At 45.8% G+C, this 46,237-nt stretch carries 44 protein-coding genes; 14 read left to right on the top strand and 30 right to left on the bottom strand.

Annotated elements, in window-relative coordinates; genetic code table 11:
• Positions 1 to 246: 246 nt before the first annotated feature.
• From AA84_RS0113400 to AA84_RS19070, 4 genes are all read left to right on the top strand, one after another.
• Positions 247 to 429 (top strand): cold-shock protein, encoded by a 183-nt coding sequence (locus AA84_RS0113400; RefSeq protein ID WP_028977630.1) that lies wholly within the window; start codon positions 247 to 249, stop codon positions 427 to 429.
• 322 nt (positions 430 to 751) lie between these two features.
• Positions 752 to 1,303 (top strand): ribonuclease FAU-1 family protein, encoded by a 552-nt coding sequence (locus tag AA84_RS0113395; protein WP_051575089.1) that lies wholly within the window; start codon positions 752 to 754, stop codon positions 1,301 to 1,303.
• 18 nt (positions 1,304 to 1,321) lie between these two features.
• Positions 1,322 to 1,789 carry a GNAT family N-acetyltransferase gene (locus AA84_RS0113390; protein ID WP_028977628.1) on the top strand — a complete coding sequence of 156 codons (468 nt, stop codon included), beginning with the start codon at positions 1,322 to 1,324 and terminating at the stop codon, positions 1,787 to 1,789.
• A gap of 394 nt (positions 1,790 to 2,183) precedes the next feature.
• On the top strand, positions 2,184 to 2,321 hold the full coding sequence (locus AA84_RS19070; protein ID WP_156031363.1) for a hypothetical protein: 138 nt from the start codon (positions 2,184 to 2,186) through the stop codon (positions 2,319 to 2,321).
• Between the two features lie 323 nt (positions 2,322 to 2,644).
• Here AA84_RS19070 and AA84_RS0113375 read toward each other — a convergent pair whose 3' ends face one another.
• From AA84_RS0113375 to AA84_RS0113335, 9 genes are all read right to left on the bottom strand, one after another.
• A complete protein-coding gene (locus AA84_RS0113375; protein ID WP_028977627.1) occupies positions 2,645 to 3,988 on the bottom strand; it encodes a (Fe-S)-binding protein in 1,344 nt (447 codons plus the stop codon).
• A complete protein-coding gene (locus AA84_RS0113370; RefSeq protein WP_028977626.1) occupies positions 3,985 to 5,415 on the bottom strand; it encodes an FAD-linked oxidase C-terminal domain-containing protein in 1,431 nt (476 codons plus the stop codon). Before AA84_RS0113370 ends, AA84_RS0113375 begins: the two co-directional genes overlap by 4 nt.
• Positions 5,416 to 5,753: 338 nt before the next feature.
• A complete protein-coding gene (copZ, locus tag AA84_RS0113365; RefSeq protein WP_028977625.1) occupies positions 5,754 to 5,963 on the bottom strand; it encodes a copper chaperone CopZ in 210 nt (69 codons plus the stop codon).
• Positions 5,964 to 5,995: 32 nt separating this feature from the next.
• Positions 5,996 to 8,383 (bottom strand): heavy metal translocating P-type ATPase, encoded by a 2,388-nt coding sequence (locus AA84_RS0113360; protein ID WP_028977624.1) that lies wholly within the window; start codon positions 8,381 to 8,383, stop codon positions 5,996 to 5,998.
• A 25-nt stretch (positions 8,384 to 8,408) separates the two neighbouring features.
• Positions 8,409 to 8,756, bottom strand: a complete 348-nt coding sequence (locus tag AA84_RS0113355) for a metal-sensing transcriptional repressor (protein ID WP_028977623.1) — start codon at positions 8,754 to 8,756, stop codon at positions 8,409 to 8,411.
• 121 nt (positions 8,757 to 8,877) lie between these two features.
• Positions 8,878 to 10,572, bottom strand: coding sequence for a glycerol-3-phosphate dehydrogenase/oxidase (locus tag AA84_RS17925; RefSeq protein WP_037563719.1), 1,695 nt, complete (start codon positions 10,570 to 10,572; stop codon positions 8,878 to 8,880).
• Between the two features lie 188 nt (positions 10,573 to 10,760).
• Positions 10,761 to 12,251, bottom strand: coding sequence for a glycerol kinase GlpK (gene glpK / locus AA84_RS0113345; RefSeq protein ID WP_028977622.1), 1,491 nt, complete (start codon positions 12,249 to 12,251; stop codon positions 10,761 to 10,763).
• Between the two features lie 33 nt (positions 12,252 to 12,284).
• Positions 12,285 to 13,121: an MIP/aquaporin family protein gene (locus tag AA84_RS0113340; protein ID WP_028977621.1), complete on the bottom strand. Its 837-nt coding sequence runs from the start codon at positions 13,119 to 13,121 to the stop codon at positions 12,285 to 12,287.
• A gap of 281 nt (positions 13,122 to 13,402) precedes the next feature.
• Entirely contained in the window at positions 13,403 to 13,954 is a 552-nt protein-coding gene (locus AA84_RS0113335) for a glycerol-3-phosphate responsive antiterminator (protein ID WP_028977620.1), read from the bottom strand.
• Positions 13,955 to 14,612: 658 nt separating this feature from the next.
• On the opposite strand from AA84_RS0113335, the gene AA84_RS0113330 reads away from it, so the two are divergent.
• The 4 genes from AA84_RS0113330 (at position 14,613) to AA84_RS0113310 (ending at position 18,452) form a co-directional block, all read left to right on the top strand.
• Positions 14,613 to 15,113, top strand: a complete 501-nt coding sequence (locus tag AA84_RS0113330; protein ID WP_028977619.1) for a cation:proton antiporter regulatory subunit — start codon at positions 14,613 to 14,615, stop codon at positions 15,111 to 15,113.
• The gene (locus AA84_RS0113325) at positions 15,114 to 16,331 is read left to right on the top strand and encodes a cation:proton antiporter (RefSeq protein WP_028977618.1); all 1,218 of its coding nucleotides are present in this window, start codon (positions 15,114 to 15,116) and stop codon (positions 16,329 to 16,331) included.
• Positions 16,332 to 16,471: 140 nt separating this feature from the next.
• A complete protein-coding gene (locus AA84_RS0113315) occupies positions 16,472 to 17,467 on the top strand; it encodes an aldo/keto reductase (RefSeq protein ID WP_028977617.1) in 996 nt (331 codons plus the stop codon).
• A gap of 91 nt (positions 17,468 to 17,558) precedes the next feature.
• Positions 17,559 to 18,452, top strand: a complete 894-nt coding sequence (locus tag AA84_RS0113310) for a YitT family protein (protein WP_028977616.1) — start codon at positions 17,559 to 17,561, stop codon at positions 18,450 to 18,452.
• Between the two features lie 88 nt (positions 18,453 to 18,540).
• Here the strand turns inward: AA84_RS0113310 and AA84_RS0113305 are convergent, their stop codons facing one another.
• Entirely contained in the window at positions 18,541 to 19,767 is a 1,227-nt protein-coding gene (locus tag AA84_RS0113305) for a multidrug efflux MFS transporter (RefSeq protein WP_172969000.1), read from the bottom strand.
• Positions 19,768 to 19,982: 215 nt separating this feature from the next.
• Here AA84_RS0113305 and AA84_RS0113300 point away from each other — a divergent pair, with 215 nt between their 5' ends.
• On the top strand, positions 19,983 to 20,885 hold the full coding sequence (locus AA84_RS0113300) for a LysR family transcriptional regulator (protein ID WP_028977614.1): 903 nt from the start codon (positions 19,983 to 19,985) through the stop codon (positions 20,883 to 20,885).
• A 12-nt stretch (positions 20,886 to 20,897) separates the two neighbouring features.
• Here the strand turns inward: AA84_RS0113300 and AA84_RS0113295 are convergent, their stop codons facing one another.
• The 5 genes from AA84_RS0113295 to liaF all read right to left on the bottom strand — a co-directional run bounded on the left by AA84_RS0113295 (position 20,898) and on the right by liaF (position 25,166).
• Positions 20,898 to 21,596 carry a TerC family protein gene (locus AA84_RS0113295; protein ID WP_028977613.1) on the bottom strand — a complete coding sequence of 233 codons (699 nt, stop codon included), beginning with the start codon at positions 21,594 to 21,596 and terminating at the stop codon, positions 20,898 to 20,900.
• Positions 21,597 to 21,720: 124 nt separating this feature from the next.
• A complete protein-coding gene (locus AA84_RS0113290) occupies positions 21,721 to 22,419 on the bottom strand; it encodes a TerC family protein (RefSeq protein ID WP_028977612.1) in 699 nt (232 codons plus the stop codon).
• 279 nt (positions 22,420 to 22,698) lie between these two features.
• The gene (locus AA84_RS0113285) at positions 22,699 to 23,337 is read right to left on the bottom strand and encodes a response regulator (protein ID WP_028977611.1); all 639 of its coding nucleotides are present in this window, start codon (positions 23,335 to 23,337) and stop codon (positions 22,699 to 22,701) included.
• Positions 23,327 to 24,370, bottom strand: coding sequence for a sensor histidine kinase (locus AA84_RS0113280; RefSeq protein WP_028977610.1), 1,044 nt, complete (start codon positions 24,368 to 24,370; stop codon positions 23,327 to 23,329). The genes AA84_RS0113285 and AA84_RS0113280 overlap by 11 nt, the downstream gene beginning before the upstream one ends.
• 4 nt (positions 24,371 to 24,374) lie before the next feature.
• Positions 24,375 to 25,166 carry a cell wall-active antibiotics response protein LiaF gene (gene liaF, locus AA84_RS0113275; RefSeq protein ID WP_028977609.1) on the bottom strand — a complete coding sequence of 264 codons (792 nt, stop codon included), beginning with the start codon at positions 25,164 to 25,166 and terminating at the stop codon, positions 24,375 to 24,377.
• A 269-nt stretch (positions 25,167 to 25,435) separates the two neighbouring features.
• On the opposite strand from liaF, the gene AA84_RS0113270 reads away from it, so the two are divergent.
• Positions 25,436 to 25,870, top strand: a complete 435-nt coding sequence (locus AA84_RS0113270) for a ferritin-like domain-containing protein (protein ID WP_028977608.1) — start codon at positions 25,436 to 25,438, stop codon at positions 25,868 to 25,870.
• 56 nt (positions 25,871 to 25,926) lie between these two features.
• Here the strand turns inward: AA84_RS0113270 and AA84_RS0113265 are convergent, their stop codons facing one another.
• The 3 genes from AA84_RS0113265 to AA84_RS17920 are packed head-to-tail and all read right to left on the bottom strand — an operon-like array spanning position 25,927 to position 29,575.
• Positions 25,927 to 27,144, bottom strand: coding sequence for an ABC transporter permease (locus tag AA84_RS0113265; protein WP_028977607.1), 1,218 nt, complete (start codon positions 27,142 to 27,144; stop codon positions 25,927 to 25,929).
• Positions 27,132 to 27,884: an ABC transporter ATP-binding protein gene (locus AA84_RS0113260; RefSeq protein ID WP_028977606.1), complete on the bottom strand. Its 753-nt coding sequence runs from the start codon at positions 27,882 to 27,884 to the stop codon at positions 27,132 to 27,134. Before AA84_RS0113260 ends, AA84_RS0113265 begins: the two co-directional genes overlap by 13 nt.
• A gap of 14 nt (positions 27,885 to 27,898) precedes the next feature.
• Positions 27,899 to 29,575: a hypothetical protein gene (locus tag AA84_RS17920; protein ID WP_051578037.1), complete on the bottom strand. Its 1,677-nt coding sequence runs from the start codon at positions 29,573 to 29,575 to the stop codon at positions 27,899 to 27,901.
• A gap of 191 nt (positions 29,576 to 29,766) precedes the next feature.
• Between AA84_RS17920 and AA84_RS0113250 the strand changes: the two genes are divergently transcribed.
• The 3 genes from AA84_RS0113250 to AA84_RS0113235 all read left to right on the top strand — a co-directional run bounded on the left by AA84_RS0113250 (position 29,767) and on the right by AA84_RS0113235 (position 31,472).
• The gene (locus AA84_RS0113250) at positions 29,767 to 30,198 is read left to right on the top strand and encodes an HIT family protein (protein WP_028977605.1); all 432 of its coding nucleotides are present in this window, start codon (positions 29,767 to 29,769) and stop codon (positions 30,196 to 30,198) included.
• A 137-nt stretch (positions 30,199 to 30,335) separates the two neighbouring features.
• On the top strand, positions 30,336 to 30,881 hold the full coding sequence (locus AA84_RS0113245) for a tryptophan transporter (RefSeq protein WP_028977604.1): 546 nt from the start codon (positions 30,336 to 30,338) through the stop codon (positions 30,879 to 30,881).
• A gap of 186 nt (positions 30,882 to 31,067) precedes the next feature.
• Positions 31,068 to 31,472 (top strand): YtxH domain-containing protein, encoded by a 405-nt coding sequence (locus AA84_RS0113235; protein WP_028977603.1) that lies wholly within the window; start codon positions 31,068 to 31,070, stop codon positions 31,470 to 31,472.
• Positions 31,473 to 31,528: 56 nt separating this feature from the next.
• Here the strand turns inward: AA84_RS0113235 and AA84_RS0113230 are convergent, their stop codons facing one another.
• Together AA84_RS0113230 and AA84_RS0113225 are read right to left on the bottom strand one after the other, a co-directional pair.
• Positions 31,529 to 32,761 carry an aminopeptidase gene (locus tag AA84_RS0113230; protein ID WP_028977602.1) on the bottom strand — a complete coding sequence of 411 codons (1,233 nt, stop codon included), beginning with the start codon at positions 32,759 to 32,761 and terminating at the stop codon, positions 31,529 to 31,531.
• Between the two features lie 98 nt (positions 32,762 to 32,859).
• Complete coding sequence (locus tag AA84_RS0113225; RefSeq protein WP_028977601.1) at positions 32,860 to 33,465, bottom strand: YpmS family protein; 606 nt, start codon at positions 33,463 to 33,465, stop codon at positions 32,860 to 32,862.
• Between the two features lie 337 nt (positions 33,466 to 33,802).
• Between AA84_RS0113225 and AA84_RS0113220 the strand changes: the two genes are divergently transcribed.
• Positions 33,803 to 34,678, top strand: coding sequence for a peptidylprolyl isomerase (locus tag AA84_RS0113220; RefSeq protein ID WP_028977600.1), 876 nt, complete (start codon positions 33,803 to 33,805; stop codon positions 34,676 to 34,678).
• Positions 34,679 to 35,204: 526 nt separating this feature from the next.
• Here AA84_RS0113220 and AA84_RS0113215 read toward each other — a convergent pair.
• From AA84_RS0113215 to AA84_RS0113165, 10 genes are all read right to left on the bottom strand, one after another.
• Positions 35,205 to 35,495, bottom strand: coding sequence for a sporulation YhaL family protein (locus tag AA84_RS0113215; protein WP_051575087.1), 291 nt, complete (start codon positions 35,493 to 35,495; stop codon positions 35,205 to 35,207).
• Between the two features lie 92 nt (positions 35,496 to 35,587).
• Positions 35,588 to 36,568, bottom strand: a complete 981-nt coding sequence (yhaM, locus tag AA84_RS0113210) for a 3'-5' exoribonuclease YhaM (RefSeq protein WP_028977598.1) — start codon at positions 36,566 to 36,568, stop codon at positions 35,588 to 35,590.
• Between the two features lie 93 nt (positions 36,569 to 36,661).
• A complete protein-coding gene (locus AA84_RS0113205; RefSeq protein ID WP_028977597.1) occupies positions 36,662 to 38,032 on the bottom strand; it encodes a sensor histidine kinase in 1,371 nt (456 codons plus the stop codon).
• Positions 38,029 to 38,706, bottom strand: a complete 678-nt coding sequence (locus AA84_RS0113200) for a response regulator transcription factor (RefSeq protein WP_028977596.1) — start codon at positions 38,704 to 38,706, stop codon at positions 38,029 to 38,031. The genes AA84_RS0113205 and AA84_RS0113200 overlap by 4 nt, the downstream gene beginning before the upstream one ends.
• 102 nt (positions 38,707 to 38,808) lie before the next feature.
• Entirely contained in the window at positions 38,809 to 41,601 is a 2,793-nt protein-coding gene (locus tag AA84_RS0113195) for an ATP-binding protein (protein WP_028977595.1), read from the bottom strand.
• A 39-nt stretch (positions 41,602 to 41,640) separates the two neighbouring features.
• Complete coding sequence (locus AA84_RS17915; protein ID WP_051578034.1) at positions 41,641 to 42,894, bottom strand: metallophosphoesterase family protein; 1,254 nt, start codon at positions 42,892 to 42,894, stop codon at positions 41,641 to 41,643.
• A gap of 460 nt (positions 42,895 to 43,354) precedes the next feature.
• On the bottom strand, positions 43,355 to 44,191 hold the full coding sequence (locus AA84_RS0113180; RefSeq protein ID WP_028977593.1) for a Cof-type HAD-IIB family hydrolase: 837 nt from the start codon (positions 44,189 to 44,191) through the stop codon (positions 43,355 to 43,357).
• A gap of 165 nt (positions 44,192 to 44,356) precedes the next feature.
• Positions 44,357 to 44,551 carry an alpha/beta-type small acid-soluble spore protein gene (locus AA84_RS0113175; protein WP_028977592.1) on the bottom strand — a complete coding sequence of 65 codons (195 nt, stop codon included), beginning with the start codon at positions 44,549 to 44,551 and terminating at the stop codon, positions 44,357 to 44,359.
• 105 nt (positions 44,552 to 44,656) lie between these two features.
• A complete protein-coding gene (locus AA84_RS0113170; RefSeq protein WP_028977591.1) occupies positions 44,657 to 45,193 on the bottom strand; it encodes a beta-class carbonic anhydrase in 537 nt (178 codons plus the stop codon).
• A 176-nt stretch (positions 45,194 to 45,369) separates the two neighbouring features.
• A complete protein-coding gene (locus AA84_RS0113165; protein ID WP_028977590.1) occupies positions 45,370 to 45,570 on the bottom strand; it encodes a cold-shock protein in 201 nt (66 codons plus the stop codon).
• Positions 45,571 to 46,237: the final 667 nt, after the last annotated feature.

Genomic DNA, 46,237 nt, shown 5'->3' with positions numbered 1-46,237 from the left:
CCCATCGCGGTCGAATTGGAACCAACGCGTCCTCTTCGAGTGCAGTAGGCAAACTGAACAAAGTGCTTACGTTTGCCTAAAAAATATGGTTTTATACCTAAGGCGTACAAATTTAGAATTAAGAAGCTCTTTCCCAATAAAGAGTTCCGAGAAAAGCTTGACACATACGCATCAAGCATAAAATTTGATAAATTTCTGAAAAAGGACTATACTGAAGAATAGTAACAGGAAAGGGGATTTTTATCAATGGGATTTAATCGAGGCCCGCAAGAACCGGTTCCTGAAGCAGAAACAGCAATTTGGACATGTACCAATGATTCATGCTCCGGATGGATGAGAGATCAATTTTCATTCGAAACGCAACCAACATGTCCACTTTGCCACTCGGAAATGAAAAAAGAAACGAAGATGTTGCCGGTCATTGATTAAATTTCCGGCTACACAATTGAGCGAGATGAAGCATATAGAGCAGGACGATTTTTTCCGTTACTATTTGGGAAAAATCGTCCTGTGTTTCTTTGTTGCCCCATCGAAGGAACAACACGACCAAACAAGCTTAGGAACACTTCACCCTTCACGCAATGATCATTACAGCCTTTTTCTTAAAATTATTTGAAATGGTTTTCAATTGCTTTAAACCTTCATAGCCTGATAGAAGCGGGTTAAAGAAGAGGGAACAATTTTTGTACGCATCATCTCCATTTTCCGGTGTTTTACGGTACAATAGACAGGTAGGACAGAAGGTGATCTTGTGAAACTGACAAAAATGAAAAGGAAATACGCAGATCGACGCGGCTGGCGACGCATCATTTCGAGCCATACACAAAAGAAACAAGTGATGTGGCCGGCCTTTCACGGCGAAGCAGTTCTGATTCAATTTAACGAAATCAAAGCACCCTTGTCGGTTGTATACGGCGGCACGCGTACAAAAACCGTTGATAAAAATTATTCGTGGCTGCAGCTTTTCCCGGCGCATTCACCTCATTACGTACTCACGGCCATGTTTAATGCCAATCACAAGCTGGTTCAATGTTATTTTGATGTCGTGCATCAGGTCGGCAAAGATGATCAAGGGACCCCTTGGTTCGATGATCTGTACCTCGACTTGATCCTCTTTCCAAACCATCGGCTCTATTTAGTGGACGAAGATGAACTGAATGAAGCGCTGGAAAAAGGGATTATTAGTCAAGCAATGTATCGACGTGCTTGGCGGACTGCCCGCAGGCTCAAAGCATTGATCGGCGCGAATCCCGATTATTTTCTTGATTTGGTACGCAAGATACGCAACACGTTTCCAAACTAATTTAGTGGAGGCTCATCGATGAATCTCTTGATTGCCCAGATGCAGGAAGACGATTTCCCGTTATATTTGGCCCATACTTCTCAAGAATATGCCAAGGAAAAAATAAAAACCGGAACTTGGCCTGCTGATCAAGCGCTGATGCTGGCTCAGGCTGAAATAAGAAGCCTTCTGCCTCAAGGCATGCATACGCCGAATCACCACTTTTTGTCACTGATTGATGAAAGCGGAATCAAACTGGGCATCTTTTGGCTGCAGCTTGCGCCTATACAAAAAGAAGCATTTATCTATGACTTCGAGATCTATGAACCCTTTCGCGGACATAAATTAGGTCAATTAGCGATGCAAAGCTTATTCGATTATTGCCGGGCATTGGGCATCTGCAAAATCAGTTTGCACGTCTTTGCCCATAATCAACGTGCCTATCATGTTTATAAGAAACTTGGGTTTATTGAAACGGATATTAATATGAGCAGGTTGCTTCACTAAGTTAGATAAGAAAAACAGCATTCCAGTCCTTAATTGAGTAATAATAGGCGGAGGTTTTTCGGTTATATGCAGAACGGAGCGCTTTTCGGTGTAAATAAGAGGAGGTTTTCCGATTATGCAAAGCAAAATCCTCCATTTTCACGTTTTTAACGTTGATAAGCGGAAGCTCTCCGTCTAATTCAAGCGATTTTTTCGTTTATTTTCGAATTAAAGGGAATTTTTCCGCCTATTTACTTCCGCAGGATGCGATGGCTTTCGCGCTGTGCACAGGACGTACTTCCGCAGGATGCGGCTTTAAACCATCAATCTTGGCTTGAATAACGCTCCAGCTGCTCGCATCTGCGTGCATAAGCTTACCGCTGTGATCACATACTAAGGATTAGGGGGTGTGATCATGGCTGAAGCAAGGAAAAAAGAATACCGTTCCCATAAAGGTGCAGCAGCATCGAGCGTGACGCCTTCAGGGCATGCCAAGGATGACAAGCAAGCACCGGTTTCTGAACTTGAAGAACGTGCACGCAAAAATAAATAAATCAAAAAGCAGCCGGACCTCTTCTCCAGCTGCTGCCTTTTTATAGGATAAGAAAGTATAGGATTTTGCCCTGGCTTCAAACCATTAGACCAGTGTCTTGGCCAAGAATCAAAGCGGAGGGGCTCTGGCGCCTGCGGGATCGCGCTTAGTTGATGCGTGCCAGCGAGACCCCGCAGATACCTTACCTGTCTGAGGAGGCTCGCGGTGCGCCCGCGGCAAGCGAGTAACCGAAGCGGCGATTCAGCGCCGAAAAGACACGAGCCCATCAAACATGGTTGGAGATTAGGGACCGGGCGCTTTTTGCCCGGTTTTTCTAAGATTGCTTATGCGTGTTGTTTTTCATGGTCTGCTAATGCCTCAACCAGCACGTCGGCAATATGCATGGCGCGTACCTTACCGGTTTGCTGCGTTCGTTCTACCCCCAGTTTCATTTCCAAAAGACAACCCGGATTGGCCGTGACGATAATTTGTGCTTGCGTGGCGGCAACCTTCTCCATTTTATGATCGAGAATCTGCATCGCCATCCCCGGTTGTACAATATTATAATCACCAGCGGATCCGCAGCAAGTATCTGCCCCCTCCATTTCGACAAAGTGAGCGCCTTCAATCGCCTTCAAAAGAATGCGCGGTTCTTCAAACGTTTTCATGACATTGCGTAAATGACACGAATCCTGATAGGTGATGATTTGGTTTGGAAGACTTAAATGATGCGTTTTATGAAAGTTCAGTTCAATAAGCATGCGCGAAATATCCTTCAATTTTGAAACAAACGTCTCAGCACGTGCTGCCCACTCCGGTTCATCTTTTAGCAGATGTTTGTATTCAAGCAGAAAAGCGCTGCAGCCGCCGGCATTGGTAATCATATAATCTGCCTGAGCCGCTTCAAACGCTGCGATGTTTTTCTTTGCCATCTCTTTTGATTTCTCAAGCTCGCCATTATGTCCATGCAGTGCACCGCAGCAGAGTTGGTTTTCCGGGATAACCACATCGCATCCTGCTTTGCAAAGCAGCTTTATCGTTGCATGATTCGTCTCAAAAAACATGGTGTCCATCAAACAGCCCGCAAAGAGCGCGACGGTTGCCTTCTTCTCGCCTTCATGGGCAAAAATCCGCGGGCGTTTCTTCATTTCACTCCGCTTCAGAACCTCAGGAAGCACCTTTTCCATGGTTGCCATACTTTCTGGAAATAAGTTCATAAATCCCACTTTTCGTGCAACTTTTGATAAACCGCTTCTTTGGTAGAAGCCAAGCAATCCGGTTACTTTTTCCATGCGGTTTTGATGCGGAAACAGTTCGTCAAATATGCCCTTGCGCAGCATTTTGACGCCGACGCTCTGCTTTTTATGCCGTTGCAGGATAGCACGTGCGTCCTCAAGTAGATGACCGTATTGTACACCCGAAGGACAAACAGGCTCACAAGCGCGGCAGCCAAGACACAGATCAAGTGATTCAGACAATTCTTCGTTAGGTTCAATAACGCCATCGGTGACACCTTTCATGAGCGCAATGCGTCCGCGCGGCGAATACTTTTCTTGATGATCCGTTTCAATATAGGTGGGACAAGAAGGCAGGCAAAAACCGCAGCGCATACAATTCAGCAATTCGTCATAATCCATTTCTTGTTTAAATGCCTTCTGAATCTGTTTCTTTGTTGATGCATGCATCATTTTTCCGTCGCCATCCTTTCCTTCGTTTTCTCCGCAAATACCTTCCCCGGATTCATAATGCCTTGAGGATCAATCGACTGTTTGATGCCGCGCATCACCGCCATGCCATCCGCACCCAGTTTCCACTCCAAATACGGGGCTTTCGTAACGCCGACACCATGCTCACCGGTCAACGTTCCGCCTAATGCAATCGCCTTTTCGAAGATTTCAGCGAAAGCTGCTTCCACCCGTTTCATTTCTTCATGATCCCGTGCATCGGTGAGGCAGGTCGGATGCAGATTGCCATCGCCTGCATGGCCAAACGTTGATATTTGCACGCGATATTTTTTAGCAACTTCTGCAATCGCCCGCACCATCGCGGCAATCTCTGAGCGCGGCACGGTCGCGTCTTCCAAAATGGTCGTCGGCTTAAGTCGCGCGAGTGCGCTTAATGCGGAGCGACGCGCTGCAGCTAATTGCTGCGCTTCATCATCAGAGGCTGCCAATTGAACATCGATCGCTTGCTCTTTGCGGCAGAGCTCGGCGATCTTTTTAATGTCATGATCGACAATTTCCTTGGGGCCGTCTTGGACAATCAGCAAAATCGCTTTTACGTTCGTCGGCAACCCGATATGGGCGAAGTCCTCAACCGCGCGCAGGGTATCCTGATCCAAAAACTCCAGCGTCACCGGAATCATTTTATGAGCAATAATTGACGATACCGTTCTTCCTGCCGCTTCGATATCCTGGTAAAGGGCAAGAATCGTTTTTTGCGATTCCGGTTTGGGGATTAATTTCAATGTCGCTTCCGTGATGACGCCTAAAGTTCCTTCTGATCCGACAAAAAGACGTGTCAAATCGTAACCGGCAACATCTTTAGTCAGCTTGCCGCCTGTACGAATCAGCGCCCCATTCGGCAAAGCAACTTGAAGCGCCATGACATAATCTTTCGTGACGCCGTATTTCAGTCCGCGCAGTCCGCCGGAGTTTTCAGCAAGATTTCCACCGATTGTCGAAATTTTCATTGAACTTGGATCAGGGGGATAGAACAAATCTTCCTTTTCAACGCAATCCGTGATCGTTTTCGTGATCGTTCCCGGTTGAACCGTGATGGTGAGATTCTCTTTATCCAGCTCCAAAATCCGATTCATGTGTTTCATCAGCAAGACAACGCCCCCCTGAACGGGACAAGTGTCCGCACACAAATTTGTTCCCGACCCTCGTGTATAGACCGGGATCGTTTTTTCAGAACATAATTTTAGCAGTGCTGCCACTTCTTCAGCATTACGCGGGGCAGCGACAAAATCCGGCAACGCTTGAAAGTTTGGCGTTGCATCATACGAGTAGACTAATCTGCCGCTCGTCGAATCGTCTACATTTTCTTCCCCAACAATCTCCACGAGCTGAGCCTTTACGAATGAATGACTTTTTTCTTCTTTTAAATCCATTTGCGTCGCTCCGATCACCAATAAATTGTAAGCGTTTACTTACAATGATTATAGTCTACCTGTCGCAAATAATCTATCATTTGGCACTGAGCGACGAATACAGCTTTACTTCACTTTTTCATGCGGATTAGATCGATCCTTTGTACTTGACGGGCATGCCAGGCACGCCGCTTTTAATCTTGGCAAAGCCGCTGCATCTTGGGCGGGTGATAACTGCTGCTTCCCTTATAAAAAAACCGGGCACCTGGCTGAGAAAGGGCATCGGCAGACGTTTTCCGCCTGTTCGATGCCCTTTCCGTTCATGCCTGTGTCCGGCTCCAGCACTGATTCACTTGTTTTCATTTGACCACGTCGTAACCTTGATCTTCAATCGCGTCCTTCATTTGATCAAAGCCAACCTTTGCTTCATCATAAGCAACATCAACTTTTCCCGTTTCTAAATTGACGTCTACCGATGACACGCCGTCAAGCTCCTTTAAGGCACCGCTGACTGCCATTTTGCAGTGACCGCAGCTCATCCCTTCAACCGTTAATACGCGCTCTGCCATATTCTCACCTCCTTAATCAGTATTCATTTTCTTTACAAGTGCAGCTTTTTCAAACGGAGACTGTTTGCCACAACAGACACGGAACTAAACGCCATCGCTGCCCCAGCCACCCAAGGGGCGAGCAAACCAAGGGCGGCTACAGGAATGCCGATCGTATTGTAGAAGAGGGCCCAGAATAAATTCTGTCTAATATTGCGCATCGTTTTCTTACTCAAATCGATTGCTTTGACAACATGCGTGAGTTCACCGCCGACTAATGTGAGATCCGCTGCTTCAATCGCAACATCCGCGCCTGTTCCAATTGCAATGCCAACATCGGCTATGGCAAGGGCTGGCGCATCATTAACACCGTCACCAACCATGGCAACACGGAGTCCTTGTTTCTGCAAGTGGCGCACCTTGTCGGCTTTCCCCTCAGGAAGCACTTCCGCCAGTACATGATCAATACCCACTTTTCGTGCAATCGCTTCAGCCGTTCGTTGATTGTCGCCGGTAATCATGTAAACATCGATAAGTCGTGCTTTTAACGCTTGAATGGCTTCGGCAGAATCAGCTTTAATCGTGTCGGCGACAGCAATCAGTGCCTGCAGCTTCCCGTCGACAGCAGCGAACATTACCGTTTGTCCATCCGTCTCGAGCGCTAACGTTTTTTCTATGGCCTGTTTCATTTCAATTTTCTTTTGGTGCATGAGCCGTCGCGTACCCACAACGACCTGCTTCCCCGAAACTTCAGCAGAAATACCCGCCCCAGTCTGAGCAACAAAATGGTCCGCCTTCGGCAATTCGTCCACATCGCCATAGGCAGTGATTGCTTTGGCTAAAGGATGTTCACTTTGAAGTTCTGCTGCTTGGACCAGCCGTAGTAATTCTTGTTGATCCATGTCGCCAAGCAGAATCACTTGAGTGACTTCCGGCTTTCCATGAGTCACTGTTCCTGTTTTATCGAGAATAACCGTTTGTACGTTCTGCGTCGACTCCAAATACTCGCCGCCTTTAAATAAAATGCCATGTTCAGCCGCTTTTCCTGTGCCAACCATAATGGCGGTTGGTGTGGCAAGACCAAGCGCACATGGACACGCGATCACCAGCACGCTTATGGCAGCTGAAAGTGCCACATCCCATTGCCCCGGCTGAGCAAAAGTCATCCAAATGGCGAATACAAGCAGCGCAGCGGCAACGACTATCGGAACAAAGATGCCGGAAATCCGATCCGCCAGCCGCTGGATCGGCGCTTTCGATCCTTGGGCTTCCTCAACAATGCGAACAATACCGGCGAGTGCCGTATCTTTGCCGATTTTTTCTGTCTTCATCAGGAAAGACCCCGTCGTATTGAGCGTTGCACCAATCAGCGAATCGCCGACTTTTTTTGCCACAGGCATGGATTCGCCGGTGATCATCGATTCGTCAACGGCTGTTTCGCCGTCAATGACCGTGCCGTCAGCCGGAACTTTTTCACCGGGGCGGACATGAAGCACATCACCCACCTGAATTTGATCGATCGGTACACGCTCTTCTTTGCCGTTTACCATTCGCGCGGCGTCCTTTGCCTGCAAGCCAATCAACGCTTTAAGTGCTGTTGTGGTCTGCCTTTTGGCTAGGCTTTCCATATATTTTCCAAGCAGTACCAACGTAATCAGAACTGCACTCGTTTCAAAGTAAAGGTCAGGGTGGTGCAGACCAAAAAATTGAGTGCGGACGGTTTGAACGGTACTGTAAAAATAAGCGGCGCTCGTTCCAAGCGACACCAGGACATCCATATTGGCGCTTCGATTCACAAGCGCTCGAAAAGCGCTGACGTAGAACGGACCACCAATGTAAAACTGCACCACGGATGCCAGGACAAACTGAAACCACGGGTTCATGAGCAACCCGGGCATCGGGCCGTGATAAAAGGGAAAATGTGCTGCCATGGTGACAAAAAGCGGAAGCGATAGAAGGATCGAAACGAGCAGTGTGTTCCTCTTTTTTGCGAGCGCTCGTTCTTTCGCGTCTTCCTGAACCTCATTCTTCAGTGATGCGTTGTAGCCCAGTTTGCGGATCCTCTCAAATACAGCATCCGAATCAGTAAAACCCGGTTGATAGCGGACGGTGGCCGTTTCAGCAGCTAAATTGACGTTTGCCGAAAGAATACCGGGCAGACGCTTCAGCCCTTTTTCGATTCGCGCGGCACACGCAGCACAAGTCATGCCGGAAATAGCCAGCTCCAACCGTTCATCGGCCACACCATAACCAAGCTTTTCAATTTTTTCGGCAATATCTTTGGCTTCAACTTGCTGATTGTCGTAATCGATTTTCGCCTTTTCCAGCGCTAGGTTGACGTTTGCGGAGACACCGTCCATCCGATTCAGACCGCGTTCAATTCGCCGTGAACATGCGGCACAGGTCATCCCTGTAATTCCGATATAGGCTTCTTGTTTCATCGCATGATTCCCTTCCTTCTTAATCTCACTGAAAGTGCTTCAGTACATTTAAAAGTTCATTTATTTGTTCGTCTCCGTGTCCCTCTTCAATTGCTTTCGCGACACACGACTTTGTATGCCGCTCAAGTACGGAATAACCGATTTTCCGCAATGCGGCTTGGATCGCTGAGAGTTGAATTAATAGATCGACACAGTAACGGTCATCTTCGATCATCTTTTCAACACCGCGTACTTGTCCTTCAACACGTCTCAATCGATTGATTATTTTGTGTTTTTCATCAGAAGTTCTGGGAACGCGTGGTGCCCGCTCTGAATGCGCGGTGCATGCAGACTCATCCGAACCGCATGAATCGTGCTTTTTTTCAAGATCCATATCACCGCCTCCTCATCTTCATTATACCCCCATAGGGTATATAGTCAAACAAAAAGAAAGTGACTCAAAGTGATCGACTTTGAGTCACGCTCATGTTGCCCATTATCGCGTTGATCATGCATCAAACCGCTTTCGTTTCAGAATCCTTGTTAGTCGATCCATAATCTGAAGCGTCACGAAAAGAAGCAGCCAATTCATCCGCGTAATGCTCTTTTTGTTGATCCGTCCATTTAAGCTGGTCGGCCATGTAACGCATCACCGGTTTCGCCCATTTTTTTGCTTCATGAATTGAAAAAAGGGTCATGCCGGAACGCCGCGTAAAGTAATCGACGGGCGATACAACCATTTCTTCATTTAATCCATACTGCAAGGTAGCCAGCAGTTCCTGCGGCAATTGATAGCGGATTGCCTCTTCCTGATTCGTACGGAGATAGTGGAACAATGTGCTGCTGTTGGTCCCGTATTTTTTGACAAGCTGCGCGACCGTCTCTTTCTTTAGTCCCTGTTCAGCGCCGCCCTTTATTTGTTCTTGAACAAAAGGGATATAGTATTTCGAACCGCCGAAATGCCCTCCGGATAACTCGATAGCAATCGTCTGGCATTCAGGGTAAGTTTTGCCCGTTTCTTCACTTAATTGTCTAGTCACCGTATCGACGACACGTTCGGCCATCTTCCGATATCCGGTCAGCTTCCCGCCCGCGATGGAAATCAGGCCTGAGTTGGCGATAAAAATCTCATCTTTGCGCGAGATTTCCGACGGTGATTTTCCTTCCTCTTGGATCAGCGGCCGAACGCCCGCCCAGCTGGATTCCACATCGTCAGCCGTGAGATGAATCGAAGGAAACATGCCGTTTATTGCGGCGAGAATGTAGTCGCGATCTTCGGCGGTCGGTTTCGGGTCAATTGGCCATTGTGAATAGGTCGTATCGGTTGTACCGGCATAAACTTTGCCATCGCGCGGGATGACGAAGATCATTCGCTTGTCACCATTGGTTGTATCGAAATAGAGTGCTTGCTTCATTGGAAAACGTTTCCCGTCAATGACAATATGAACCCCTTTGGTCAGATGCAAGTGTTTCCCTTTTTTCGAATGATCCTTCTCGCGAATCGTGTCGACCCATGGCCCTGCCGCATTAACAATCTTTTTGGCGAAGATCCTATATTCTTGTTGATTTAATTGATCGACAACACGGACACCGGTCAGCTTTTGATTTGCATCGTAAATCAGCTCGTCGACCTTCGCGTAGTTCACCGCCAGCGCACCGCGATCCGAAGCCTCCTTCATCACTTCAATCGTCAGTCGTGCATCATCCGTACGGTATTCCACATAATAGCCGCTGCCTTTTAATCCTTCCTTTTTAAGCAAAGGCTCCTTTGCCAACGTCTGTTCACGGCTAAGCATCACGCGATGCTCCTCTTTTTTGACACCCGCGAGAAAATCGTAAACTTTTAAGCCCAACGCTGTGGAAAAACGTCCAAACGTTCCTTTTTTATAGATGGGCAGCATCATTTTTTCCGGTGACGTCACATGCGGCGCATTTTCATAGACAATCGCTCGTTCTTTTCCAACTTCAGCAACCACTTTAACCTCAAGCTGCTTCAGGTAGCGCAACCCGCCGTGCACCAGTTTCGTCGACCGGCTCGACGTCCCGCCGGCAAAGTCCTGCATGTCGACCAAACCCACACGCAGTCCGCGAACCGTTGCGTCAAGCGCAATCCCCGCACCGGTAATGCCGCCGCCGATGACCAGAAGATCGAGCGGTGCCCCTGCCATTTTTTCCAGTTTTGCCGTTCGTTCATACGTTGATAGAGTCATCATGAATTCCCCCAGTAATTTTTTTTTGCTCTTCCTGGTATTGCTTTTTTTTGTACCGTTATAGAAAAAACCGCAAATACACCGGCAGATATAGCGTATCTGCAGGAGGTATTTGCGGTCGTCTCAATCGCCCGTGACCGTGGATTAACTTGTAAGTGTATCAGGGTAATACGCAGGAATGACGCCCATTATTTGAATGCAATAGCCGCATTGACTGCTTTCTTCCACCCTAAATACAGCCTTTGACGTGTATCCTCATCCATCGCTACATCGAACTGTTTGCCGATTTTCCAAATCTCTGCGATCTCAGATTCATTTTTCCACATCCCTACGGCCAGCCCTGCAAGATAAGCGGCGCCAAGTGCCGTCGTTTCGCTGCTCGTTGGCCGTTCAACCGCAACGCCCAGAATGTCGCTCTGGAACTGCATCAAGAAATTGTTCATCGATGCGCCTCCATCGACGCGCAGTTTCTTCAACTTTATTTCGGAGTCCTCTTCCATTGCGTTTAAAACATCTTTAGTCGAATACGCAAGCGATTCTAATGTTGCACGGATAAAATGCTCTTTCGTCGTGCCGCGCGTGATCCCGAATGCCGCTCCGCGCACATCCGAATCCCAGTATGGGGTGCCCAGGCCAACAAAAGCCGGTACGAGATACATACCATCGGTTGACGCAACGCGCCGTGCATACTCTTCGCTCTCCTGAGAATAGCGGAACATGCGCAAGCCGTCACGCAGCCATTGAATCGCTGATCCGGCAACAAAAACACTTCCTTCCAATGCATAGGTGATTTTTCCGTTTATGCCCCAAGCAATGGTCGTCAAAAGACCGTTTTTTGAACGAACCGCTTGCTCGCCGGTATTCATCAGCATAAAACATCCGGTTCCATACGTATTTTTCACCATGCCTTTTTCATAACATGCCTGACCGAAAAGAGCCGACTGCTGGTCACCGGCGATTCCGGCAATCGGTACATTCTGACCGAAAAAATGATAATCAATGGTATTCGCATAGATTTCTGAGGATTCATGAACTTCGGGAAGCATCGCTTTTGGTATCTCTAAGATTTCCAGCAGCTCATCGTCCCATTTCAAATCATAAATGTTGTACATCAGCGTTCGTGATGCATTCGTATAATCCGTGATATGTGCTTCGCCGCCGGACAGCTTCCACACGAGCCAGGTATCAATCGTCCCGAAAAGCAAATCACCGTTTACAGCCTTTTCGCGTGCGCCGTCAACATGATCAAGAATCCATTTGACCTTTGTGCCGGCAAAATACGGATCGAGAACGAGTCCTGTTTTCGCATGGAAGAGGTCTTCATAGCCAGCTTCTTTCAATTCCCGGCAAAGATCAGCGGTTTGCCGGGATTGCCAGACAATCGCATGATAAATCGGATGCCCCGTATGGCGATCCCAGATTACGGTTGTTTCACGCTGGTTGGTAATCCCGATTCCGGCAATGTCTTTTGCATCAATTTCTCCAGTAAGCAATGCATCTGCGATGACCGATAAGATTGATCCCCAAATTTCATTGGCATCTTGTTCTACCCATCCCGGTTGTGGGAAAAACTGCGTAAATTCCTTTTGTGCCATTTGGACAACGTGGCCTTGTTCGTTAAAAATCATTGCGCGGACGCTCGTTGTCCCCTCATCAAGCGCTAAAATATAGTTTCCCATGTTCATGCCCCTCCCTAATAAATCCATAAACGCTTATTTTTCTAATGACTGCGCGATCGTTTGCTGCGTGCTGATCGATTTTAGATGCTCATCTGAAATGAACGCTGCAAGGATGACCGCAAGAAGCAGTGCGGAAAAGACCCAGAAATAAATGGTTGCGTGACCGAGAAAAAAGGTCTGATAGCTAAGTGCTCCGAACACGCCGCCAAGAATTGGTCCGAGGATAGGAATCCATGCGTAGCGCCAATTTGAGCCGCCTTTTCCAGCGATCGGCAGCAGTGCATGGGCAATCCGTGGCCCTAAGTCTCGCGCAGGATTGATGGCATAGCCGGTTGTCCCGCCCAGTGACATGCCAATCGCGATAATTAGAAAACCGACAATCAGTGGATTCAATCCTTTTGCCAGATCATTTGCACCAATTGCCAAAATGGCGATCACAAGGATAAAGGTTCCGATGATTTCGCTGAGCAGGTTTGCCCAGTTTTGTCTAATCGCAGGCCCGGTGCAAAAAATTCCTAATTTTACGGCGGGATCCTGAGTCGCCCGCCAATGCGGCAAGTAGTGAAGATACACAATGCAAGCGCCTAAGAACGCACCAATCATTTGTCCGGCTAAATACGGAAGAACCTGCTGCCATGGAAATTCACCGATTGCTGCCAGTGCCAGCGTCAATGCAGGATTCAGATGAGCACCGCTGAATTGGCCAACGGCATAGGCACCGATGGCGACCGCAAGCCCCCATCCAAATGTAATCACGATCCAACCGGATTGCTTGGCATAGGATTTGGTTAAATTTACGCCTGCACAAACACCATCGCCAAGTATGATTAAAATCATTGTACCAATGAGTTCACCAAGAAATCCCGACATTCTCTCGACCATCCTTTTACGATGAAGTTCAAGTCAATCGTTTCTGTTTTAACTACCGCCATCTTGACATCAAGATGCACCACAAGCAAAAAAATCCACACAAGTACAAGCAGGCGAACGATCACCTGTCTTCCTGCGTGGATGGTCCCATCTCATATCCATGGCAAAACATTAACTTGATGGATTTATCGTATATCATTTTGTAAGCGCTGTCAACGATTTGTCACAATTTCTATAAACTTTGTTCACATTTATCCATTTTGAGAATCGTTCATTTATCGCTACAAACGAACATCCCACAGTTCCTTTCTGGAAGTAGAAATTGCCGATGCCCCTGCACTTAGCGCAGCCTCTGCATCCTGACGTGTGCGGATCATTCCACCAGCAATAACCGGACTGCCCAGTCTGCCGATCACTTCTTGAATTAATTCCGGAACAACGCCAGGCAAGAGCTCGACCATATCCGGCTTTATCTGCTCATGCAAACGGCAACCGACTTCCAATGATCGTGAATCAAGCAAGAACAGGCGCTGGATGGTCACCAGTCCTCTTTTTTTGCCCATTTCAAGCGTGGTTCCTCGTGTTGAAATGAGCCCATACGGTCGAATTGTTTGACAAATAAATTCGGCTGCCGCTTGATCGTTTTTGAGCCCTTGAATTAAATCAGCGTGGATAAAAACTTTTTTCTTTGCTTGCTTTCCCATACGCACCATCGTGCCGATCAACGACAGATGACTGTCCAAAATGATCAAGTGAGTAAAAGGACTGCGAAGCAATGCTTCAAAATTTTTCATACTGTTTGCCGCCGGTACAACTTTTTGTCCGTCAAGCATAAGCAAAAACGACTCCTTTCCGATGAAGATGCATTCACGCAAAAAAGCAGCGAACGCTGCTCTTTCGCCAAAGCGGAGGGGGTATTGGGGAGAAGTGCCAACGATATGTCGGCGGATAAGTCCATGCAGAGAACTCCGGTTGTTAATGCCCGATCCCCTGATTTCAAGAAAAAGTCTGCCAGCCAACCGCAGCCATCAGTCGGATCACTTATGAACTAAGATTGATCCTCTTGTTCGCTTAACGGGTCGTTTGTTTTAAGAAACAAAGACAGTGTTAATTAATATTGGGCGCGCGACTGATGGTACACGCGGATCATTCGTGACAAATCTTCCTTCGCTAATCGAGCCTTAACGTCCATTTGCTCTCTGCACTATTATCTTACTTGGTTTTATCCAGTCGTGCAAAAGCAGCTTCCGCCAATAGTATCGCTTACATTCGGTTGATTCTGATAATTGTGAACTGTTTTTCCTTGCCGAACATTCATTTTCTGCTCTTTTTAAGATTTTGCCGGTTTATTTGACCGGTAATCTGAATTTCCGATACAATTAAAGGAGAGGGCATAGATCAAAGGACACAATTTGTGAAATGATCCGCTATTTGGCCATACTAAGGAAGGGCAACGGCTGAAAAAAAACCTGTCTTGAAAGGAGAGAATACATGAATATCAAAGAAACAGAACTTCCGGGCATTGGAAAGAAATTTGCATTAGTGACCGACCAAGGCGAACGCATTGTGGTGGTTATCCATGATGACGGACGCAGAGATATTTATCACTTTGCTGCTGATGATCCGGATGAATGTATTTCATCGGTCACGATGACCGATTCCGAAGCGCGTCAGTTTGCAGCCATTGTTGGCGGCATGGTTTATAAGCCAAAAGCGATGGAAAATGTTGAGATCGCTTTGAATGATCTGATTATCGAATGGCGCAAAGTTGCTGCCGATGCACCGATTATCGGCAAAACAATCGGTGAAGTCGGTTTGCGCCAAAATTATCACATCAACGTCATTGGAATCATTCGCAAAGACCAGTCGAAGCAGTTAAATCCAGGTGTTGATTCGAAATTTTCTGCGGGAGATACAGTCGTAGCGTCAGGTGAGCGTGCCGATTTAAGACGTGCGTTTAATGAACTGTTTACCAAAGGGAAGGGTGAATAAATGGATCATTTAGTTTTTGAAGTTGGTACAGCACTTGTTCTGGTCGCTATCGCCGCGCTGATTGCTTCTAAACTTAATTTTTCCATCATCCCCTTTCTCATCCTTGTCGGAATGATTGTCGGACCGCATGCACCGCAAATTGGGATCATTAATTTACGATTCATTCACAGTGCGGAACTTATTGAATTTCTGGGCAGGATCGGCATCCTGTTTCTGCTGTTCTATTTGGGACTGGAGTTTTCAACCAGCAAGCTGATTCGCTCCGGAAAATCAATTTTGATTGGCGGATCCGTCTATATCGGAATTAACCTGACACTTGGTTTGCTCTATCCATTGATCTTGGGCTTCCCATTAAAAGAAACCTTGATCATTGCCGGTATTATTACCGTCTCCTCCAGTGCAATTGTTGCTAAAGTACTTGTCGACTTGCGCCGCACCGGCAATTCGGAAACTGAGCTTATTTTAGGGATTATTATGTTTGAAGACATTTTTCTAGCCGTTTATCTTTCGACCATCTCTGGTCTTATCTTGGGGGAATCGAGTTCACTTGTCGGAACAATGATCTCTGTTCTCATCTCACTCGGCTATATGCTGCTGTTTTTCATCATAGCCAGAAAAGCGGCGCCCTTGTTAAATAAGTTACTGAAAATCTCGTCTGATGAGATCTTCATTATCGTTATTTTCGCAACGCTCTTCTTCATCGCAGGATTTTCCGAAACGATTCATGTGGCCGAAGCAATCGGCGCGTTGCTGCTCGGCCTCGTTTATTCGGAAACCGATCAAGCAGAACGCATGGAACACTTGGTCATTCCTTTCCGCGATTTCTTTGGTGCCATTTTCTTCTTCAGCTTTGGCCTCAGTATTGATCCAATGAAACTTGGCGGTGCAGTCTGGCTGACGCTCGGTGCCGTGCTCATTACGATTATTGGCAATTTTGTTGCCGGGCAAATTGCTGGGAAAATCGCTGGATTGTCCCATAAAGCATCAACCAATATTGGCCTGACCATCGTCTCCCGCGGTGAGTTCTCCATTATCATGGCGAATCTTGGCATTGCCGGCGGGCTTATGCCAATCCTGCAACCTTTTTCCGCACTTTACGTATTAATACTGGCCATTCTTGGACCGATTCTGACGAAAGAGTCTAAAGTCATTTTCTCCTTCTTAAATCGGATCTTTAAGTGGCAGAAGCCCAGCCTTTCAAAACAACAAAAATCTTAAAGACCAAGGGTAAAGGGGTACAATCCCTTGAAAACGACTTGGCGGCTAAAGCGACTTGAGTCTTATGTTTTTAATTCTCTGCTTTGGTTATCTATAATTAAATGGAAGCTCGAAAAAATAGTTGAAAATGAGGCGATACTTTGGAAGTAACACAAATTAAAGGGTTGACGATTAAACCGACGCGGATTGCGCTCGGTACATGGGCAATTGGCGGCTGGATGTGGGGCGGTTCCGACGATCGCGAATCGATCCATACCATTCATCAAGCATTCTCCAGCGGAATTAACACCATTGATACCGCTCCGGCATACGGTCAAGGCCACTCCGAACAAGTTGTCGGACAAGCGCTGAAGGAGCATGGTCATCGTGATCAAATTGTACTCGCCACAAAAGTCTGCCTCGACTGGGTCGGCAGCGATGTTTTCCGCAACGGATCACGCCAACGCATTATGAAAGAAATCGATGATTCGCTCAAACGTTTGCAAACCGATTACATTGATATTTACCAAGTACACTGGCCGGATCCGCTTGTTCCAATTGAAGAAACTGCTGAGGCGATCGGCGATCTGTATAAGCAAGGAAAAATCAGAGCGATCGGCGTCAGCAACTTTTCACGCGAACAGATGGAAGCATTCATGCGCGTGGCGCCGATCCATACGGTTCAACCTCCGTACAACTTATTCGAACGTGAATTTGAAAATACGCTGATGCCGCTTGCAAAAGACAATCAAATTGTTCCATTGTGCTACGGAAGCCTTTGCCGTGGCCTTCTCAGCGGAAAAATGACGGCTGATCGCAAGTTCAGCGGGGATGACTTGCGCTTGTCGGATCCGAAGTTCAAAGCTCCGCATTTCCAGCAATATTTAGCTGCTGTTCATGACTTGGAGAAACTCGCCAAAGAACGCTTCGGCAAATCGGTTCGTGCACTTGCTGTTCGCTGGATTTTAGAGAAAACGGGAAATGGCATTGCGCTCTGGGGCGCGCGGCACCCGGGACAGATTGCTGATGTTCGTGAAATTGATGGATTCCGCTTAGATGAACAAACCTTAAAGGACATTGATCGCATACTCAAGAAATATGTGCCGGAGCCGATTGGCCCTGAATTCATGGCTCCCCCGCTGCGCAATGAAAAATAATTGCATCGGTATCAGAACGATCGATTGAAGACCGGCATGTCTTCATTTCGGTCATACATAAATAAATCATTCATTAAAGAGGCGAGTTTCTTTGGAAGCAGCAGAAAACAATATACAACTGAAAAAACAGCATAACGGGTTGAAATTTTATCAATACGTCCTCCGTGCATTCCTAATTGCGGTCGGTGTCGTCTTTGAAGCGATTGCGCTGGAAGCATTTCTCGTTCCAAACAAAATTATTGACGGCGGCGTTGTCGGTATCTCAATCATGATGGGGCATATTTTCAGCCTGCCAATCGGTATCTTTCTTGTCATTATCAATCTTCCATTTTTTATTATCGGTTATAAACAAATGGGCAAAACTTTTACCATCACTTCCGCCTGCGCGGTTATCCTGCTTGCCTTTTTAACCACCGTATTTTCACCGATACATCGTTTTACCAATGATCTGTTGCTCGCTGCTGTGTTCGGCGGCATTATTATGGGCATCGGCGTTGGTCTTGTGATTCGGAACGGCGGCTCATCGGATGGTACAGAAATTCTTGCCGTCCTTTTTAATCAAAAGACACCTTTCTCAGTCGGCGAAGTCGTGCTCTTCTTAAACATATTCATTCTTGGATCGGCAGGTTTTGTTTTCGGATGGAACTATGCCATGTACTCGCTTATCGCCTATTTTGTCGCATTTAAGATGATTGATATTACGAGTGAAGGTTTGGAATCATCAAAAGCAGTATGGATCATTAGCGACCTTCATGAGGAAATCGGCGATGCATTGAATGACCGTCTCGGTCGCGGTGTCACTTATCTAAACGGAGAAGGCGCGTATACCGGAAACGATAAAAATGTGATCTTCACCGTCATCTCTCGTCTTGAGGAAGCAAAGGTCAAAAACATTGTCGACAGCATTGATAAACATGCCTTTCTTGCGATCAGCGATATTCACGATGTCAAAGGCGGCCGATTCAAAAAAAGAAGCATCCACTAAAAGCGATGCCGGTTGTCCTTCCAGATTTGTTTTCACTATAGGTCGGGGTCGTATCGACTCGCGCATTTCCAGATTAACTCATCAACATTTATCGAAGCCCGCCACGTGCTGCTGCTTCGATTTTTCTTTCCCTTTTTCTCACAAATGTCGTCGAAGCGACCACCCAAATGGCGTTGACCAGTAAGAGAAAGCTGGTAGAGAAGAAGACGTATTTAATCCCGAAAGCAGCCGCCATATGTCCGCCCAGAAGGGATCCGCCAAGCGTCCCCAGAAATTGTGCCGATTGGTTGTACCCGAACAACTGTCCGGTAATTGATGGCGGCGCCATTTTCTTCACCAGCGTATTAATCGATGGCAAGAGTCCTGCTGTCGTAAGCCCGAGCAAGAAGCGCAACACCGTCAGCTGCCAAGCATTGGTGACAAATGCCTGAGGAATAAAAATAATTCCGGTTAACACCAACGCATAAACCAGAATACGACGCGGCCCGATTCGGTCGGATAGTTTTCCGAGGAACGGTGCTGCAATGACACTTGCAAGTCCAGCAGCGGCAACAACGACCCCGGACATGAGTTCAAGATGCTCAATTCCAGGAGAGAGTATTTTGACGTACACCGTGATAATCGGCTGAATGGACATGTTTGCCAGTTGTACCATAAATGTGGTCAGGAACATGGCAAAAAAGAGCCCGACATGCGGGGTCATTTCCCAGACTTGTTTCATGGACGGCGTCTTTTTTTCTTTGACAACGACTTTTTCCTTAACAAAGAGCAGCGAGGCAAGGAAGGCGCAGAAAAGAAGTGCACTGGTATCAATAAACACCAGCCGCATGCCCATATATTCAGCAAGCAGACCGCCAATCAACGGTCCAATCAATGAACCGGCAATTCCGCCGGTGGACAGCATGCCGAGCGCCCACCCGGAATGCGTCTTCGGTGTCTGCGTGGCCACCAGAATAATTGATGCTGGAATAAACCCGGAAACAAAGCCCATGATCAATCGGAGTGCAAATAATTGATAAACATTTTGGGCAAAGGCCATACAAAACACGATCAGGCACATCCCTAGGCTCGCACGAAGCAGCATCGGTCTGCGGCCGTATTTATCGGCAAGTTTACCCCACAATGGCGAAACAATTGCAGAAACAAAGAATGTACCGCCGAAAATCAGCCCTGACCAGCTTTCAATCGCTGCTGTATCTGTAATGCCTAGTTTTTCAATATAGAGCGGCAAAAATGGAATAATTTGACTCATTCCGGCTGCAGTCGCAAACGAGCCGAACCAAACAACATACAAATTTTTTTTCCAGAGTGGCAAAGCCAAAGATGACACCTTACTTTTTCAGCAGTTTATCCGATAGAAAAAGCGCCGTATTTAGGGGCGCATTTTTTGAACAGTTCCTATGTTAGTCGGTCTTGCTGATTAATTCCAATATATATATTATTATAAATGAATAGCTTTGAAACTATAAAGGATTTGCTTCATTTTTTGTACAGTATTGATTTAAGCACCGGCATAAGGAGGCAAAAAAGATGGAACTGCTGCAATTAAAATATTTTCAGACCGTAGCCAGAACCGAACATATGACAAAAGCGGCACAAGAACTCTCTATCGCACAACCTTCACTCAGTCAAACCATTAAACGGCTTGAGGATGAAATTGGTGTGCCGCTTTTTGACCGAAAGGGACGCAGAATTAAGCTGAATCGTTACGGGCGCATCTTCTTAGAAAAAGCGGAGCTGGCTTTCTCGGTTCTGCAAGAAGGCCGTCAGGAAGTCGTCGACTTGGCAAAACTCAACGAAGGCAGCATTTCACTGGCCGTCATGCGGACACCGATTATTCCCGATCTGCTGGGCAGCTTTCGCCGCCAGCATCCCTTCGTCCGTTTTCGTGTCAAACAAATTTCGCGCTCCACAATTCAGCATCAATTGGAAAACGGCGATGTTGATCTATGCATTACACCGTATAATTGGGAACGCACCAAGCCGCTCCATTCTCAGCTTCTGATGACCGATGAAATTTATCTTGTGGTGCCGAAAACACACCCGCTTGCAGCAAAAAAAAGTGTCGATCTTCAAGAAATCGCTCAAGAGCCTTTCGTCCTGAAAGCGAACGGCGCTTTCCGTGAAACGACCGACACTTATTGCCGGATGGCCGGTTTTCAACCGGATATTGCCTTTGAAGTTGACGATTCCTTGTCCATCCGCGGACTCGTATCCGAAGGTCTTGGCGTTGCCTTCTTCTCCTCGCTGACCCTTCGAACCGTCAAAGACCATTCCATCGTACCGCTCAGAATCAGCCATCCCTATTGCAGACGGACAATTAGTCTCATTTGGAATGCTGAGCGTTATCATTCTTCAATCGTCACTGACTTTTATCAATTTATTCTTGACTATTTTAAGCAGTTTCACGAAAATTCGTCATCGATTGATTAAATCTTTGCTTGATTAAACCGCTTGATTTTGATCATGCTGACGGCTGATCCTTTTTTGACTCATCCAGCCAAGACCAAGAACGGCCGCAATAACGAAAGCGACAACCGGCCATTCAAGCCATACGCTCCAATTACCGAGCCAATCCTTGACCAATGGTTCAGCAAACAGCATGCGTGCCGCAGTCATTGCCAAAATACCTGCGCCCACATAAATGAGCCACGAGAAACGATCCATTAAATTTAGAATCACGGCACTGCCGCCCATTAAAAGTGGAATGCTGATCAGCAAGCCAACAATAACGAGGAGCGGATCATTTTGCGCGGCACCGGCAACCGCGAGCACATTATCCAAGCCCATGAGCGCATCAGCGATGACAATCGTACGCACTGCCCCCCAAAGGCTTGTTTGCGCTTTGACCTCTTTCGATGATTTTTCCTCCGGTACCAGCAGTCGGTAAGCAATCCAAACCAGCAGCAATCCGCCGATAAAATGAAGGCCCGGAATCATGAGCAGGTAAACCACTAAAATTGTTGCAATTGCGCGCAAAATAACGGCACCTGCAGCGCCTAAAACGATCGCCTTCCCGCGCTGATGGTTGGGGAGTTTTCTTGCAGCGAGCGCAATCACGACCGCATTATCTCCTGCTAGAAATAGATCGATACCAACGATAACAATAAGTGATGACCAAAAGGCCATGGTGAATAATTCCATCTTAACGTTTTCCTCCTATAAGCGAATCGAACATGTCACATTTTTTATTGAATTGAAAGAATGCCGACATCAATGCTGTCGGCATAAAATCTTGGCCTATAAAGGGTCAAGGTTAATGTCTCCCTCAAACAGATTCTCCGGTGCTAACCGCTTGATCTGACTTTTTGCCCTGCTGCGTTTTCCAGCCAAAGAAGAGCACCCCAGAAATAATCAAAGCCAGTACCGGCCACTTAATCCAAGAAAATCCTGCAATCGCATCAGAAATAATATGATCGGCAAAAATCATTTTTCCTGCTGTAAATGCCAAAACTGCCGATCCTGCATAGGTAATCCACGCAAAGCGGTCAACCAGCTTCAAGAACAAAGTACTGCCGCCCATGACAAGCGGAATGCTGATCAACAAGCCGAGAACAACGAGCAGGTAGTTTCCTGAAGCAGCTCCGCCGATCGCCAGCACATTATCGAGGCCCATCAGTGCGTCAGCCACAATAATTGTGCGAATAGCGGCGCCAAGGCTTTGCTTTGCTTCAATATGCTTTTCAGCCTTGTGGTCCTTAAGCAGGCTGTAAGCAATCCAAACCAGCAGCACGCCGCCAATAAGATGCAGTCCAGGGATTTTCAGCAGCCATACAACAATCAGTGTTGCGATTGCCCGGATGGCGACTGCACCGATCGTTCCGTAAAGAATTGCTCTTTTCCGCTGATGTTCCTGCAGCCGTGCAGCCGCCAGTGCGATGACAATGGCATTGTCACCGGCAAGAATTAAGTCGATACCTACAATAAGTAGCAGCCCTGTAAGGAACTCAAGAGAAAAGAAATCCATTCAATCATCCTCCTCAAATAAAAACCGACTCTAAAATAGCAAATTAAAAACAGCCCCTCTGACGATGGCAGAAAGGCTGCAAATACATAAAAAAACCTTTGCCTTTTTTCATCCGTCCGAGGCAAAGGTCTCGCCAACAGCAATACGCTGCCAGAGAAGCCGGGGATCATTCCCGTAATGACGACTTTACTCTGATGGCTACTCCCCTTTTAAGAGGCTATTCATTTGTTAAGATCATTGTAGTATGAATAACGTAAACTGTCAACGGATTGGCGCCTATTATTTTGAGAATAAATGATTTTGATAAGCATAGACCGCTGCTTGTGTTCGGTCGGCAACACCAAGCTTGCTAAGGATACTGCTGACATGTGTTTTCACCGTTTTAATTCCAATGAACAACAGCTTTGCAATTTCCGCGTTGCTTCTTCCCTCAGCAATCAGCTTGAGTACCTCTCGTTCTCTTGTGGTCAGCTGATCAACGGGCTGCGGCGTTTTGTGCAAGCCTGTAATCAGTTTCTGGGCAACCTTTCCATCAATTACTGGCTTACCTGCATGTGCCTTATAAATGGCTTGAATGATTTCTTCTGAAGAAGCCGTTTTTAGTAAATAGCTCATTGCGCCTGCCTCAATCGCAGGAAAGACTTGCTCATCATCATAGAAACTGGTCAAAATAATGATCTTCTTCGCAGGATCTTTGGCGAGAATCTGCTGGGTTGCTTCAATGCCATTGCCCTCCTCCATAATCAAGTCCATAAGGATCACGTCAGGATGAAGGTCCTCAAAACGGCGTACTGCTTGATGACCACTAGATGCTTCGCCCACCAGTTCAATCGTATCTTCTGTTGCAAGATAGGCCTTCAATCCTTTGCGAACCATGTCATGATCGTCAACAATCATGACTTTAATTTTATCTGCCATCTGTTTCTGCCCCCCTGTGAATCGGCACGCGAATATGAATCGATGTGCCCTGTCCTTCATGTGTCGTCAGCATGAAGTGGCCGCCAATTTCTTCTGCACGCTCCTTCATCGTCTTTAATCCATAAGACACAACGTTTTCATGGTTTGGATCAAATCCTCTTCCATTATCAAAAACGCTTAGAGCGACCAATTGATCTCTTTCATGCAAGGACAAGGTCACTTTCGTTGCCTCAGAATGTCTCAACGCATTCGAAAGCGCCTCCTGGCTGAGTCGGAACAAATGATTCTCAACGCCCTTCGATAAACCAGGTACGCAGTCAATCGATGCTTCAAATTGAATCGTTGTCTTTGCGTCAAGTTCATGAATCAGCCGTTCCAAACCACGATCAAGCGATTCGTTATTTAGGCGTACCGGGCGAAGATGCAGCAGCAGTGCCCGCATTTCACCTTGTGCTTTGCGCGCAATATCTGAAACATCGGCAATATTTTCCGCAGCCCGATTTGGATTGCTATGAATCGTTTTTTCTGCGGCTGATGCGAGCATGGATAATGCAAACAATTGCTGACTAACCGCATCATGCAAGTCACGTGCGAGTCTTTGACGTTCTGCAGTAACCGCTTCATTCTTTATTTTCACATTCATTTGCACATTCTCATCCACTAGCCGTTGCAGTGATTTCACCTGTGTATCAATTTTATCCGCCAATTCATTCAGTGATTGCTCGATTTGATTGATCGCTCCGCTCCCATCCATTTTAATACGTGCCGATAACTTTCCGGATGACAGCGTTTTGACGAATAGATCGATTGAATCAATTCGATCGACGAGGAGCCGGTAATCCTTTGTCAGCGCTACAGTCTCCAAAATAAATTGGACAATGAAGCTTGTGAAAAAGATCAAACTGCTCAGCACAAAGGAATGCTCATAAGGGAAGAACCAAAAGAACAGTTCGACTAGAGCAAAAAGCAAAAGCGAGGAAAAGAAGCTGACCGTTAACTGAAATCTGGCGGTACGAATCCGATAGTTATGCATGGGCTCACACCTGCGCTATACTTAGATCGATCACTTGAAAATCAAAATAAAAGTCAATTCTACGCGTTGCTTCATCATAACTCGGCGTCTGATAAGTAACATGACGCAGCAGTCCACTCTGTTTGTCGCCACCAATTTTCACATCGCCGACCTTAGCGTGCAAATGAACACGGTAGGCGAGATCATCGGGCAGCGTAATCCGAATATTGCCGACCCAGCCCGACAGTCTGATCGGAATGGTTTCATCCGGAATGAATGCCTTCGTAAAATCGAACATGTAGTCTCCGATCCGCACCCGTTCATTGATTGGCTTTGCCATCCAATTTTCCTGTTTATAGGAGGATTCGTTTACAAACGCTTCTCTTGTTCGACGATCTCTGTGATGCCAATGGCGATTGTCGTCATCAACAAACTCAATATGAGGGTTTTCATGTTTGTGTTTATGCTTCCCGGAATAAGAAACCGTAACTTTCTTCCCAAACAACATAATCAATCCTGCATAAATGATCAAATATGGCCACAGTTTCCAGAAATCGTTCCAGTGAAAGATCAGCATTCTAGCTTGGTCGGCGTACAACAGGCCGCCGTAGATTAGGAAGAACCCCCCCCAAAACCAATGCGGTTTCTTACGTTCAAAGAGTGGCGCAACGATAAGCAAGGCAGCGAATACAATCGACAGTAAAGGGAATAAAAGGTCGAAATTCGACATTATTCCCTGGGGAATACTATTTAAACTGGCAAAAAGCCAGTAAACACCGAGTAAAATCACTGCAAAAGCAGCAAGTATTTTCCCCATCTTAAACGGCACATCCTTTCTTGTATCAATGAAAGCCATCGTTCGGTATGTTCGATCAACTTATACATTAACTATACAGAGAGAACCGTGACAATGCCATAGACCAAGAACGGTTTTTTTCTCCGACTTGAGATGGAGCGCGATCAGCAAACATGTGAAGAATGCGTGACAATAAGCAAGACTGTCATCCTTTTTCTTCCTTTAGGTTTATTATAAGTGGTGGAAGGGTACTTTTAAGAATAGATTATTTAAGAAAGGATGACTGGAACATGGACAAGAAGGTTCAAGCTTTAATCGAGGGTTTAAACAAAGATCTTGCAGGTGAATATTCTGCAGTCATTCAGTACAACTACTATGCGACGACCGTTTCCGGTTTGAATTATCAAATTCTCAAACCATTCTTCGAGGAAGAAATTCCTGATGAACTCGGACATGCCGCATATCTGTCTGAAAAGATCGCCAATCTTGGCGGTGAACCAACGACGGTCCCAGCAACGGTTGCAAAGGTAACTGACGCGAAAGCCATGCTTGAAGGGGCACGCCAAGCAGAAGCCGATACTTTGGAAAACTATCGGGAACGGCGCAGCCAAGCTCAGGAACTCGGTATGATTGAGTTAGTCGTAAAACTCGAAGACATGATTGCCGATGAACAGAATCACCTAGAAAAACTGACGAAAACGCTCAACGATCCGGTCTTCGCTTAACTCGTTTCCTTTACAAAAAGTCAGGAGCAGCCCGCTGCTCCTGACTTTTTGTTTCTCTAATTTTCCAACTGAACCCGTTTTCCGAGATACACAAAAGAAAACAGCAGACTCACACCAACTCCCGCACCTAAGAAAACGAGAAAACCAGCAAAGGAGCGCGTGCCGAATCCGGTGGCTGCGCTAACAATCACACTTTGCCCGCTCAGTAAAAGTGCAGTCAACTGTACGAACGGCCGGCTTTTTTCTTGATGCGTGAGCGGATACAATCCGGCAAGCGCCTGCGGGAAGGGATGCTGCCACAGCGGCACAAGTTGCAGCCCGGTCAAATAGACGATCGAAAGCACAAGAAATACCGAAAAAAGACCAATGTTCAGGAAGAAACCAAGCAATATCCCAATCACCGTCAGACGCATATACATGCCTAGATACTCGTCTGATCGAAGAAATGTTTTGATGAAAATTTGTTCAAATACGGTTCTCCGTTCAAAACGACGCACCGGAAAAAATCGGCTGATCAGACGCCGTGCATGCATGCGCCGTCTCAATCGCGGCACATCGGTAAATAGATTGGCAAACCGTAGGAACTGCATGGCCTGTCTCTGATCACTTTCAAGCAATTTGCGCCAATTCAACAAACCGAAATCCGCTTGACGATGAAACAAGAGGTACGAAACGCATCCCATCACTGCAGCACAAACAACGGACACAAACCACGCTTGGTGACTGAGTACAAAATAGATCCAGAAGAATGTTAAACCTGTCCTCAGAAAGCGCAGCACCTGTGTATCCCTAATAAACAGCTCCTGCCAGCTGCAGTCAATGTTCCATCCCTTTACCAGAAGCAGAGCAGCAGCTCCCATAAGAAAGGATTGATTTCCGTACCCTGTCGTATGAAAGTACAGCGGTGCACAAAGGATCCAGAGTATGAGTAAAAAAGCGCTCTGCATCAAAAAGCTGTAGCGTCTGCTTTTCCGAAAATAGCGATCAAGTTCCGCTTCGGCAGGCAATAGAAACACGAGATCTGCACGTGCGGTAAACGTTCGCACCGGCGCATGCGCGCATGCCAGAGCCACCAGTACACTGATCAGAAGAACCCCGGGAAAATGGGATGGAAGCGTGTCCAGCCATTTCTTGTAATAGAATCCTCCGATTAAAATCATCGCGTAAAGAAAAAACATCAACCCGCTGTTTCGGCCAATTAAATTCCAATAGCGTAGCTGCATCTGAAAGGTCTCTCGCCGTCTCTTCTCCCACAGCATGCTCATTGCATCCATTGTGTTTCGCCCCTCGCTACGGCTAAATAAATTTCGTGCAGGTTGGCATTGACATCTCCAAACTGCCGGCGGATTTGATCAAGGGTCCCTTGTACGGCAATCCGTCCATCATGAAGAATAATAAAACGATCGCAATACTGCTCTGCTGTTGTCAAAATATGTGTCGACATCAGGATCGCTGCGCCTGATTTTTTCATATCGGTCATTAGATCGAGCAGCGATTGAATACCGAGCGGATCGAGACCGACAAAAGGCTCGTCGACAATATAGAGATCCGGTCGCACAAGAAAGGCACACATAATCATCACTTTTTGCCGCATCCCTTTAGAAAAATGGATCGGAAACCAGTGCTTTTTCTTTTCCATATGAAACAATTTAAGCAACGCACTGCTGCGCTGCGCATATTCATCTTGTTGCAGATGATAGGCCATTGCGGTCAGCTGCAAATGTTCCTCCAGAGTCATTTGTTCATACAGTTCGGGAAGCTCAGGCACGTATGCCATACTTTTTCGAAATGCCGTTTTGTCCTCGCGAAGGGTACGGCCGTTAATGCGAATCTCGCCTGAGAATGGATCCAATAACCCAAGAATATGTTTAATCGTTGTACTTTTACCGGCACCGTTCAGGCCAACAAGTCCAACAAGTTCGCCCGCTTTCATTTCGAAGGACACGTCATGGAGAATAGGCCGCTGGCGTGAATAACCGCCGCTGAGCTGCTTTACCGATAATACAGGATCCATGAATCTCGCCTCTTTCATTTTTTTCCTTCTATTTGTAATGTTTTCACCGCAGATACGCGTTCGTTCGTGTCGACATACTGGAAGGATACTTGACCCCCAGCTTTCAGAAAGACGCTGTACGGATTTTGTCCGGAAGTAACCGTGAAAATCTTTTCATTATTGTCGACCATAAATTGGCTCACCGTTTGATGCGCTTCTTCATCATAGTATCTGTATACATGCGTGATGCTGCCGGTCATTTTCTTGAGAAGTGCTGAATCCGTCGGTACTGCGTGATCATCGCCCAGCTTTGTGGCAAGTGCGTATTTATAACTGTCAAACAACGTGCGCTTATCCGTTTCTGCACTATAGACATTCTCATTTTTGCCATGAATCAGCATCAGCTCGCGCAACACATGATTGCTGTCCATCAAAGGGACGACCCAAGTTTCCTGACCATAAATCGTATACAGATTCGGTATTCCTGCTTCATACTTATTCTGTTTAAAGGTCTTTTCTGCAACATTCATTGCTGATTTCCCGTTAAGCAGACCATTGGCACTGGCGTAGTAGATCATTTTTCCGGTTCGCGTGTTCAGCATCGAGTAGCCCACCATCGCGCCGCTCCCTGATTTCGGCCGCGTAAAATCGGTGAACCAGTTTAGCTCAAGGTTGTGATCGAATACGCCGTTCACTTCATCGGATTGTGACCATTCCGTTGGTCTTTTCATGTCCTCTTGGGCAAAAAGTTTGTTCCAGAATCCGTGTATATTCTCGCCGTACCATGTATTCCACGCTTCAGCAACGGTTGATGGAATCGCCTGGTCAATAAAACCGGGCAGGTTCTTTAACGTGTAGTTGCGAATTTTGCCATTTTGTGGATCAACGACATAAACGCCCTGGATCTCAGGAATCTGGCGTAATTTCTGATAATAGCCATAGGCCACGACATAATAAGGTTTGCCGGATTCGTCCGGTTCGAAACTTGGATCGAAAAGGATTGGCGTTTGATGTTGCGCGCGCACAAGGCGCTTCAGATTTTCGGAGTAGTAAGCGGAAGGGACATATTTCATCTCTTTCTTTACCAAGACGGCATTCGCATTTTCGTTTTCTGCACTCATGCGGATATAGCCAGGAATCTTGTGGCTTTTCAACCACTTAAAAAAGCCGCTGTATTCAATTGGTGTGACCCAATAAAGATGTCCGTCAATTTTTTGGAGCGAGGTATGCCCAAGCTCATAATAGGAGACATGGGACAGTTCACCGAGTACCTTCTCACTTTTATAACGTGCGTATTTTTCCGGCACCACCGGGATATGTTGCTCATCCATTGACGCCTCGGGTTTAGCGACAATCGTTGTCTTTGCCGCGGCAAAATCATACTTAGCCTTGGTCACCGTCAACGGATATAGGAAGTGCAAATACGCAAAAAAGAGCAGAAGCAGCAGTCCGGCAGCCGCATTCACGGAAACCGTTTTTTCTTTCTTATACATCATATCAAGAAGCAGAAAGAATCCCCAGAACAAGGACCCATAGCTTAAAAAAGCCTGCCAAGTGTGGTCAATCAATCTAAAATAAGTCATGAGAAACACGAGCAGCAGTCCCAGCACAAATCGTCCGGTCTGCGCTGCAATGAATCGTTTGTTCCTAATCTTCTTTTTCCATACAAATGGATTCAGCGTTAATGCAAGCAAACTCAAAAAATAGATCATAAGTGCCTCCCTTTCTATCTCAGCGGTGAATCTAACCTGTGCAACGCTTTACTTATCTTTATTGTAACGTAACTGCACTGCCGTGCGCCATAACTATATTCACCGCAGCGCACCTGATTTCCTTTATAAAACCGTTACATAATGTGCTAAAATAAATAGAAAAAGGGACAAGCAAAGGAAGGATGATTTCGATGTGCGAAGCGTCAGATTGCATTTTCTGCAAAATTATTAATGGTGAAATTCCAAGTGCCAAAGTTTATGAGGATGAGAACGTTTACGCATTTCTTGATTTGGGTCAGGTAACGAAAGGACATACATTAATTATTCCCAAGCTTCATACAAAAGACATCTTTCATCTTGATCCGGTTGTAGCGGAAAAGCTGTTCCGTAAAGTGCCTATGATTGCCCGTGCGATTCAAAAAGCCTTCCACCCGGTCGGTATGAATTTGCTGAATAATAACAGCGAGCTTGCCGGACAGAGCGTTTTTCATTACCATCTTCATTTAATTCCGCGCTACGGCGCTGACGATACCTTCTCTTTCAGTTTTCAACCGCATACGGATGAGTACTCTAATGAAGCCCGTGCCGAGATCGCTCAGGCCATTGCAGACGAATTGAACTAAGGCATGATTTATCGTAATCAATTTCTGAACTTTGAATTGCATTTTCAGGTGAATACGTGTATATTATTGAATACACCTTGCAGCAGGCCACGGGGCACTGCTGAAGGAACCATCAGCTTAGTTGAGGAGAGATCAGAATGAAACTGAAGAATTTGATTGTTGTTGCTTTGCTTCTTGCCATAGGTACGATACTTCATGCGTTAGTCCCTGGATTCCCAATGAAATCCGATTTTGGATTAGTGATGCTTTTTATATCTCTATTCCTTTTCACTGATTTAAAGAGCTTTCTCATTATAGGACTCGTCGATGGAATCCTAGCAGGATTAACGACTACAATGCCGGGTGGATTTATTCCGAATGTTGTTGACAAGTTGATTACATCTACCGTTGTTTTCTTAGTCTTTTACCTGATTGCAAGGCATCTTCAGCCAAAAGCAACGTACATTTTCGGTGTTGTGCTCGCTGGTCTTGGTACCATGCTTAGCGGAACGATATTCTTGACCGTAGCGATACTTGTTGCCGGTTTGAATACAGCGGCTTTCGGCGGACTATTCGTCACGATGGTGCTGCCAACAGCGCTCGCCAACTTGCTCCTCTTTGCAGTGCTTTACCCGATCATTGTCAAGATCGGCGAACGCAGCGGTTTTCTTCATCATACAGCACCGCGACCGACTACCCGTTAATTTATGTATTCAAGCTCCGTTTCTTTTTTAAGAAACGGAGCTTTTTGTATGCTTCGAATCCACTTATTTTTCATCCGATTGTTCTTATTTTCCAATTTATTGGCCTTCTTAAGTGATATACAAATACCTCTGAGGTATAATAGAGGTAATAAGGTACGTATACTATTCGCGAAGAGGTGATTCTCAATGGGTAAATTTTTCTCCTACACAATTGGTGCAGTCGTTGGCGGAATTATCGGCGGCACAGTTGTGCTTCTCACAACTCCGAAAAAAGGCGAAGAAATCCGAAGCGATATTAAAGATCGCGCTGCTTCGATTCAACAGCCGCTTAAAGATGCAGCCAACAACTTGACTGCTGTCAAAGACCGCGTGATTGCCCTTAAGGATGACAGCGTGCCTGTGCTCAAATCGGCAGTCACCGATATCGGCAACCTGCTTCAGGAATGGAAAGAAGATGTGCAGCCATACCTGACAAAGATTAAGAACAATGTGGTTCAGTTGGAAGCGGCAAAGGACAAACTAAGCAATAAACTGACCGAACATTCGCCTGAGAAAAAAGAAGGCGAAGAACAAACACCGCCATCGTTGTAAGCCCAACAAAAAAGATTCCGCTCCTTTCCTTGGATGCGGAATCTTTTTCTTTTCTCTTAAAACGTCCATTCACCGTTACGAAAGACCGGTTCCCACTCGCCTTCTGAATTTTCACCGTCAATATCCAGTTGATCGGAGCCGATCATAAAATCAACATGGATCAGGCTTGTGTTTGCTCCGTGCGCCGCCAACTCCTCTGCGGACATTTTCGTACCTCCGTCCAGACAAGTTGGATATGCTTTGCCTATGGCTAAGTGGCAGGATGCATTCTCATCATACAAGGTCGTATAGAAAACCAGTCCGGACTGAGAGATCGGAGAATTATTGGGAACCAGTGCGACCTCGCCGAGATAGTGTGAACCTTCATCGGTGTCAATCAGATGGTTCAGCAATTCCTCGCCTTCTTTAGCGTTCACGCTTATGATCCGTCCTTCTTTAAACGTCAGTGACAGATTTTCAATCAGCTTGCCGCCGTATACAAGCGGACGTGTGGCCATCACCGTTCCGTTCACCCCATTTTTCAAAGGCAATGTATACACCTCTTCAGTTGGAATATTCGGAACAAACGTGGTGCCCACACTGTTTACAGCAGCCCCGCCGTCCCAATGGTAGTCCGGATCAAAGGCAATTTTCAGATCTGTTCCTGGCGCTTTATAGTGCAGCTGCTTATATTTCTTCTTATTGAGAAAAGCCACTTTATTCGCCAGTGTCTGCTTATGTTTTTCCCATGCATCAATTGGGTCCTCACGATCGACACGCGTCATCTCGAAAATGACTTCCCATAAATCGGCAACCGCCAATTCACGAATTTTGCCAGGAAAAAGCTTTTTCGCCCATTCAACGGTCGGGTAGATCAATAGGGTCCAGCTGACGCGATCGGACATGCGATAATCATAGTACGTATGAAGTGCGCGCCACATCACCTCTTGATCCAAAGCCGCTTTCTTTGGGTCAATTCCATCCATCATCCCTATTCCGGTTGTTCGAATATCGATGCATGCGGCACCGCGTTTGACGAGATCCTCAAGCTTTTTCGCCTTCCAAACCGGATAGTCGCCAATGACGTCTTCTGCTGCATACTTGAGCCGCAGATGGTCCAAACGATCATCGGTCCAGTTAAAATACACACGTTTTGCACCGGCTTGATAGGCTTTCTCGGCTACAATCCGCGCAAGTTCACCGGCATCAATCGGAGATTTCAGCAAAACCTCTTGTCCTGCCTGCACATTGGCCCCGACCGTCACCGCTAATTCTGCGTACTTTTCCAGTTTCTGTGCAAAGGTTCTCAAATGAAAAGCCCCCCATCTCTGATTCAATTTTTATAAGAAATTATTTCCTGCCACATCTATTCTAACACTTAATCGTTTTGAAAATGCAACCGTTATCATTAATTATTATTTAACTGATGAACACTAAAACTGACATCATTATGTGGCAAATCAATCGTTTTCGCACGCAAGTAAAGATCCTTTTGAACCTCAACTTGTGTCAAATTAATATAGATTTGCCGTTTGTTTGGCTGAATGACCACCCACTTGGGAAAGTTCGATCCGCTTTTGAAGAAACTCAAAACTTCTTGATCCGGCAATGGGATACTGCCGAGTTTCACCGCGGTTTCCTTTAAAATAATGTCGCCACTGGCCACCTTGGGCTGAAAAGACAGGGAAAACGGAATGGCCGTAAACAGCAATTTGTATTTTCCTTCTAAGACAATCTGTTCACCAATTGAAACATGATAAGACAACCGTTTGTTTGCTCCCGAATCGATCTGATCATTAATCATGTTTTCCAGCTGCTGCTTGTTTGCTTGAACAGTGAAAATGGCTTGTCCTTTTGTACGATCTGTTTGCGGCTCAGGCGTATCAGAGGAAGAAAAGCCATTGGTCAGCTTTCCCATAACGATAATCACAGCAGCCAGCTCAATCGCAAGCAATAAAATCAATGCGATCTTCCAGACATTAAATTTTCGTTTAGAACGTTCTTGTCGAAACACGCTTGGTCTCCTTTCGGCTGCTTCGATAATCATCATCGCGTACGATCATTCGAAAAGCATCTCTTTTCTTCATTTTTCTTCATTTATTATAGCGTATTTAATCGACTTTCCAAACGGCAAAGAAAATCAATTTCATGTAAAAGAGTGTCCCTGACCGGAATAAAAAAGCCATTAATTTGCAAAACTCGACAATGGGGGGCCGGATCAGTTAGAATGAACATTGTCAGTAAATTGAGAAACACAAAGCTTCAAAAAAGTTGATTCTTGCGACGGATCGGCACCTATTGTTGCGAACTACTGTGGTAATAGGGAATACTTTAAATTAGGAGTGGACATAGTGAAAAAACTGATCATGATAGCAGCCGCTGTGATTGTACTTGCAAGTCTCGCTGCTTGTGGGAACGGCGGAGATAATGCCGCAATCGTCAAAACGAAGAGTGGCAATATCACAAAAGAAGATTTCTATAACGAACTGAAAAAGACCAATGGTGAATCGGTTCTTCAAAATATGGTTTATGAAAACCTGCTTGAAAAAAAATATCCTGTTTCTAAGAAAGCTGTTGACGCCAAATACAACAGCGTACGGAAAAGCTTCTCAACTGAGGACCAGTTCAAACAGGCATTGCAGCAGAATAACCTCACCGACTCCCAGTTCCGACGTCAAATCAAAGATTCACTGATGATGACTAAGGCACAGCAGGCAGGCATTAAGGTTACGGACAAAGCGCTTAAAGATTATTACAATAAGAACAAAGAATCACTCACTGAACTGAAAGCTAGCCACATTTTAATTAAGGAAAAAGACCAGGCACAATCCGTTCTCAAACAATTAAAAGGCGGCGCTGATTTTGCTAAATTAGCAAAGAAATATTCGATTGATACAGGCTCAAAAGATAAGGGCGGCGAACTGGGTTGGTTCAAACAATCAACAATGGTTCCTGAATTCAGTGACGCTGCAGTGAAATTGAAAGTTGGCGAACTCAGCCCGCTCGTGAAGTCAACGACAGACGGCGGCTACCATATTATCAAGCTTGAAGGCAAGAAAGATTCTTATGCAGATCTGAAATCGTCTGTAAAAGAAGCATACCTTGCCAGCAAAGAAAAGTCTCAGGACGAAGTCATCAAGAAGCTGATTAAGGATGCAAATGTACAAGTCAAGGACAGCCAATTTAAAGATTTATTTAATTCAACTGCAACCACCACGCAGCAATAAGATAAAAAACAATTTCATCCAAAATAAAAAGAGCGATGCGTATGCATCGTTCTTTTCGTTTGTCTTACGCTGGCTGCGCGTCACTCATCACGCTGAACCGATGAGTTCCCGATTTAATGAGTGAGCATCGCATCCGGATCAGTTGCCTGTAGGCTACGCCTAGTCCTGTGCCATCGCTCTTGTGCCTGGACGCACTTCACGCCGCTCGCTTGCCGCAGGCACCCACCAGAGCGCTTACGGGACTTCCGCATCGTGCACAGGACGTACTTCCGCAGGATGCGGTGACTTTCGCGTTGCATACAGGAAGTACTTCCGCAGGATGCGGTGACTTTCGCGTTGCATACAGGAAGTATGCGTACTTAGCGAAAGTTCCTTTAGGAAAGTTCCTTTAAGAAAGTTCCTTTAAGAAAGTTCCTTTATAATCAAGCAGAAAGGTCCTTTACAATTAGCAGAAGTTCCTCTTTAATGTCGCTGATCGTTGTACCACAAAGTTTATCTGAAAACAAAAAAATCCGGAAACCATTGGTTACATGGCTTTCGGATCCTTCCGATTGCGGCGTCGATCTTTTTCAGCATTCATCCGCTTAATATAGACATTGCCTTGCTCCTGAACCCATTCTTCATCAACCTCTTTTTCCTGCCTTGACAAGCTGAACGCTTGATAGCCGCTGAAAATGATTCCGGCAAGCACTAAGTAAACCCACCAAGCAATATTTTCCAGCTTTTCAATCATCGGATCAATCAAGCCGAATTGCTGCAGCAAAAACAGGATAAAAAGACTGCCAACGACAATTAGTGAACGTTTGGCCTGTTTCAAATTACCGCCTCCCAATATGGAGCGTGTCCCATATTTTGTTTGCATTGTAATCTATGCAAGAAAGCGATGAAATAGACCTTCATTCCGAAACATTAAGTAAACGACTCGGGGCCTTCTTCCGATTGGTGTTCATCAAAGGACGGTCGGTACAAGGTACGGTTGTTCATCGCAAAGATTCGCTCGGAAAATTCTCCTGGACGCGTTTTGCGAATAGCCCGGGTCATCACATTAATTTTTGCATCCATGTCATCGAGAATATGCAGAATCTCTGCTTCTTTGAACATTGGCGGCTTCGGACTGCCCCATTCCGGATTTTCATGATGACTAAGTACCATGTGCTTAAGCAAGAGCACTTCTTCTTTATCACCTATTCCCAGTTCTTCAGCGATTTTACCAATGTTGGTCACCATGATCGAGATATGGCCGATCAAATTACCCGAAAGTGTGTAGCTGGTTGCTGTTACCCCGGACAATTCTTCAAGTTTCCCCATATCATGAATGATAATTCCCGCATAGAGCAGATCCTTGTCAATCTCGGGGTACAAATGAACCACGGACTTTGCCATGTCCAACATACAGCAGACGTGGTAAGCGAGTCCCGAGAGAAAATTGTGATGAATGCTCACTGCTGCAGGATACTCGAAGAACGCGCAATGATTTTTCTTTAATAATGCCCGCGTAATACGCTGAATGACTGGATTCTTGATTTCAAAAAGATAGCGTGTAATCTTCTCATTCAATTCATCAATGGACAGCGGCGCAGCCATGACCAAATCAGCTTTATTGACTGCATCACGTTCCGTTGCCGGGCGGATCGTGCGAATTTTAAATTGATTTCGCCCGCGGAACGTTGTAATATCTCCTTCTGCAAGGACTACCGCTCCGGGAACATAATTCGCTTCATCATCAGCTGTACATCCCCACAGTTTCGATTCAATATCACCCGTCTTATCCTGTAAATAAATGGTTAGAAAAGGTTTACCATTACTGGCTAGTCCTTTAGTCACACTCTTTATTAACAGGTATTCATGTACATGTTCGCCTTCTTTATAAAATGCGATTCCTTTCACCATGAATCCTTCCCTTCATTAAAAGTCCGGAAGACGGTCATGCCTCATTCCGTATCTGCTCGTTTTCCGTCTTGTTAAGCACTCATACTGCACCACTTATTTATCCTTGCCTTCCAAGGGTAAAACAGGCAGAGTCATCTCAAAAGCAACGCCATCTTTACGATTCGACGCATAAATCACTCCATGATGATTATGAACGATTCGCTTCACAATTGCCAGACCTAAGCCAAATTGGCCCTTTTCTCCCTTTTCAAACGGTTTGAACATTGCTTTAAGTTCATGGTCAGGAATTTGAGGACCATCGTTTCGTACCGTCACAACCGTCCGAACATTGCTTTTGCCAGCTGCTTCAAGCCAGATTCCGCTTTTGGCGTAGCGCAATCCATTTTCAACTAAATTCTCCAAGACAGTCAACATTTGTTCTTTATCAACATAAAGTTCCGTTTCCTCACCGGAAATATGAATGTCCAAATCCGTTCTCTGAGTCCTGAACCGCTCACGAATTGGCTCAGCAAGTTCGCCAAATTGCAGCTTCGAAAAACGCATTTGTTTGTCGCCAATCGAGTCAAACCGCGTAAAGTAAAGTAATTTACGCACCCGCTTTTCCATTTGCTGCGATTCCTCAATGATGATATCCATAGAATCATCGAGTCCGCCTTTGGGATAGATCCCGTCCTTTACCGACTGCGCATAGCTTTGTACGATCATAATCGGCGTTTTTAACTCATGAGAAGCTTGCTGGAGAAATACCTTCTGAGACTGATCGTAATTGATCAGGTTCAAACGCATCTCTTCAAACTGGGCAGAAAGCCGTTCATATTCCACATCGCCTTTCCATTCAAAAGGCTTCTCCCAATTCAAACGCGAAATTTCTTTAAAGCGCCGTCCCAGAATATCCAATGGCCGTTTCAAGTAGCGTGCCAACCAAAAAGCGAGAAATAAGCTGAGGATGCTTACCATCACAAAAATAAAAATCAACCGATTCCACAAATTGTTTTTTAATTCATTATCATAAGTATCCCACATATAGGAAATGAGGTAACCATCATCCACCATATTGATTTTTACGCGTCTGACTACAAAATAAAGCGTTGAACCGTTTTGTTTCAGCTCATAGCGAGCCAAATTCGTATACTGGTGTTTGATTTGATTTCGCATCTGGTTAAATACATCAGTCTCTAAATAGGTTTGGCTAGTTATGGGTTTGAGGTGCTTATCAACAATAATCGTTCTTGTCAAATCACCGCTTTTATTATCGGTTCCGGGATTATCGATTGCAAAACTCTCATCATGGCGCTGAAAACTGAGCAACTGCTGCGCTTCGATTGTTCGAAATGTATTTTCTTTCAGCGTGTTCTGAATGGAATAGGGGTAAACGATGATAATGATCAAACCAATAAAACATTCAAGGAGAACAAAACATAACCAAATCCGCTTTGTTAATGTCATTTGAAATGGCTTGTTCATGAGACAATCCTGTACCCGGATCCGTAGACGGTTTCCAATGAGAGACGCTCCATCTTTCTGCGTATCCGTCGAACAACATCGTCAACAGCACGATCAGAGCCGACATAATCTTCGCCCCAAACCTCATTCAGAATATCCTGACGTGATTTTGCTATATTTACATTTTCCACCAAATAGAGCAAGACATCAAATTCTTTTGTGGTCAGCTCAATCAGTTGATTCTCTTCATCAAATACCTTTCGGCGCACCACGTCAAGCTGGTATTTAGAGATCACTAATCGATTTTCATGAATTCCTGCACCATACACGCGATGCAGCAATTTCTTAACCCGAATCACAAGTTCCTTGGGTAAAAAAGGTTTCGCCAAGTAATCGTCACTGCCGAGTTCAAGACCAAGAATTTTATCCAAATCTTGATCGCGTGCTGAGATAAAAATAACCGGCTGCTCGGAGTGATTTTCTTTGATCTTCTTGATTAGGTCGTATCCGGACATGCCGGGGAGCATGATGTCCAAAATCCAGAGATGAACGCCGTTATGCAGATAGTTCATTGCCTCTTCCCCAGTATGAAAAACAGATACAGACCAGCCTTCCTTCTCCAAATATGCTTTAAGAATGGAAGCTAAACTTTCTTCATCTTCGACAAGATTAATTTTATAGCTTGTATTATTCATTTGAATTCATCCTTATTCGGTTCATAGTCATTGTTTATCTCTTAAATTATAGCATGCATGCTCGGCTATTTAGCGTTATGAAACAAATTTGACAAGTACACTTTATTGAGATACCGTTTCTTTCCCTTCCTTCGACAGATTCAGAATGGTTTCCGCATGTTCCTTGAGATATGCGGTCTTGTGGCAAGTAAAAATAATGACTTGGCGCTGCGCCGCAATTTTCTCAAGTAGCGCATAGACTTTTTTCGTTCGCAATGCATCAAAGTTGACAAAACTGTCATCAACGATCATCGGCATGGTTTCATAACCTTGAAAGGCGTCCATTAAAGCAAGGCGCAGACATAGATATAGCTGTTCGGCAGTTCCTCTGCTTAGGTTTGCCGCATGAACGTTCACCCCATCCGCCTGTTCGGCCATAAAACCGGAATCGTTCAACGTCAGTCGTACATAGCGATGATCGGTAACACAGCGAAAATATTCCGCCGCTTTCGTCAACACGTGAGGAAGCCGCTGTTCTCGATAGTTTTCCTTCGCCTTTCTAATCGCCCAGAGTGCTGTTTGCAAGACCGCCCAATCCTTTGCTTTGATCCCTGCATCAGTGACTAAGGTGTGATAGCGGTCCAGAGTCTTGCGATAGGAATTATTCGCTTCCATCGCCGCACTGCTCGCTCGATCTGCAGCAAGTTGATCGCGAACGGATTTCAGTTCCGACTCGCATGCAGACAACTGTGCTTGATAGGTCTGTTCCGACTCTGCTTCCCAGTTCCCACTTTTCAGGTAATCCTCATAAGCTCTGATCCGTTCCTCTGAGCCAGTCAGCTCAAGCAACTGAATTCTAGAGGTTTCGGACTTGCGCTCTAACTCGCAACGGCGCGCATCACGTTCGGCAAGCGCATAAAATTGCGCTTCACTGTCTGCATCGACGTCCTTCAGTAGTTGTGCCTGTTGCTGCTTTAAAGCGTGAATCGCATGAAGCTGACGTTCCTTATGGGTTTCATAATAGGTGCACTGTTTTTCGAGGTCCTCCAGATTTCGAAGATGCGCGAACTCCTTTTGACTGCGTTCCTTGAGATAATCTGCATCCCCGCCGGGAACACCCAGCTGCTCTGCCAACGTCTTTGTTTCGTCTAAAAATGCTTGATGCATTGCTGAAAGCTGCACACGCTGATTATTCAACTGATCCATCTTCCGGCATATTTCTTGACCGTTCTCGACCAACCGAACCTTTTCTTCAGCATCATGTAAATGTTCAATCGCGTAGCCATGGCTGCTGAGCCAAGATTTGATCTCTTGTTCAAGCGTTTGTATCTTCTGTCTGTTTGCCCCAACACGTTGATTCAGCCTAGCTAATTCGTCACGCGCCTCAACCAACTGCTGATGAATCATCATCCGTTGACTGTCCAGACGCTCTTCCTCACCGCCGGCAGCGTAAGTGCGGTTTCTGGGGAACGCGAAAAAATACAAACCGACTAGAATGCCGGCGCCTAAAAAAAGTACGGGTACGGCTGCCAGCGGGGTGATTAGAAGCGCAGAACTTAGCGCCAAAACCGCAGTCGCGCCAACAAGAACACTTATTGGTGCTTGATAATGGCCAGAGTGCGTCGTTTCAGAACGGCGGTGCACATTCTGCTCCTGTGCAACTTTTTTCGCCTCGGTGTTCTTCAGCTGAGCCTCCAATTTATCGACATGTTCGGATGCTGCCGACTGATCATGCATGAGATCGCGCTGTTCATTCTGTTTCTCGTTCCAATTGTCAATTTGAATCTTCAACTGTTTCGGAAAAGATAAATCTGAAGAAGCTTGGCGAATAGCGGTTTCCGACCACTGGCCGCCTAAATAATCGCAGATTCTTTGACAGGCGGTTTTTTGCTCGCGAAGCTCGGTTTCAACGCGACGCAGCTCATTTTCATTTTGTTCATCCTCAACTGCTGATTTGAACAGATGTTGGAGCGCTGCTTCATACCGCTGCCAACGAAGATCGACCTTAATCTTTTGTTGCGCGGCTTGCAGCTGACTGATTTGTTCATTAGTTTGCGCCAATTCCTCACGTTTTGTATTGGCCTGTTTCTTTAAATCATCGTACCGCTGCTTGCCTTGTTGAGGAAACGGAGGATCCGCCTGCAATTGTCGCAATTCCTGCTCGAGCAGCTGACGCGACTGAATCAGTGGCCGCGCGGCGGAGAATGCCGTCCACCATTGAAACGCTTGCTGAAGCTTTCGCTTCGTCGCTTCTAATGTCTCCAGTCGCTTACTGCCTTCTTGAATGCGCTGCTGCAGTTCTTGATAATCATCCATTTTCTTTTCCCATGCGTTCAATTCGGCAGAGCATGCGTTCAGCTGCGTAAATCGTTGATTAATGGCAGGTTTCTTTCCCTTTTTTTTAAAAAGTTCGGCACATTGTTTCTCTAAGGACTGTTCCAGCTTGCCCAGTGTTCCACTGCCGATCATTCCCGCGCCAAGCAAAAGATCGTTCAGATCGGATGGGCTTTTTTTATCGATATCTCTCAGTCCGTCCAAATCAAAACAAAAGACACTCTGAAAAAGCATTCGGTTCATCCCGTGCAAAAGCGAATCCAAATGCACCGGTGCCCCATCCCTTAAATGAAAATCAAGCTGTTCTTGTCCATTGAAGCACCGTTCCAAATGATAAACGTTCCCGTCGTCTCCTGTAAAAGTGATTGATCCGCCAATCGTTTGTGAATCACCATTCCCTTGCCATTGCTCAACGGTTTTTTTCCCAGAAAAACCGAACAACTGGTGCACGATAAACGCCATCATGGTCGATTTTCCGCTTTCATTTTCACCGTAGATCATGACAAGCGGCGTATTCGGTAAGGTGATCCGCTTCCGTTCAAAACGACCGAAGCGGCGTATCGTCAGCGCATTGAGTTTCATTGTTTCCGGCGCTCCCCGTAAGAAACGCGCCGCACCCCCTTATGATTCATTGTCAATTGATCCGCTTTGCGTGTCGTTCAACAAAACATCCGCAAGCAACTGCTCGCTCGCATGGCGGATTTGCTGCTGGTCCTCTGAAGACAAAGGAGGAAGAAAACGCCGGCCCAAGTGATGCGAATACAGCATTTCCGCCGCTTCTTCAACGCTTTTTGGCTGTTCGATTAAGCGGAACAGATCGCCGGCGAAATGTGGACTGTTCATGATCTCCTCTTTATTCCAACCCCCATGAACATCAAAGGTGCCGAGTTCCAGCCAGACGAAATCGCTGAGCGGTTCTTCATCTTCATTGAGCGTTTCAATGACTTCCCGAAACAATTTCTCAAGCGTTTGCTGCGGCAATCCGTGCTGTTCAATCGTGCTGTTCAATCGCACAAACACGCCCTGATGCTTCTCACGCTCGTCTTCCTTAAATGCACGCAACGCTTCCGCCAGCTGATCGGCCGTTTCGATCTGACCAAAGAATCGATCGGCATGGATCCACTCAATATCGGAAGTAGGCAGAAAACGGACTTCAGCATGATGCTGCGTCAACCGAACAACGGATGCGCCTTTTAATCCAAGCTCAGAATCCTTAAATGACAGCCCCTGAAGATCGCCCGGGTACCAGGCAGGTACTGAGGTCGGCAACTGCTGTCTTTTATGTATATGTCCCAGTGCCCAATAGTCAAATCCGGCCGTCTCCAAGTCGGACAGCGTAAACGGAGCGTAATGTCCGTCATCAATCCCACTTTTTTCTTCCCCATGCAGAAGGGCGATATGAAAATCCGCAGTTCCGCTTTTGCGATAATGTGCAGCCATATTTTCTTTTACCCATTTCTGGTGATAGCTGAATCCGTACAAATGCACAACCTGACCATTTGCGCAAGTCAAAGTAAAACATTCGGGTGTTTCCGGAAAAACGTGGACATTGTCGGGCAGTCGGAGCTGATTCCATGTTTCGTTGACAAAATCGTGGTTCCCGTATACAAGATAAACAGGAATCGATGCAGCGTACAAGCGCCGCATTTCTTTAACAAAGGCGTGCTGCGCCTTAATGCTTCGATGGCTGTTGTCGAAAAGATCTCCGGATATGATGAGAAAGTCGGCCTTCTCATGAAGTACCGCGTCAACAAGGCGCTGTAAAGCAATAAATGTGCTGCGTGCCGCGCGTTCGTGAAGCGACTCTGGCAGCCGTGTCAATCCTTCAAACGGTCGATCCAAGTGCAGATCGGCAGCATGCAAAAACCGAATCAAAGCGCGTTCCTCCTCGTCTTATCCATTTGTTTCATTTTATCACAGACGATCACATGTTCGCAATTCATTGTACAGCTTTCACGGAACCAGCACTTTGTATCGACTTCGTTTTCAGACCTTCCAATGGAGCGTTTTATCCTTCGAGAGCAGCTTAGAAGCTGCTCGTTTGCCGTAGGCGTACCGCGAGCCTCCTCCAACAGGTGAGACTCTGCGTGGTCTCGCTGACACGTATCAACTAAGCGCGATCCCGCAAGCGCCAGAGCACTTTCGTGACTTCCGCAGGATGCGATGACTTTCGCGTTGCATACAGGACGTATGCGCACTTAGCGAAAGTTCCTTTACAATTAACGGAAGTTCCTCTTCAATGACGCTAATCATCGTACCGGCAAGGGCAAATCGCATACTTTCTTTTACAGCAAAAAAACAGCCTGTGGCAGGCTGCAAGTTGTAGATCTTCCTATCAGTGCACTCGGATCTGTTTCCGGAACACTTCGCGTACCATATAAGCAACACCGTCCATATCGTTTGAACGCGTCACCCACTCTGCTTTTGCTTTGACTTCTTTCGGGGCATTGCGCATGGCCACACCAAGTCCGCACTTTTCAATCATCTCTAAGTCGTCGAACCCATCACCAACTGCAACAATCTCATGAAGCGGAATGCCAAGCTGTCCGGCAAAAAACAGCAAACCGTTAAACTTCGATGTTCCTTGACGAACAATCGTCATACGATCCGAACCGGCTCTCGATGTTTCCAGCGATGGAAAATAATCGCTGATCGCTTTTTCAAGATCATCCGTCGTCTTTTTATCATCCACTTTCACTTTAACATCAGTCGCTGCCTCATAATTTTCAAGCAGATATTGACTGAGCGAGTCAACATAGGTGACTGGGTAGAAGAGCGGCTCATTCATTCCGATTGTCATTTTTGCAATCAAGTTTTTCGAATGCGGCCGATTGCTGACAGACAGACGTTCATGGGACATTTGAATTTGACATGGATACGTTTCAAGAAATTCGGCTAATTGAATCAAGACACTATGATCAATTTTACTTGTGTAGACGGGATCATCCATCGACGATGAAACGAATGCTCCGTTATGAGTGATAATCGGCTGTGTCAAACGCAGCGCTCGCGCAACCTTTGCCGCAGAGTGAAAATGCCGTTCAGAGACTAGAGTGACAATAACGCCTTTTTTTTGAGCATACTGAATGGCATCCTTTGTCTGCCGATCAAGGCGATTGTTGCTGTTCAGCAGGGTTCCATCGATGTCCAATGCAAGTAAGCGATATACCAAGGTTCTCCCCCTCTTCGGAATCCATATCAGTATTTCATTCCTGTGTAGAGCCTATGAGCAAACCCGCAAAAATAGAACAAGGTATCCGTTCGTCCGAACTAAAAAGAAAAAGGAACAGCATCAGCCGTTCCTTTTATAAACGCTATTCCTTTTTCGTGCTTATACTTATTTTGTTGTTCCGCCGAATTGCGACTGGGCTTGTGCCACCAGGCGTTTGGTAATTTCCCCACCAACAGAACCGTTTGCTCTTGATGTTGAATCCGGTCCAAGATTAACACCGAATTCGCGAGCGATTTCTTCTTTCATCTGATTGACTGCTTGTTGTACACCTGGCACGACTAAATTATTTGAATTTGCCATGTGTTTCACCTCCCTTACAGCACATATTTTGCACCGTAAGAGAAATCTATATTCGGGAAGTTCATTGGCATATATAGGAAAAGGAGACTGAAAAGATGCAACTGCTCAGACCTGTTTCAATTCACCGGTTTTCGGATCAATCACCAAGCCAATGACCGGTGTATCTTCAGGAAGCAGTGGATGACTTTTTACAATCGATACGCTCTTTTGCACTTCGTTTTCAACCGTTTGAAAACCATTCAGCCACTCACGAACATCAATGCCTACCTCAGCAAACTGCTTATCCATAATACCGCGCGCTTTAATGTCTTGAATCATTTTATCTGACTTAAGTCCGTGCATGCCGCAATCGGTGTGACCAATAATATAAACGGCTTCAGATCCTAACTCGTAGAGCGAAACTAGAATACTTTTCATGGTATTGCTGTAAGGGGATTCAACCATGCCACCAGCCGTCTTCAGCATGATTGCGTCACCATTTTTCACATTTAATGCTTTGGGCAACAGTTCAATCAAACGGCAGTCCATGCAGGAGACAATCGTCATCTTTTTTGTTGGCCGACTCGGTGCTTCATAAGAACGATAAGCGTGTTCGGCAACGAATTTTTGATTAAATGAAAGCAGATCTTCCAACTGTGACATCGTTTACTTCCTCCAAGTAAGTGATAAACATCACCGTTATCATAAGATAATTTAATGACGGAGTCCACTCATACGACTTAACCGCAAACTTGCCCGAGTCGCTCGCTCGTTCGTTCTTAACGCGCAAAAAAAGCCACCTCCTGATTAGGAGACGACTTTTTTAATCCTTCAATCAATCACAGCTTAACAACGTTAGCTGCTTGCGGTCCACGGTTGCCTTCAACAACTTCGAATTCAACTTGTTGACCTTCGTCAAGCGTTTTGAAGCCGTCCGTTTGGATAGCGCTAAAGTGAACGAATACGTCGTTTTCACCTGGAACTTCGATGAAACCGAAGCCTTTTTCGCTGTTAAACCATTTAACTGTACCTGTTTTCAAAATGAAAACCTCCTAAAAATTGGATATCCAATTACTTGAACATCGAAAAAATTTGATATATGCGTATGTTTTATCCGGCGTACCTTAACCTTGATACTCAGATTCGCAAATCTTTTGCATCGAGGGTCTTCCCGCAAAAATAAAAAATTCACATATTATAAAAAGTATCAATAAAGTACACACACATTGATAATCCTTTTATAACACGTGAATTATAAATGTTGCCTTTTATCATACATACACAATCATAAAATTAGACCTAAATCAAACAAAACATTACATCATTAGATTTTCGGGCGCCAAAACAACGAAAGCCCTACCTCTCTTCCATCCTTACGGTTCCTCTGACCGCGCCAGTATGATCCAGCGCAAAAATAAATCAGCTTCTCATCCAACCTGCTGCCAGTATTGCCAAAAACATCATCAAATCTACATGAAAATCGTGATAAAAATGATATATCCCATTAGGTCTACTTTAGTATAAGTTGTATTGCCGATAAAGTCAAATCAAAAAAAATCTTTTCATTAGAAATGCCTACGCATAGCAAATCCCTTCGTACATAAATGTGACGAAAGTGACGGGCAAAATACGCCCGGTCCTTACTTCCGCCTTCCATTCGGGCTTTGTTCATCACCTTGTGCACAAACGACACTCCAGCTGCTCGCT

The sequence above is a fragment of the Sporolactobacillus terrae DSM 11697 genome, from assembly GCF_000648615.1.
Taxonomy (GTDB): domain Bacteria; phylum Bacillota; class Bacilli; order Bacillales; family Sporolactobacillaceae; genus Sporolactobacillus; species Sporolactobacillus terrae.
Note: the sequence above shows the minus strand (reverse complement) of the source record. Positions and strands in the feature narration are given on the sequence as shown.

What these genes read in the sequence shown, in the direction of transcription:
- AA84_RS0113400 (WP_028977630.1), top strand. Translation starts at nt 247, where the DNA reads ATGGGATTTAATCGAGGCCCGCAAGAACCGGTTCCTGAAGCAGAAACA.
- AA84_RS0113390 (WP_028977628.1), top strand. Translation starts at nt 1,322, where the DNA reads ATGAATCTCTTGATTGCCCAGATGCAGGAAGACGATTTCCCGTTATAT.
- AA84_RS19070 (WP_156031363.1), top strand. Translation starts at nt 2,184, where the DNA reads ATGGCTGAAGCAAGGAAAAAAGAATACCGTTCCCATAAAGGTGCAGCA.
- AA84_RS0113375 (WP_028977627.1), bottom strand. Translation starts at nt 3,988, where the DNA reads ATGATGCATGCATCAACAAAGAAACAGATTCAGAAGGCATTTAAACAA.
- AA84_RS0113370 (WP_028977626.1), bottom strand. Translation starts at nt 5,415, where the DNA reads ATGGATTTAAAAGAAGAAAAAAGTCATTCATTCGTAAAGGCTCAGCTC.
- copZ (WP_028977625.1), bottom strand. Translation starts at nt 5,963, where the DNA reads ATGGCAGAGCGCGTATTAACGGTTGAAGGGATGAGCTGCGGTCACTGC.
- AA84_RS0113360 (WP_028977624.1), bottom strand. Translation starts at nt 8,383, where the DNA reads ATGAAACAAGAAGCCTATATCGGAATTACAGGGATGACCTGTGCCGCA.
- AA84_RS0113355 (WP_028977623.1), bottom strand. Translation starts at nt 8,756, where the DNA reads ATGGATCTTGAAAAAAAGCACGATTCATGCGGTTCGGATGAGTCTGCA.
- AA84_RS17925 (WP_037563719.1), bottom strand. Translation starts at nt 10,572, where the DNA reads ATGACTCTATCAACGTATGAACGAACGGCAAAACTGGAAAAAATGGCA.
- glpK (WP_028977622.1), bottom strand. Translation starts at nt 12,251, where the DNA reads ATGGGAAACTATATTTTAGCGCTTGATGAGGGGACAACGAGCGTCCGC.
- AA84_RS0113340 (WP_028977621.1), bottom strand. Translation starts at nt 13,121, where the DNA reads ATGTCGGGATTTCTTGGTGAACTCATTGGTACAATGATTTTAATCATA.
- AA84_RS0113335 (WP_028977620.1), bottom strand. Translation starts at nt 13,954, where the DNA reads ATGCTTGACGGACAAAAAGTTGTACCGGCGGCAAACAGTATGAAAAAT.
- AA84_RS0113330 (WP_028977619.1), top strand. Translation starts at nt 14,613, where the DNA reads ATGAATATCAAAGAAACAGAACTTCCGGGCATTGGAAAGAAATTTGCA.
- AA84_RS0113325 (WP_028977618.1), top strand. Translation starts at nt 15,114, where the DNA reads ATGGATCATTTAGTTTTTGAAGTTGGTACAGCACTTGTTCTGGTCGCT.
- AA84_RS0113300 (WP_028977614.1), top strand. Translation starts at nt 19,983, where the DNA reads ATGGAACTGCTGCAATTAAAATATTTTCAGACCGTAGCCAGAACCGAA.
- AA84_RS0113295 (WP_028977613.1), bottom strand. Translation starts at nt 21,596, where the DNA reads ATGGAATTATTCACCATGGCCTTTTGGTCATCACTTATTGTTATCGTT.
- AA84_RS0113290 (WP_028977612.1), bottom strand. Translation starts at nt 22,419, where the DNA reads ATGGATTTCTTTTCTCTTGAGTTCCTTACAGGGCTGCTACTTATTGTA.
- AA84_RS0113285 (WP_028977611.1), bottom strand. Translation starts at nt 23,337, where the DNA reads ATGGCAGATAAAATTAAAGTCATGATTGTTGACGATCATGACATGGTT.
- AA84_RS0113280 (WP_028977610.1), bottom strand. Translation starts at nt 24,370, where the DNA reads ATGCATAACTATCGGATTCGTACCGCCAGATTTCAGTTAACGGTCAGC.
- liaF (WP_028977609.1), bottom strand. Translation starts at nt 25,166, where the DNA reads ATGGGGAAAATACTTGCTGCTTTTGCAGTGATTTTACTCGGTGTTTAC.
- AA84_RS0113270 (WP_028977608.1), top strand. Translation starts at nt 25,436, where the DNA reads ATGGACAAGAAGGTTCAAGCTTTAATCGAGGGTTTAAACAAAGATCTT.
- AA84_RS0113265 (WP_028977607.1), bottom strand. Translation starts at nt 27,144, where the DNA reads ATGGATGCAATGAGCATGCTGTGGGAGAAGAGACGGCGAGAGACCTTT.
- AA84_RS0113260 (WP_028977606.1), bottom strand. Translation starts at nt 27,884, where the DNA reads ATGGATCCTGTATTATCGGTAAAGCAGCTCAGCGGCGGTTATTCACGC.
- AA84_RS17920 (WP_051578037.1), bottom strand. Translation starts at nt 29,575, where the DNA reads ATGATCTATTTTTTGAGTTTGCTTGCATTAACGCTGAATCCATTTGTA.
- AA84_RS0113250 (WP_028977605.1), top strand. Translation starts at nt 29,767, where the DNA reads ATGTGCGAAGCGTCAGATTGCATTTTCTGCAAAATTATTAATGGTGAA.
- AA84_RS0113245 (WP_028977604.1), top strand. Translation starts at nt 30,336, where the DNA reads ATGAAACTGAAGAATTTGATTGTTGTTGCTTTGCTTCTTGCCATAGGT.
- AA84_RS0113235 (WP_028977603.1), top strand. Translation starts at nt 31,068, where the DNA reads ATGGGTAAATTTTTCTCCTACACAATTGGTGCAGTCGTTGGCGGAATT.
- yhaM (WP_028977598.1), bottom strand. Translation starts at nt 36,568, where the DNA reads ATGGTGAAAGGAATCGCATTTTATAAAGAAGGCGAACATGTACATGAA.
- AA84_RS0113205 (WP_028977597.1), bottom strand. Translation starts at nt 38,032, where the DNA reads ATGAACAAGCCATTTCAAATGACATTAACAAAGCGGATTTGGTTATGT.
- AA84_RS0113200 (WP_028977596.1), bottom strand. Translation starts at nt 38,706, where the DNA reads ATGAATAATACAAGCTATAAAATTAATCTTGTCGAAGATGAAGAAAGT.
- AA84_RS0113195 (WP_028977595.1), bottom strand. Translation starts at nt 41,601, where the DNA reads ATGAAACTCAATGCGCTGACGATACGCCGCTTCGGTCGTTTTGAACGG.
- AA84_RS0113175 (WP_028977592.1), bottom strand. Translation starts at nt 44,551, where the DNA reads ATGGCAAATTCAAATAATTTAGTCGTGCCAGGTGTACAACAAGCAGTC.
- AA84_RS0113170 (WP_028977591.1), bottom strand. Translation starts at nt 45,193, where the DNA reads ATGTCACAGTTGGAAGATCTGCTTTCATTTAATCAAAAATTCGTTGCC.